The following is a 57,671-nucleotide window of genomic DNA, read 5'->3' on the forward strand; positions in this document are numbered from 1 at the left end:
ATCCTCCGAGGCCATGCTTGGCTCGAATTCGGTTAGCACGGCGTCTCGGCCCCAGAGGTCTTCAACCACCGCCTCGGCGATACCTGCTGCGCCATTGTCGTTTATGGTGGCCGGATAGCGTGGCTCGAACGTCAGAGCGATGCGAACTTGATGGGTGATCGCCACGCCCTCGACAATCTGGTCAAGCCGTTCGCGTACCTTCGCCCGCGCAGCGTCAGAGAAGGCGCGCACCGTGCCGTGCAGCGTCACTTCGCCGGGCAGCGCATTGAGCGAGTTACCACCGTGGATCTGGGTCAGCGACACGACGGTCGGCTGGAGCGCATCGACAGAGCGGCTGGTGATCGACTGCAGGCTTGAAATCAGCGCACCCGCCGCGGCGATGGCGTCGGTGCCGAGATGCGGCAAGGCGGCATGCACACCCCTGGCGTTGATGACGATGGTGAACAGGTCCATCGCCGCCATCATCGGCCCGGGTCTGACTGCCACCGTGCCGAGCGGCAGGTTCGGCCAGTTGTGCAGGCCGAACACGGCATCGACCGGGAAGCGGTCGAAGAGGCCTTGCTCTACCATTAGACGGCCCCCGCCTTCAGCCTCCTCGGCGGGCTGAAAGATGAAGCGAACCCGGCCGCCGAAGTCGCGTTCACGCACAAGATAGTCGGCCGCAGCGAGCAGCATGATCATGTGGCCGTCATGGCCGCAGGCATGGCTTATGCCGTCGTTGCGCGAGCGATAGCTGCGGTTGCCTTCTTCCTGCATCGGCAGAGCGTCCATGTCGGCGCGCAGGGCTATGGATGGGCCCTCCTTGCGCCCTTCAAGGGTCGCCACCAATCCGGTGCCGGCAATACCTGTCTCGACCTGTAAACCCATCTCGACCAGACGCTCGGTGAGGAACGCCGCGGTCTGGTGCTCCTTGAACGCTACCTCGGGCCACTGATGCAGATGCTGACGCCAGCCGGCATAGACCGCCTGACGATCACGGAAAAAGGCTTCAGCCGATGCCATTCAGATACGTGCTCCGATGCTGCCGTGGCGTCCGGTCATGCAGACTTCGACGGTGTGGATAGCGTCATGGACGTGCTACATGAGCCGCAGCCAGCCTCGCCACGTCGACCACCGGCAACCCGTTCAGGCCGAGGTGACAGGCGCTGGCATTGCCGTTGGCGTAGATCGTCTGGGCCGGGTCGTCGGTCGCGCAACGGTCGAAGGCGAACGGACAGCGGGTGCGGAAGCTGCAACCAGCGGGGATGTCGATCGGGTCCGGCGGCTCGCCTTCCAAAAGGTAGGTCTCGGTGCGGTAGGGCTTTTCCTCGACCGTCGGCACCGCGCTCAACAGGGCCCGCGTGTAGGGATGCGCCGAGCGACCGAACATGGTGTCGTTGTCGGCGAGTTCGACGATGCGGCCGAGATACATCACTGCGATCCGGGCGCAGACGCGCCGCACCATCGCCAGATCATGCGAGATGTAGACGTAAGTGATGCCGCGCTTGATCTGCAGCGTCTCGAACAGGTCGAGCAGCTTGGCCTGTTCAACCTGGTCGAGCGAGGACAGCGTCTCGTCGAGGATCAGCAGTTCGGGTTCCAGCACCAAGGCGCGCGCAATGTTGACGCGCTGGCGCTGGCCGGCACTGAGGCCGACAGGCAGTTGGTTGTAGAGCGCGGGCGACAAGCCCACCTCGGCCATCACGTCCTTGACCTTCTTCTCGATCTCGTGCCGGGAGCCCAGGCCATGGATCAGCAGCGGTTCGGAAATGGTCCGGCCGATCGAGCTGTGCGCGGCAATCGCGTTGTAGGGGTCCTGCAGAAGCAGCTGGAAGCGACGGCGCAGGCCGAGTAGTTCGCTGCCGCGCAACGAGGCGATGTCGTTGCCCTCGAACAGGATCTGGCCGGTGTCGGGCGCTTCGAGGCAGCTCAGCAGGCGCGACAGCGTCGACTTTCCGCAGCCCGATTCACCGATGATGCCGAAATTCTCGCCGCGGCGCACCGTGAATGACACGCCGCGCACCGCCCGCACCTTGCGGTCGGCAAAAATGGCGGTGCGGTCGCGAACGCGGTAGACTTTCTCGACATCGCGGACATCGAGAACGACGTCGCCAGACGAGGGTTGCGGCGGCTTTTCACTGGTCGCCCAGATCTTTGGGACCTTGGCGACCAGCTCGCGCGTGTAGCCGTGCTCGGGCTGGCTGATGAGGCTGCCAACCGACTGGCGCTCGACGATGTGGCCGCGATCAAGCACGATCATGTCATCGGCGATCTCGCTGACGATGCCGAGAGAGGACGAGACGAAGACGACGGCGGTATCGAAATCCTTCTGCAGGTCGCGCAGCAGGCGCAGGATCTGTGCGGCCACCGTGACGTCGAGCGGCTGGGTGATATTGTCGGCGATCAGAAGCTTCGGATTGGAGACCAGCGCATCGACGATCAGCGCGCGCTGCATCATGCCGCCGGAGAACTGGAACGGATATTCGTCGAAGCGCTGCGCCGGCGATGGAATGCGGACCGCTTCAAGCGTATCGATGACACGCTTGCGGGCCTCGCTTCGCGACAGGTCGGGCGCGACCGCGCCGAGCTTTTCGAGGATCTGATGCCCGACCGGAACGGTCGGGTCGAGCGCGCTGGTCGGGTTGGCGCCGATATAGGCGATCTCGCGCCCACGCAGGCCAGCCATCTGGCAGGCAGGCAAGGTGAGCAGGTCGCGACCGCCATAGTTGACGATGCCTTTGGTAATCTTGAGCGGCGGCTTGATCCAGTTGACCAGGGCGCGCGACAGTACCGTCTTGCCGGAGCCGCTCTCGCCGATGATGCCAAGCACCGAACGCGGCGCAACGGTCAGATCGATATCGGAAAGGATCGAGCGCTCGCCGGCAACGGTGTTGACGACCACCGACAGGCCGCGCACCTCCATGATAGGCGGCGCGGAAGCAGATTGCGGATTGGACATCAGGGGCTTTGACATCATTCCCCTCCCTGCAGGATGTGGTTGCGCGCACGTTCGAGAACGCCGCCCATGAGATTGAGACTGCCGAGCGACAGCGCCAGAAGGACACCGGGAACAATGGTGATCCACCACGCATTGAGCAGGTATTGCGTGCCAGACGAAATGATCGTGCCGAAGGTCGGGGTGGGTGGCTGGATGCCGATGCCAATGAAGCCGAAGATCGCTTCGAAGATCATCATGCGGGCAACGTCGAGGACGGCAACGAAGGCGATCGGCGGCAGGATGCTCGGCGCGATGTGGCGCACCATGATGCGGAAGTCGCTGGCGCCGAGGATTTTTGCTGCCCGCACATATTCCTTCTGGCGCTCCGCCAGGGTGACGCCGCGCGAGACGCGGGCATAGACCGGCCAGCTTGCCAAGATGAGGACGGCGATGATGGTCATGGGCGAGGGGCGCGACATACCGAGGATGGTGATGGCGAGGATGACGACCGGGATCGACATCTGCACGTCGGTCAACCGCATCAGGATGACGTCGGCCCAGCCGCCGCGGTAGCCGGCATAGATGCCGATGGCACAGCCAAGGATGAACATGCCGATGACGCTGACGACACCAATGGCGAAGGCGTTGCGGAGCCCGATCAGCGACCGCAGCAGAAGGTCCCGGCCGAGTTGGTCGGTGCCCAGGAAATGCGGCAGCTTGCCGCCTTCCATGAACAGCGGCGGCAGGAACTTGCTGGCCACGTCCATCTTGGTCGCCGAAGCGTCGATCAGGTAAGGGCCAAACAGGGTCAGCAAGGTCAGCGCCAGGAAGATCGACGCCGCGATCTTCATCTCGTTGTAGCCCCATGCGCGGCGCACGATGCGCGCCGTAACCCCGCGGCTCTTGGGTTGGGTGGCGGCAGTGGTCATGGCTGCCTCGGCGGTCGATGTCGTCATGGGAGGCCGTCCTTCAGAATTTCAAGCGGCGATCGATGGTCGTCGAGGCGAAGTCGACCAGCATGTTGATCGCTACCAGCGCTCCGCTGGCCAGGATCGCGACGGCCTGGATGATCGGGAAGTCGCGCTGGAAAACGGCATTGATGGTCAGCATGCCGATGCCGGGATAGCTGAAGATGTATTCGACCACGAACAGGCCGCCGAGCAGCATGCCGATCATCTGCGCGCCGAATAGATTGAGCAGCGGCACGGCGGCGTTACGCATCACGTGCTTGACGACCATGGTGCGGCGGGACAGGCCGCGCACCATGCCGACGTCGAAATAGACCTCGCCGAGGTTGGCGGCCACCGAGACCGAGATGGCGCGGATCATCACCGGCGACAGTTCGATCGCCAGCACCATTGCCGGGATGATCGTATAGGCAAAGCCATGATAGCCGATCGCCGGCAGCAGCCCTGATTTGGCCGACATCAGGAAGATCAGCACCACGCCGACCCAGATGTTGGGCAGCGATACGAACAGCGAACTGACATAGAGCCCGAGCCGATCCGGCCATTTTCCGGCACGCAGGCCGGCCGCCATGCCGATCGGCACGGCAAGCAGCAATGCAAAGCCGACGCCGAGTGCCGCGAGTTGCAGGCTGTAGGGCAAGGCTTTGCCGATCAGGTCGGCAACGGAGGCGCGGCTTTCGGGATTGAAGCCGGCAGAATCCTGCGAGCCGCCTGTACTACCGCCCTGCACGCCGCGAATGAAGGATCGGCCGAGATCGCCGGAGGCAACCTGGCCCATGAAACGACCGAACTGCACCAGTAGCGGGTCGCGCAGGCCGAGGTTCTTGGCCGTCTCTTCCAGCACGCTTGCCGGTGTCATCGGTCCCAGAATGATGCGGATCGGATCGCCCGGAACCACGCGCAGCAGCGTAAAGATCACGAAAGCGACCAGCATGACGATCACCAGCCCCTGGCTTATCCGCCGCAGGAAGAACTCGATCGCGAAGGCCATGATGCCGTCCCTGAATGAATGAAAGGATCGAGCGCGCGTGCCGGCGCGCCATGGTGGGCTGTCGTCCGGGCGGCGGAGGCGTGCTGCCTCACCGCCGCCCGGAACACGACAGTTAGCCCAGTTTGGCCTTGCTGAGATCGATCGGACCGTTCGGATAGAAATATGCACCTTCGAGCTTGTTGGACATTGCGCGAAGGAACACGGACGAAAACAGCGACAGGCTCGGCACCTTGGCGGCCAGCAGCGGCAGCGTCTCCTCCTGAAGGATCTTCAGGCGTTCCTCAGTGGTCTCGGCGTTGCGCTCCTTGTCGAGGGACGCATCGATCTCGGGGTCGTTGATGCCGTTGATCAGCGCGAACTTCGAATAGTAGTTCGGACGCAGCACCAGATCCGGCTCGGGCGAACCCGTGATCCAGCCGACATCGATGATGTGGCCAGGCCCCTGGCCGTCGGCGCGACGGTAGATCTGCTCTTCCCAGGCCGCCGGTTCGAGCGTCGTCAGCTTCACCGGGAAGCCCTGCTCCTGCAGCATCGCGGCGACCAGTTCGCCATATTCGCGGGTCTTCGGATAGAAGCCGACCGAGGTGATGTATTCGATCTCGGGCAGGCCCTGGCCGTTGGGGAAGCCGGCCTCGGCCAGCAGCTTCTGGCACAGTTCCGGATCGTATTTCGGATAGTCGGGAACGTCGACATAACCGAACTTGACCGGCGAGATGTGACTGCTGGAAGCCTTCGCTGCCTCGCCGACAACCGCCAGAACCTGGGCGCGGTCGATGGCATGGACCGCGGCGAGACGCACGCGAACATCATCGAAGGGCGGCTTGTTGCAGCGGAAATGGAGATACTTGTTTTCACTCGACAGGCTGCTGTTGGTGACGATGTTGGCTTCGGCCTTTAGAGATTTGTACTGTTCCGGCTCGAGCCGTTCGGTCAGATGATATTGGCCGTTCAACAGGCCGAGAACGCGGGTGTTGGCGTCGGGGACATAGGTCCACAGCAGCGTGTCGATTTCCGGCTTGCCGTCGTAGAAGGCGTCGTTGGCCTTGAAGACGATCTGATCGCCCTTGGTCGCTTCGTAGCGGAACGCGCCGGTGCCATTTGGGCGCTGCTTGAGAATGTTGGGATCGGCGACATCCTTGGCCGACAGGATCGGCAGGAAGGCGGAGACGTACCAGAAGTTCAGCGCCGGGTAGCCGAACTTCTCGGTCTTGAGACGGACCGTATAGTCGTCGACGATCTCGACCTCGACCTGGCCCGGATACCACGCGGAGGCCGGACGGCTCGGCTGCGAGGCGTATTCATAGGTCGCCTTGACGTCCTCGGCCTTGAATTCCTTGCCGTCGTGGAATTTCACGCCCTGACGCAGCTTGTATTCGAGCGTGTGTTTGTCGATGACCTTCCACTCGAGCGCAAGGTCGGGCAGGATCTCGCCCGGGTTCTCCGGCTTCATCAGGCACTTGGTCAGACGGCCAAACACCAGAGCTTCGGCAGTGATCTGCGGCGCGATGGTATGGGACGACGGATCCCAGCTGCTGGTCACGGTGCCAGCTGCGGCAAAGACAAGCGTCTTTGCATCCTGTGCCCATGCCCTGCCGAACCGGCCCATCCCGGCGCCAATCAGCAGCGAGCCGGCGCCAAGCACCGAAGCGCCCGCAAGAAACGTGCGTCTTGTCGATTTCATTGATTTATTCCCCTCACCTTAACAGTGGCGTTGATTGTGTTCCCACGCGAGACACGCACCGACTGCGCACTCCTCCCGCAGCAGCCCAAGACTTCAACAGACCAGCAGCGCCTGTCAAGTCACTTGAATAGCAAGCCGGCTCTCTTGAACGAACGCTATAGTCGTTGCTTTTGTCGGGCAACACGTTGTAGACAGCCAGTAGCCCGAATATGGTATCCAATATGACCGTTCAGTCAATGCGGGTGACCGAAGTTTTTTGACCGACGGCTGTCACTGTCATGTTCACGCCGCGCCAATGACGCTGTACCGGCTTCTTGATGACGGCGCCGACGACGAAAGGCGAGTTGCGATGCGGCCCTTTACGAAACGGTGCCGCACCGCGTAGATTTCCTTACGAGATGTTGCGAAGAATCAATGACTTTCAGCCGCTTCAGTCCAGAACAGCGCCGCACGATGATCATGGATGTCGCCCGCGAAAAAGGGCGTATCTTGGTCGAGGATCTCGTCCAGCAACTGTCGGCATCCAGTGAAACGATACGCCGCGACCTCAACCAACTTGCCGCCTCCGGCGCGTTGAGAAAATTCCACGGCGGCGCATGTCTGCCGTCTCTGGTCGACGAAAACCCGTTCTCCATCCGCATGTCGGAGCAAACGGCAGGCAAACGGGCAATTGCCAGGGCTGCCGCCAAATTGTTCGGCAACGGTGAAACGATGTTTATCGACACCGGAACCACCACCTTGTTCCTTGCCGAGGAGCTGTCGCACCTGAGCAATTTGTCCGTTGTCACCAATTCGTCGGCGATTGCGGCAACGTTGTCCGGGCACACCAACAGCGTCTTCCTGCTGGGCGGCCTCTACCAGGCTGATGCCGGGGAAACCACCGGCGAGGCAACGATCGAGCAGATCTCCAATTTCCGTGCCGCGCATGCGGTGCTGACGATTGGCGCGATCCATGCCAGGAACGGCGTCATGGACTTTTCGCTCGGCGAAGCCCAGGTGGCGCGAGCCATGATCGAGCAAGCGGACCGGCTCACCATCATCGGCGACCACTCGAAGGTCGGCCGTGGCGCATTTGCCAAGGTCTGCCAGCTCGACGTCATTGACCGCTTCGTTACCGACGTGCGGCCGCCTGCCGAAACGATGGACGCTCTGCTGGCCGCCGGCGTCGAGGTCATCGTCGCGACCTGACGCCTCCGCCAGCCCAGACTTTTATTTCTTCCTGCAGCGACGACCGGGCTGACATCCATCCGCCTGCCGCCCTTGTGTTTTTCAAACAGCAATTGACCGTTCGGTCATTGACAACAATTATTCCAGTCGTTCTATTGACCGAATTGCGATACGCCGCTGCCCTGGAACCTTATGGAAGCGACGAACAGACGGGAATGTGTGGCGCAGGTTATCCGGATCGGGATGCGATCACGGCGAGGAAAGGGAGGCATCGGTGGCGAGAGAAGAGTTGGACAGGCTGATCCAAGGCCGAAACCTCGGTGAACTGGTGACCGAGTTCCGCGCCAAGACCACGGGCCAGCACAGCCCGGCACTGCAACGTCTCATCAACCGCATCCGCAGCGAACCGATGACCGGCAAGCTGGCTCTTTTGTGCACTCGACCGCACGAGGAATGGCGGCTCGTCCAGATGAACGGGCGCGGCAAGCCGATGACCTTGCTCGACGGCGTCTTCCACGACCTGAACGATGCCGAGTGGGCAATCTTCAAGCTGCGCATGAAGCGGCATTTCGACATCGACCTGAACGACTGAACGACCGTGCCGGCGTAGACTTTGGAGACTGGCTCATGCTGAAAATCACCGGATATGCCGATCGCGTCAGCGCGATGCCGGGCGACGCCATCCGCTTCATGATCAATTGCGAGTATCCGCACTATCAGGCGAGTGTGGTCAGGGTCGTGCAGGGTGATACCGCGCCGGAAGCGCCGCCGGTAAAGCTGGTGCCGGTGCCGAGCGCGATCGATGGCCGCCATCCCGGCCGGCCCCAAGTGATCCACGCCGGTTCATTCGCACGCATCGACGGCGACATTTTCGCAGGCTCCCGGAGTTTTTCGCTGCAAGCGATGATCATGCCGACGACCCCGCTCAAGGGTCGCCAAGCGATCATTTCCAAATGGGATGAAACGGCCGGCCGCGGCATCGCCATGGTCGTCGCCGACGACGGTTCAGTCGGCATCGAGATCTCCGACGGCAAGACCAGCAAGGCCTTGTCCCTCGGCAAGCCGATGCTGGCCAAGCACTGGTATTTCGCCGCCGTGACCTATGACGCGGCAAGCGGCGAGGCCAGCGTCCATCAGGAACCGCAGCACCAGTTTCCGACCATCGACGACAGCGGATCGGCCAGCGCCGTCCTTCCAGCTGATATTGCCTGGGAGAATTCGGCGCCGCTTCTGTTTGCGGCGAGCTGGGGCGGCGAGGATGCCGGGCGCAGCGTCGGGCGCGCGCTCTACAACGGCAAGATCGATCGGCCGCGCATTTCCAATGCCAGCTTGCTGCTGACCGACCTTCAGGTACTGCGTGGCGACCGCTGGCCGGAGCGGCTTGCGGGAACCCTTGTCGGGGCATGGGATTTCTCGCGCGACATTCCCGGCATCCGCATCGACGACGTCTCGGGCCGCGAGCGCCACGGCGTCATCATCAACATGCCGACGCGCGGCGTGACCGGACACAATTTCACCGGCGAAGACGGCTTGTGCTGGAAGAATTGCCCCGAGCAATGGTCGGCTATCCATTTCCACGACGACGACATCTACGACGCCGGCTGGCAGGCGGATTTCGCGCTGACCATCCCCGAAGGCATGAAAAGCGGCATCTATGCCGTTCGCATTGAAGCCGAAGGCGAAGAGCAGTTCGTCACCTTCGTGGTCAGGCCGGCACGCGGCAAGCCGACGTCGAAGCTGGCGTTCCTGTTCCCGCTCGCCACTTACATGGCTTATGCCAACGAGCATTTCGGCACCAATGACGGCCTGGTCGAACTCCATCTCAACCGCGCGCTGGTGCTACATCCGCACCAGCAGTTCCTCAACGAGCACCGCGAATACGGCCATTCGCTCTACGATCTCCATTCGGACGGCAGCGGCGTCTATTATTCCTCACGCCTTCGCCCGGTGCTCAACCTGCGCCCGAAGGTCGAGGCGAACCATGGCGCGGGGCCATCGCATCTGTGGCTGTTCAACGCCGACACTCACATCACCAGCTGGCTCGAGAATTTCGACCAGGACTACGACGTCATCACCGACGAGGACCTGCACCAGGAAGGCTACGGCCTGCTGAGCGGCTATCGGACGGTCGTTACCGCCACCCACCCCGAATATTATTCCAAGGAAATGTGGGACGGCGTCCAGCGCTTCACCCATAGCGGTGGGCGGCTGATCTATCTCGGTGGCAATGGCTTCTACTGGCGGATCGCCTACCACGCCACCCAGCCGGGCATCATCGAGGTGCGTCGGGCAGAAGGCGGCAGCCGCGCCTGGGAGCCGCCGACGGGCGAGTATTATCATAGCTTCACCGGCGAATATGGCGGCTTGTGGCGGCGCCAGGGCAACCGCAGCCCCAACCACCTGGTTGGCGTCGGTTTCACCGCGCAGGGTTTCGACCAGTCCTCGCCCTATCGTCGCGCGCCCGGTGCCGACGACCCGCGCGCCGCCTTCATCATGGAAGGCGTCGACGATGAGATCCTGGGCGATTTCGGCCTGACCGGCGGCGGCGCGGCTGGCATGGAACTCGACCGCCACGACGTCTCGATCGGTTCGCCACCGCATTCCCTTGTGGTGGCCAGTTCCGGCCACCATACCGAGGCCCACGTGTTCGTCGTAGAGGACATGCTGTTCAACTTCATGGGCGCCACCGGCGACGTCTGCGACAAGGTCCGTGCCGATCTCGTCTTCTTCGAGACGCCGAATGGCGGGGCGGTGTTTTCGGTCGGCTCCATTGCCTATTCCGGCTCGCTGCCCTGGAACAATTTCGACAACAACATCTCCCGACTGACACTGAACGTGCTGCGACGGTTCATGGACCCGACACCGTTCCCGATGCCCAACGCCTGACCTGCGCCAGCGTTCAGAAAGACAGATGATGAAGAGCCAGATCGGCTTATTCGACGTAGCGGTCGTCGGCGGCGGCGTCGTCGGCTGCGCCGTGGCCCGGCGCTTTGCGCTGGATGGTGCACGTGTCGTGCTCCTGGAAAAGGCGCCCGACATCTTGGCCGGCGCCAGCAAAGCCAATAGCGCGTTGCTGCACACCGGTTTCGACGCACCGCCCGGAAGCCTCGAACTCGCATGCATGCAGGCGGGGTACCGCGAGTATATCGAGATTCGCGATCGGATGAACTTGCCGCTGCTGGAAACCGGGGCGATGGTCGTTGCCTGGTCGGGCGAAGATTTGCCGCGTCTGAACGGCATCGCCGAACAGGCGCGAGCGAACGGCGTCGACGACGTAAGCCTGCTGGACAAAGCCGAGGTGTTGCGGCGCGAACCGCATCTTGCCACAAGCGTCCGCGGTGCGCTGCTTGTGCCGGGCGAACATGTCATCGACCCCTGGTCGGCGCCGCTCGCCTATCTGAGCCAGGCGGTGCTGAACGGTGCGCAGGCGCTGTTCAATGCGGAAGTTCTATCCGGTCGTCTCGAAGACGGCGTCTGGCTCCTCGATACGCCCAAGGGCCAGCTTCGCGCCCAAACGGTCATTAATTGCGCAGGCCTGTTCGGCGATATTCTGGAAGAGCGGCTACTCGGCGGTTCCAGCTTCACCATTCTGCCGCGAAAGGGCCAGTTCGTCGTCTTCGACAAGGCCGCCGCAGCTCTTTTGCGCACGATCATCCTGCCTGTGCCGAACGATCGCACCAAGGGCGTGGTGCTGGCCCGAACCATCTTCGGCAATGTGCTCGTCGGCCCGACGGCGGAAGAACAGATCGACCGCGACCGCGCCGACGTCGACCAGCGAACATTGCGCATGCTTATCGCCAAGGCGACCGAGATGGTTCCGGCGCTCGCCGATGCTCCGGTGACCGCCATCTATGCCGGACTTCGCCCGGCGACCGAGCGCAAGGAATACCGCGTCACCGCCAATCTTGAAAAGCGCTGGATCAGTGTCGGCGGCATCCGCTCGACGGGCCTCACGGCATCGCTTGGCCTGGCGCGCCACGTCGCCGAGTTGCACCGTGGTTTCGGCGACGACAAGCGCGCGCCGCTTACCGATCCGCTCTGGCCGCACATGCCCAACCTTGCTGAGCACATGGCGCGCGACTGGCAGGCCGATGGCCACGGCGAGATCGTCTGCCATTGCGAGCTGGTGACCCAACGCGAAATCGAACAGGCGCTCGCAGGCCCGTTGCCGGCCGGCGACATTGGCGGGCTCAAGCGCCGCACACGCGCCGGCATGGGGCGCTGCCAGGGATTTTACTGCCAGGCTCGAATTGCAGCGCTGACGGCCGGGAAGCTGGCCGAACCGCTGGCGGTGGAGACAAGCGATGAATGAGCCGATCGCCACCGATGTTGCCATCGTCGGCGGCGGCCCCGCCGGCATCGCCGCAGCCCTTGCCCTGCGCAAACGCGGGGTTTTGCGCGTTACCATCCTGGAGCGCGAGGACGTCGCGGGCGGCGTACCCCGGCATTGCGGGCACCCGCCCTTCGGTATGCGCGAATTCGGTCGCGTGCTGAGCGGCCCAGCCTATGCCAACAAGTTGTGCCGCGCCGCGCAAGACGCCGGTGTCGACATCCGACTCAACACCACGGTCACCGCACTTCAGCCGTCGGGAACGCTCGCTGTCACAATGCCGGGTGGCACCGCTAAGGTTTCAGCCCGCCGCGTAATCCTGGCGACGGGCGCGCGCGAGATGCCGCGTTCGGCGCGGCTGATGACAGGCGATCGGCCGATTGGCGTCATCACCACGGGAACGCTGCAGCACAGCATCTATATCGAGCACTCGAAGCCGTTTCGCCGGCCGGTCATCGTCGGCACCGAACTGGTCAGCCTTTCCGCCGTGCTGACCTGCTGGAAGGCCGGCATCCGCCCGGTCGCGATGGTCGAAACCGGCTCGCGGCCAACCGCGCGACGACCGCTCGACCTGTTTCCGCGGTTGCTCGGCATACCGATGCACTACGGTGCAGAAGTCAGGGACATCAAGGGGCGGTCGCGTGTCGAGACCGTGACGCTCCGGCTCGCAGACGGCTCGACAAGCGAGGTCGCATGCGACGGCATCCTTCTCACAGGACGTTTCGTGCCGGAAGCCGCGCTTGCTCGCCTCAGCCATTTGGCCGTCGATCCGGGTAGCGGTGGCCCGTCGATCGACCAGTTCGGGCGTTGCAGCGATCCCGCCTATTTCGCCGCCGGCAATTTGCTGCGTCCGGTCGAGACCGCCGGCTGGTCGTTTCGAGAGGGCGCGCGGATCGGTTCCGTTGTCGCGGACGATCTCGATGGCCTTTTGCCCATGGCTCGACAAGCGATCACCGTCGAGCGAGGCCCGGGGTTGAAACTCACAGTACCGCAGCGGATCGCGCTACCCTCGACGACGGCTTGCCTCGACCATATCCAGTTGCGTGCGGAGGCCAGCGGCAGCGGCCTGTTGAAGGTCGAGAGCGCTGGCCGCACAATCTGGCAGAAACATATGAGCGTGCTGCCTGAACGGCGGATTCTTGTTCCGCTGGCGACCGTGCTGCAAGCCTGCGACAAGGCGGAAACAATTTCAATCGGTTTCATCGAAGACAAGGCAAGCTAGATGCGGATCGCGGCAATCGACCAGGGAACGACGTCGACGCGCGTGCTGGTAGCGGGAACGGATGGCAGCCTGCGCATCGCCCACTCGCTGCGTCACGCCCAGCATTTTCCGTATCCTGGCTGGGTCGAGCATGACGCGCATGAACTGTTGCGCAATGTCGCTGCGTGTATCGACGCGGCCGGTGACGTCGACGCGATCGGTATCGACAACCAGGGTGAAAGCTGCCTCGCCTGGGACGCCGTGTCAGGCGAGCCGCTGTCGCCGGTCATCGTCTGGCAGGACAATCGCACCAAGGACGTCATCGAACGTCTTCGCGCGGGCGGTGCCGAAGCGGTGACGCTGGCGCGGGCCGGCCTGCCGCTCGATCCCTATTTCTCCGCCAGCAAGCTGGCCTGGATCATCGACAATGTTCCCGCCGTCCGCGCCGCCCAGGCAGCAGGTCGCCTGCGTCTCGGAACCACTGATGCCTTCTTCCTCGACCGGTTGACGGGGCGGTTCGTCACCGACGCGACGACGGCGTCACGCACCTCGCTGATGAACCTCGAAACCATGGGCTGGGACGAGGAGCTTTGCCGGCTATTTGGTGTGCCGATCGATGCGTTGCCGGAAATCGGACCGTCTGCCGGGCTTGTCATCGGCATGGCCGGAAAGACGCCCGTGACCGCGTCCATCGTCGACCAGCAAGCGGCTCTCTATGGACACGGTTGCCGCGAGGCAGGCGACGCCAAGATCACTTTCGGTACCGGCGCCTTCGCGCTGGCCGTCACCGGTTCGCGGATCGTTCGCAACCCCGAGATCGGCCTGTTGCCGACGGTCGCCTGGCAAACGCCGCACGAAACCGTCTACGCCGTCGACGGCGGCGTCTATGACGCAGGATCGGCGGTCGAGTGGCTTGGACGGATCGGCCTGATGAACGGCGTCGACGAGTTGCAGACCTTCACCGACGCACCGGCGATCGATCGTGGGTTAGTCTTTGTGCCAGCCCTGTCCGGACTGGCCTGCCCCTACTGGGACCGCAGCGCTGCCAGCCTTTGGCTTGGCATGTCCTCCGACACGACCAGGCAGCAGATGTGCCAATCCGCGCTTGAAGGCGTAGCGCTTGCCACCGTCGAGGTGATCGGTGCGATGGCGCGGGAGGTGGCGGTCGCGCAAAACCTATCGATCGATGGCGGCCTGTCGCGCAGCCCGTATTTCTCGCAATTTCTTGCCGATGCGCTGGGTCGGAATATCAGCACCAGATCCTTCGACGAATTGACCAGCCTCGGCTGCGCGGCGCTAGCGGCTCTTGCCGTTGGCACCGAGCTTCCTGCCATCGCCAAAGGTGACGTCGAATACCGCGCGCGCGACGTGGACAGGCAGGCGTGGCGACAGCGTTTCAATCAGGCAGTCGGCCATTCGCGCGGCTGGCGCTGAACGCCACCCGGCAGGAGGCGGGTATTGCCGAACGGCGCTACGCGGCAAAAGCTGGTCTGATCATCGAGCATGTCCTTGCTCCGGGAAATGCGTCGTCGTGGGGCAAGATGCTGGACGTGCAGCAACTCGTGCTGACCAACGGAGGACGCGAGCGGTCCGAAGAGGAATATGCCAGCCTGCTTACTGCAGCGGGGTTCAAGCTGAAACGCGTGATCCTAACGTCCTCGACGGCGAGCCTCATCGAGGCGTTCCCCGTCGCAGAATCCGGCTGATCCCATCCTTACCATTGGTACAAGCTCCACCTAGTGCCGTTGAAGAAGCCCTCGTTGGACCGAACGGCGGTGGCTGCGAGCAGCGATGTTTTGGAAGGGTGGAAGCTGGCAAAGTCCGAACGACAGAGCCTTGACTTCCGGAACCGCCCCCCAAGCTACGTCGCTCTCGCGATACGGCTGTCCATCGTCCGCAGACCCGTCTATTGGTAAGAGCATCGGTGTGCGACAGAATGTATGCCTCTCATTAGGTTCTTCGATTTTTGCTTCGACCCCGACGCCGAGCGCTTAACGCGCGGCGAAAATGAAATTTGGCTTCGACCCCGGACGCTTAAGCTTCTTTCCTACCTGTTTGGTCAGCCAGATCGCGTGATCGCCAAGGAAGAATTGATGGCGGCGCTCTGGCCAGACCGCATCGTAACTGACGACTCGCTGACGCAGTGCGTCAAGGATCTTCGCAAGGCCTTAGGGACCGATGCCGAAACTCTCGTCCGAACGGTGCATGGTCGAGGCTATGTTCTTGAAAGCAAGCTGTTCGATGTCTGCGCCAGCCCAAAAGATGAGACCACCACCGACGTTCTCCGATCCAATATGCGTTCAACGGTGGCCATCGGCTCAACCCGAGACCTTAGTCAAGAGGGTGCCCTGACGTGGCTGGCGTCGGGGCTGACCGAAGATTTTGTGAGCGCACTGTCGCGCATTCCACAGCTGACAGTGATCCATCCCGCGCCAAATTTCGAAACAGATCAGGAGCTCAGAACCTGGTCGACCTCGGCCGGTGTCGATTTCGTTCTGAGAACGAGTCTTCAAGCGAGTGGAAAACGCATACGTCTTTCGGTGCAAATCGTCGATGCTCGAACCATGCAACAGATTTGGTCTGAAACGTTCGATAGCCTTCTGGAACATGTGTTCGAAGCCCAGGACGAAATCGTGAGGAAGGTCGCGGTCGCCACCCAAACGGAACTGACATTCGGCGCATTGGCTCAGTTGTGGGAAGGTGGCACGAGATCCCTCGCCGCATGGACCGAGATGTGCGCAGGGCGCACCGAGTTCCTGAAATTCAACGCTATTTCCATGCGCGCGGCGCGAACCAGGCTTGCGAAGGCCGTTGAGCTTGACCCATCCTATACCGGCGCAATGATCCAACTCGGGCTGTGCTACTACTGGGATGCGCGGTTCAACACAGATCTCGATCGCGGAGAGTGCCTTCGCGCGGCCGAGAGCATGGCCAATGCGGCTTTTGCGATAACAACCGACCTTCCCACCGCGCATATGCTCCGAGGCGGTATTCTATTCCTGCGCGACAAACACGACGATGCTTTGACGGCGTGCAGAACGGCTGTCGGGCTTTCGCCGAGCGACTCCTGGGCAATCGCCTATTGCGGGCTCGTCCACGTTTATGCGGGCCAGGCGAAAGATGCACTGGATCTCGTCGCCCGAGCGAAGCAATTGAGCCCGCGATCGCCGGGTTGGTACACCTATGTCGAGGCGCTGGCGACGCTGGCGATAGGTGATCTCGTCAAAGCCGAGGCTCTCGCGATAATCAACCTTGAACAGGAGCCGGACGACACTGCCTCCTTTGTAAATCTTGCCCTGGCGCTGGCGATGCGCGGAAAGAAGGAGCAGGCATCGGGCATCATCCATACTCTTCGCCTCCAATTCCCGCGCTACAGCATGGCCGGCTTCATGCGATCGGAACGATATCGCGACGCCGCTTACCGTGACCGGCTGGCGGGTCTTCTTCTCGAATTGGGCATGCCTCCAAGATCCGATCTTTAGTCGTTGATTTCGTTTGCGGCATCGATGACTTCGCTCACGATGAGATCGACGGACTGCGGCGTCGCGCGATGATTGACGAAGCAGGCCCGCAGCGTAAACCGCCCACCGAAGCTGGCATTGGAGAGGTATACCCGACCCCGCGCAATCAAGCGGCGCAGGAGCGCCTCGTTGTCCTTGTCACGATGACCGAAACAAACCGCGCTGAGCGAAACCGGTGCGAACAGTTCGAGTTCAGGATGTTCCTCGATTTTGCGGGCCAGCAATTGGGCGTTTGCAAGGTCTTGCTCAATGGCGGCGCGGAAGGCGGCGCGACCATGATACTGCAGCGACATCCAGAGTTTCAGGGCTCGAAAGCGTCGAGTCAATTCGATCGACTCGTCAAAGAAGACGAACGACTCGATCGGGTCCTCGTTGAGCACCCGGACGTAATCCGCCTGTTGCGAGAAGGCGCGGCGCGCAGCGTTCCGGTCCCGGTAAAGCAGGCAGCCGCAATCGACAGGCTGATAGAGCCATTTATGAGCATCGATTGACACGGAATCGGCAAGCGAGAGACCCGCGAAATACTCAGGCTTCGCAAGAGCAGCGAGGCCGCCATACGCACCGTCCACGTGCAGCCAAAGATCCTGTTCTCTCGCAATCGCGGCGATCTCTTCAACGGGATCGATCGCGCCGCTGACGACCGTGCCAGTCGTTGCGATCACGGCAATCGGCATCAAGCCGGCGGCGCGGTCATCGGTTATGGCGCGATGTAGTAAGTCGGGTTGCATGCGTAGAGCGTCATCGGTCTCGATTAGCCTAAGATTCTTCCGACCAAGCCCCAACAAGGCCATGGCTTTGGGAATCGAGAAATGAACCTCTTTCGAGCAGTAGACGATGCCGCCGCCACTTCCATTTTCGTTGGCGGAGCATTTGGCCTCGCGTGCTATCGCGAGCGCCATCAGATTGGCGGTTGACCCACCGCCGCAGAGACTGCCGCTGAGACCTGGACACCCAATCGCGTCCGCCAGCCAACTTATGACCGTGCGTTCAATGGTCGTCGCGGCCGGCGACGACCGCCATGAGGTAACGTTCTGATTAAGCGCAGCAACCAGAAGCTCGCTTACCGCGCTGACAGGCTCGCCGGAGCCGAATACATAACCGAAGAACCTGTCGCCGGCGGGCCTTGATCGATCCGCAATTGGACCAAAGCTTTCGAAGACGGCGGGCCCGATCCCCTCCTCAGACCAAGAACGGGTCAACAGCGCCTCGGTCTCGGCTCCGCTTGTTGCCGGGTAGGTCCGCCGTTCAGGAAGCGAAAGCCAATAGGCCTTTGCGATATCAGCAACGGCGTCGACTAAAGCTGTTGTCTCGCCGTCTGATAGAAGCAAGCTGTTACGTTGTGACTTCATCATATCCAGGCTCCAGAACAACAATGGGGCTATTCTGCACGAATGCGCTCGAAACTAAGTTGCGGGGCTTTTGGCGCTCTGAATGGGCCCAAGTGGCACTTTAGCACCAGCCCTCGCGTGCGTATGGCGCTTCCACGCGGTCAAGCCGATGACGGCCAGGCAGCAGAATGTGTGGAAGCGCCGTTCCGATCGCGCAGGACGCAGCGATTTGGAGGGATATCGGAAACGATCTGCTGCGCCATCGGTGAAGGTGAAGATCGCCAGCATGAACTGTGCTGATGTCATTGTAGCGGGCATGATCATGACCTTCTCCTCTGTCGATCAGAGGATGGCCGCCGCTTGCGAGGCGGCAACGATCAGCAGCAGCAAGCCGGCGAGACGGTTGAATGAAGCTTGCGCTCGGGGGCTTTGCAGCCATGGCGCAAGGACGCGTCCGAAGGCTGGAAGCCCGCAGAAACGTACGCCTGAGGCACCGAGGAAGCCGAGTGCGAACCAGATACGCAGGCTGTTGTCGTAGCTTGAGGAAAACACCCCAACGAGCAGCATGATCTCGATATAGACCAGTGGGTTCAACCAGGTCGTGACCAGCATTGATACGATGGCCTGTCCGCGGGTTTCGCCACCATTTCGTGCCCACTCCGGCCGGTTCGCACTACCGGCGGACCTCAACGCCTTGATCGCACACCATATGACGAAGGCGATACCTGCGGTCTGCATGGCAGTCTGGACCGAAGGCACTATCTGCAAGAAAGCACCGACACCGGAGACACCGGCGATCACAATGAGGATCTCGGAAAGGTATCCCGTTGCCGCCACCACGGCAGGATTCCTGTGCAAGGCTCCAGCCTGGATGAGCTTGAGGTTCTGCGGACCGATCGAGAAAATCGCACCTGCGCCCAGTCCAAAGCCGGTCATCATCGCGGTGAGTGCAAAACTTGGCTGCAACATGTTCGTCTCCTCTTCGATGGCCGTGCCGACCAGCATTGAGGAGAGTGTGTGCCCCGCATCAGATGAATGTCCTGACGCCGTGCTGAAAGATTCGTGAAATAATCGAACGGACGAATTCCGTATGTCCGCGCTCTTTTCGATTCTGCAACCCGTGCAAGTCGGTGACGCCTGCAACGGGGGCCGGAAGCCGTCCGTCCGCTATCGGGGCGAGCTCGGCGGATAGCCGCCATTTGACAACCAACCCGAAACTAGACGCTCGAGCGGCGCGCGACTGCACGTTCGCTACGAGCTCACTTTTCCAAACGCTACCAAATGGTCATTGGCAGCTTTGGCTAGTCATGCGTTCACCTCACGCAGAAGGGCGTCGGGGTTCCACACCCGTTCGGCAATTTGGCGATAAAGTTGGCTTCGTTCTTCGGGGTCGGATTTTTTGAATGTGTGACAGACTGCACAGCCTATGACTTCAAACTCCATCTATACGTGACCGCGCATAATTTTCATTTATACGGACTCGCGTATAATTGCATTTTAAACGCGAATGCGTATATTGTAATTTTATACGGAGTCACGTATATTCTCAGCTGGAGGTTCCCAATGAACGGACAGATCGCCCGCACGGAAAAACAACTCGGCGCCATCCTGCGTCGCGTCCGCAAACAGTACGGCCTAACGCAAGGCGCATTGGGTGAGCAAATCCATCTCCGCCAGGGGACTGTTTCGCGCCTTGAGGCCGGCGAGCCGGCTGTGCAGCTCCGGACTCTGATGGAAGCTCTATCCGCTCTCCGCCTTGAGCTTGTAGTGCGGCCGCGTACCGAAGCGCGCGCTGCCGATATCGAGGATATTTTCTAATGGCGAGAAGGAAAGCAAACGCGCCTCTGAATGTTTTCCTAAACGGCCGCCTCGTCGGGCTGCTGCGCCGGGAAGCTACAGGCGCTATCGACTTCAAGTACGATAACAAATGGCTCGGCTGGGAGCACGGCTTTCCGGTCTCCTTGTCGCTGCCTCTGCGCGAGGACCGTTATATCGGCACGCCCGTCATCAACGTGTTCGACAACCTGCTGCCGGATAATGAGCCCATCAGGAAGCGCGTAGCCGAGCGTGTCGGCGCAGGCGGTACCGATGCCTACAGCCTGCTGACAGCCATTGGCCACGATTGCGTCGGCGCCTTGCAATTTCTTTCCGATGGCGCTGATCCGGGAACGGTCGGGCAGGTCGATGGGAAACCCGTCGCCGACGGCGAAATCGGCGAGATCATCAACAATCTGGCCAGCGCTCCCCTGGGTGTCGGGGAAGATGAGGATTTTCGCATCTCGATCGCCGGCGCGCAGGAGAAGACCGCCCTGCTTCGTGTCGACGGCCAATGGTTCAAGCCTACCGGCACAACTGCGACCACCCATATCCTCAAACCGCAGATCGGACAGCTTCCCAACGGGATCGACCTCTCGAATAGCGTCGAGAACGAGTATCTCTGCCTTAAGCTGCTGGAGGGTTTTGGCATCCCGGCCGCGAATGTGGAGATCGCTGATTTCGGAGGGCGCCGTACCCTGATCGTCGAACGCTTCGACCGTCGGTGGGCAAGAGACGGCCGCCTTCTTCGTTTGCCGCAGGAAGATATCTGTCAGGCCCTTTCGGTACCGCCTACACGCAAATACCAATCCGATGGCGGTCCGGGCATGCGGGAGATTGTCCAGCTTCTGAAAGGCAGCGACAGGCCCGAGGACGATATCGCCATCTTTATGCGGACATGCATTGTGTTCTGGATGCTCGGCGCGACCGACGGCCATGCCAAGAATTTCAGCGTGTTCCTCGACCCTGGCGGACGCTTTCGCATGACGCCCATGTACGACGTGCTGACGGCGCAGCCGAGCCTTGATGCCGGACAAATTCAGCGCAAGAAATTCAAGCTGGCTATGTCCGTTGGCAAGAACCGGCACTACCCGGTACTGGACATCATGCCTCGCCATTTTGTGCAAACAGCGGACATTGCCGGTGTCGGCAAATCTCTCATGCGCGCGATATTCGATGATCTGTCAGCGCATGCCATGCGCCAAGCCGATGGCGTGATAAGCTCGCTGCCAGACAGCTTTCCCGATGAGCTTGTCGACTCGGTTCGCTCCGCAATCGAGGCGCGCGCCTCTCTTCTTGCTGAGACGAAAGATGCCGCTCTGGCTTAACGTAGTCCGCGCGGCACTCTTCGTAAAAGCTGCAACGCCCGCAATGAATCCATCTTGCGCCGCCAGTGAATAACCGAGAACTTTGCTCCCTAGTTCCTGGTTTCGATCATTCGAACCTGATACGCTCGGACCAATGCTGCTCGACATATTGCGCTCCATGCCGTCTTATATTTGTGAATTTACCATACGCCTCGAAGTGGAAGTTTCTATGCTTAACAAAATTTCACCCACCACCATCTTCTGCATCGCAAACTTTCGGCCTGCTCTTAAACTGAACTAACAGCATTATTACAGAAAATACTATGGAAAAGTACGTAAACGAGATTAGAAAAGCCTTCTTGATTGATATAAGATCTAGAGAATCATGAACTGAAGGGCCTATACTTGAACTCCTGAATGCCGGATATGCCGAAGCGGCCACCGATAGCGCTGTAATACATAAAACTACAACCAGCGGCTTTGAGACATCATATCCACCGGAAATAACAATATTGATAAAAATCATTGATACCGCCCATAGTATCCAAATAAAACTCAAGTAACTGCACAGTTTAATATATATATCGATGTCTTCTGCTCGCATCGGTAACAGGCTATCTTTCACTAACGCTAAGAAAAAATCGCGTGATAAAAAATTCCATGGCCAGAGCCAATCTGGTAGAGGAAATTCCATGAAGGGCGAGCGGAAGGTAGGACTCGCAGTAAAAATAGACGTAAATAAAATTGACGCTACGAAAAAAATAATAAAACTTCTCATCAGAATGTACATTCTGAGTCCGAATAAATAAGAAAATTTATTAGTATATATATCCGTATATTTCAACTCAGAGACCTTAACAAAGCTAAGCGCATCTCTGTACTCATCCAAGGAAATATTTGTCGGATTTTTCGACGAGATGTTAATAGCGCGTCTGAGGCTATTCATCGTAAATATCTCTGTGATTTTAGGAAATTTTCGGCTGCATGTGGTCACGACGATGCTTTTCTTCACCTCTCATGAAACGCCTCATCTTTCATCTCCATGAGTGGATCGAGCAGGAATTCGATGACACGGCGATCGCCGGTCTTGATCTCGGCGGTGACCGACATGCCGGGCGTTAGTGGGACGTCCTGGCCATCGGCGCGGATGCTGGTATCCGCCATGGCGATGCGCACCGGGAAGACGAGCGGTCCGGCTGTTTGTTGAGCAGTGTCTGGGGCGGCTTCCTTGGTGCCCGCTGTCGGCTTGGCGGGAATCGCATCGTTGGAGACCGACTGCACCGAGCCATCGAGCGTGCCGTAGCGGGTGAAGGGGAATGCCTCGAGCTTGATGCGGGCACTCTGGCCCTCGCGCACAAAACCCTTGTCCTTGTTGAGCAGCATCGCTTCCACTTCGAGTGCCGTGCCGTCGGGCACCACCACCATCAGGCGCTGGCCGGTCTGCACGACCTCGCCAAAGGTGGTGATTTCCACCTGTTGCACGCGGCCGGAAACCGGGGCTTTCAGCGTGCTCGCCCGCTCGAACAGTTCCGCCTTGGTGAGATCCTGCCGCAGCGTGCCGATCTCCTTGTCCGTATCGGTCAGTTCCGTCATCAGCTTGTCGAGATAGGCTTCGTGGCGTTCGCGCTTGCGCGCTTCGAGCGCGGATTTGGTTGCTCCGAGTTCGGCGATGTGGCCTTCGTCGGTGACAACCGCCAGCAATTGATCCTGCTTGCTCTGGCGCGCGTCGATGGTGCGCGACTTGATGCCGAGGCCACGGCCTTCGAGTTCCTCGAAGACATCGAGCCGGTCGCCGGTCAGATTGACCAGCTTCTGGCGCTCGGCCAGCGTTTTGGCGCCGCGCTCGATCTCGACTTTCTTCGCGGCAATGTCGGCCGCGAGACTGAGCTGTTCCGCCTCATATGCGGCCAGACGACGATCAAGGTCAGCCATGGGCTGTAGAGATACATCACAGCCAGGAACACAAAGAGAAAAAACACGTCGAGCAGCACGGTGAGCGCCGAGCCGGTGAGAAACGCGCGGATGTTCTCCAGTTCGTGCACGCGGGCCACCGTCTGCCCGGTTTGGCGCGCCTCGAAATAGGCGATCGGCAACCCCAGGAGATGATTAAACAGCTTGGCACCCAACGCCACATCGATCCGGCTGGTCGTGTGTGTCGTCACATAAGTCCGCAAGCCGGTGAGCAGCACCTCGAACAACGACACCACGGAAAGGCCGATCACCAGCACTTCCAGCGTCGTCAGGCCGTTGTGGACCAGCACCTTGTCGATGACCAGCTGGAAGAAGATCGGCGAGATCAGGCCGAGCAATTGCACGAAGAACGAGGCAAGCAGCACTTCGGCGAAGACCCAACGGTAACGGATCATCTCCGGAATGAACCAGGAGAAATCGAAGCGTCGGGCAAACCCGTCGGCAAAGGCACGACTGGTGATCAGGATGGCAAAGCCGCTCCATCCCGCCTCGAATTCCTCTCGAGACAGTTCCTGCGCGGCACCGATCGCGGGATCCTGGATAAGCACCTTGTCGGCGGACAGTCCCGCCAGGATGGCAAAACCGCCGCTTGCCTTCTCGACGATGACGGGCAGCGCCAGCCGATCCAGCCGCTTTACGGCTGGCCGCACTACGCGCGCCTTGAGTTTCAGGCGTTTGGCGGCCCTGACTATGTCTTCGCGGCCTGCAACATCAACACCGGCGGGTCCTCCCGCCGAACCAAGTCCAAGATCATGCCGGATGACATCGGCATCCGCTGGTCGCCGCAAATATTGCGCGATCAACGCCAAGCATACCACGCCCGTATCGACTGGAGCCGCATGCGGCTCGACACTGTTCACACGCCCGCCCCGCGCAACAGAAAGTTTCCTCACCGCCAACTTCTGCACTTCGCAGAAAGCGATGCAAGCACCGGCTGCAAACAAAAAGTGGAAATCAATTGTTAGATGTTTTTATCGGGCACTCGTAGCCTTCCTTTCACAGGTCTCGTATTGGCGAGGGAGGAGGAGCGAAGAAATGGTGATTAGTGCTACGGCAATCCTGCACGCCTGCACCATGACATCAACGCAAAGATGAAGCGGATTCATCGTCGTCTCACGATTTGAAAGCGCTAACGGTGCAGCGCTCAGATTGCGTATGCCAGATACGGCAAATACAAAAACGGACACAAGTTGCTGTCTGCCGGAGCTGAGAACTCGCATGCAGCCCACAATTCAGGCCGGGCGGCTCATTCGCAATTCGAACCAAATAGCGCGTCCGAATTGGGGACCGGGAGCTGACGGGCAGCTCCTTGACGCGAAAGTGCGGAAAGCGGACATCACCCGGGACCGAGTACAAATGTCGCAAAGTGACCAACCCAGACTGACCACTTTAGTACGACGGTAGGCGGCTGCTCGCAGCCTCTATCCCGTTGCGCGACCGTTAGTACATACCTTGCTCTGACATTCGAGCATGTCTCCCACTGTTCAGGTCTCGCCGCGACCGTATATGCGTATGGAGGTGAAGGCACACATGCAGTGGGAGCGCTGTTTCAAGCCTGCGATAAACCAGTCCAATCCTTCACCAGACTGGGCCAGTCGATCGCTCGCGGCTTCTTGCCGGTCCAAACCTCCCAGAAATCGGGATCCGACGACCGAGGACGGTGCACTTCGGCAAGTTCCTCCATCTCGACGAGAAGCGGGATAGGTGTAGCCCATCCAAGGAGAACTGCTTGTCGTGAAGGCAAGCTTGGCAGTTCCTTCAGTAGACCTGCGACATTGTCGGGAACGAGTCGGGCAACCAGTGCCTGATCGAGATCGTTCACGATCCGATGGAGCAAGAACGTATTGCACTGCGCTAGGATGGTCGACGAGAGTTCGGATGGGCGTTGCGACGACAGCATAAGGCCAAGGCCGAACTTGCGTCCCTCGCGTGCGATCTTCTCAAAAATTTCGCGGCATAGCTGCGCCGGATTCTCGGCCGGCCCCTCATCGTTTGCTCCGCGCCGTACGAAACTGTGCGCTTCCTCCAGCACTAGCGTCGTTGGAAGCGGGCGGCCCTGAGGATGCAGCCGACGGTAGCGCTGCAAGGCTTCGAATACGAGGCGTGCAAGAACCGCCACGACGACATGAATGATCTCTGACGGTACAAGGGAAAGGTCGATAATTGCGACTTGGCCGTTGGCGGAGGCATCGCTGCCTATGAGATCGTTGAGCCAAGCATCAAGAGTGAGAGTGGGTTCGCTGCCGACTACCTGCCCGAGACGTGGATCGGCCATCATGCCGCGGATACGCATGCCGAGAGTGCTGATGAAACCGGCTAGCCCTGCGCCTTCGGTCGCGGCAATCCGCTCAAGATGGTCGGAGAGCATATCCACATCGAACGGAATTGGCGCGTCCTCAGTCACTTGCGCCGCAACAAGACCGTCCGCAACAGCATCCAGGAAGCTTTGAAGCGATGTCTGTACGGATTCGATTTCTTGCACCGTGAAACTATTGAACCATCCGTTATTACCACGGCGATTGTTCGCGATATCACGAACTGAGGACGCAATGTCGGTTAGCAGCGCCTGCGGATCGCCTGCGATCCGCGCGCTCAAATCATCACAGTCTGTCGCGATGTTATCTAAGAGCTCGCCACATTGGCGTCGCGGTCCCGGTTCGCCGGCGAATGATGCGGGCCCTCGGGAAAGCAATGCGTCCACGAGGAGCCGATAGGAATGGACGTGGCGCCGCACCAGCGCTTCGGGCGGCATGCCCTCCAGATTGCCGCTTTTAAGATCGCGTAAGGCTTGTAGCAACAGAGGACGTTGGGCTCCAGGCCTCGCGAATGAGACAGCCGTCCATTCATGACCGTTCCACAACCAGGCCGGCAAACGAAGCGGCCGTTCGCCTACCTCGGCGTTCACCGGCGGAACCCTAAACAAGCGAACCTTGTCGCCCCTATCTTCAAAGGCGCGCGCGTATTCGCCGTTAGGATCGAGGATGACAAAGCGCGCATTGGGTGCTTGCATGCCTTCTTCTAGCGCCTCTTGTGCCGCTTCCAGCGACCATCGGATCAGCCCGGCGACTGAACACGATTTCCCACTACCGGTGTTGCCCAACACGGCAACGTGCCGACCAAAGATTTTGTCGGGGTCGACCATGATCGATGTGTCGGCGGCCAGCGGCGACGAACCGATACGGACTCTTCGATCCTTGTCCTTCGCCCCCACGATGGCGGCAATCTGTTCCGGCGTCGGGATCAGAACTTGGTCACCAACGGATGGAAAGGCGATCACGCCGCGGCTCAACTCGTACACGCTGGTATCGGCGCGACGATCGCGGCGCACGGTCAGCGTCCCGATTGGTGCAAGTGCCATCTTCCGCAACGGAAATGGTAAGTCGATCAGACCAAAGTCCTTGAGCCCGGATCGCTTTGGATAAGGCGAGCGTTCAATGCCGATCCAAGTCACGTAAGCAACGGTTGCGCCAGCCTCATTTGGAATAAGCACATAGCTGTTGAGGCGCGGAAAACTTGTCGGAGTGCCCGTATTGAGCGCGGTCGACTGCGGCGCATCGAGATCGAGCAGCACGCGGATTTCGTCGGACGAGATAGACTCGACGGTGCCGATGACGAGTGCGGCAAGCCGTTCGATTGGCGAGTTCATTGGGTTCCACCATTGTCAGTCGGTGCCTCGGCGTAGGCTCGGTTCTTCAGCAATTCGGACATACGGCCGGTAATGTAATCGAGTGCGGGCTTCGGCAAGTAGTCATCAACGAGCCGCTGAAGACTCCCAAAATGCCTGCCGGCGAGGAAACTCACCTGCGCTGGCCGCGTCTGACCGAGGAAGTTCTTGACTCGGTCGTCGAGGTCGAACGCGATGATAACCAAATGCGCCGAGGGCACTGACAGCATGTCGAGCAGTACGCGATTTATGTGATCGTCACCGAAACCGTAGCCGTACGTTACAACCACGGAATTGGGTCTACATGTTGCGGATGCAAAGTCGCGGAAAAGTTCGGCGTAGGGATACTGTGTCGTCTCGACGTCCTTTGCTGGGTTCGGATAGATCATCACCGTGTCGACCGGAGAGTCCGGAAGACTTGGGTGATCGTCGGCAGCACCAAAGGGCGTCTCAGCGCGATAGATTCGGCGCATAGAGGCTTCGAAACGCCAGTCTAGGCTTCCGTGCAGCTTGGTAAAACGCACCACCCCTTCCATGAAACGCGGTTCGCCCCGGATGCCGGGTGGATTGTAGTGGTAATCCAGTTCAATGCGTGTGTTGCGAAACCAAGGTTGCAGCGAACCCACAAATCGGTCGATGATCCGCAGTCCGGCATCGTCGCAGCCGCGCTCGATCAGACGATCATAATTGGTTGTGAAAATATGCAGGCGCTCACGTGAGGCAGCGCGGCTTGCGAAGCTAAGCAGAAATGACTGTAGCATAGCAGATGCTGGCACGCTGTCTGACTGCGCAATGCCACGTTCGGTCGCCAACAATGAATAGAGAAATATCTCGATCGCCTTGTTAATATCAGCGCGCACCGCCTTTGCGGCGGTGGCATCGATGATATCCAAGCCGTCGAGAACAGCGATTGCGCTACGTAGCTGGTCCTCGATGTTGGCCTCTCCGCGCCCCATCTTCTTGGCGCTAATGGTAGCGTGGTCCATGATTGCCTTCGCGTGCGGGGATGCGCTGGCAGCCGTTCCCATACCGGTAGCGTCCACGCCTGCGGAAAACGCCACCGCAGTCGTAAATCCGCTCCCGAGAAGCAAGTTGAGGTGCTCTGCCTGAAACACAGCGGACAACCACGGCTCGATCTTCCGCCGGTGCATCGAAACAAACTGGTCGAGTTCATCGGCCCCGGCTGGAATGGAATCGAAGGCCTCGCTGGACGATCCCACCCTATAGCTATGCACCTTCCACTCCATAGTTCCCCCTATTTTTCTATTGCGAGCAGACCTGTCACAAAACGCCTTCTCGACCGACGCAAATCGCAACTGCCAAGCGAAATTAACATTCTACTTTGATGGTTGGACAGCCTTGAGCGTACTCGCAAACCGGAGCAAATCGCCAATATGCACGCAAGTCTGCTTTCCCAAAAGGCGCAGATGGTCTAGCCATTGGCGCGCGGGATAGTCCTCTAGACTTGGCCCTTAGGATTGCATGCTGAAGGGCTCGGGGGAGCGATGACTTCAAAGACAAAATCCGAACGTCTACGACGCCTTTTGTCCCATGGATACTTCGCTCCGGAGCTGCCGCCGTGCTTTGTTTCGTATGACCTAGCGAAATATCGAAAGTCGGTTCTCGACGGTATCGAAGCAATGCCGCTGATAAGGGGAAAACCGGCGTTCCACCGCTATATTTCCGAGCCGAGCTGGTTCTATTTTCCTCGCTTCGGGAAGGATGATCGCCGTCATGGCGTACCGAATCCTCTTGCCTATTTGCTCTTATCTCGGGCGGTTGCCGACAATTATATTAAGATGCGGACCGCGGCCAAAAGCTCGCGGATATCTTCGTCGCCACCGATCTTCGACTGGAACGGGCCGCGCGCCCTGATCCGGCCCAACATCGATTTGCGCGACGACTTTCGCGTGGACCTCTCATCGAGGCGCGAGGAATTCGTGGGCGCCGATATTCGCGCCTTCTTTCACTCGATCTACACCCACGCAATTCCTTGGGCGATCCACGGCAAGGCGTTCGCCAAACTCAATCGCGGTGCGGAGCATTTTGGCAATCTTATCGACCTGTTGTGCCGCAATGCGCAGGACGGCCAGACCATCGGCCTGCCGGTGGGACCCGACTGCTCACGCCTGATCGCGGAAGTTGTCGCATCCGCGATTGACGTCGCTCTGCGTGCCAAGGTCGGAATCGGTCCGCGCGATGCTTCGCGCTATATCGACGACTATACGATCAGCAGCAGCGCCGACCACTCAGGCAAGAACCTCATCGCGGCTCTTCGCCAAGCTGCTGCACAGTACGAGCTCGAGCTAAACAACGACAAGTCGGTGATCCTTCCAACTTCAAGTAGGCACGATAATGGCTGGAAGCAGGAAGTACGATCTTATGTACCGCGAGGTCCAAGCAGCGACGCAGAATTTCAACACTTCTTTTATCGCGTCGGACGGGTTTGCGATGCACACCCCGACACGAATGTTGAGAAATATGCTTTCCAGAATGCACGCGCATCATTCGTACGGACGACCAATTGGGCCAAAGTCCAAAGCCATTTGATCGCCGCCTACCGGCGCAACGCCAGCTTGGTCGCGTTTCTCGTCGAGATCACGCTGCTGCGCCAAGCCGAGCGCAACGACGTTGAATTACCGAAGCTGACGGAATTCCTTGAACACCGGCTGCCCGTACTCGCCCGCGAGAACCGGACCGGCGAGATTATCTGGTTTTTGTTTCTCGCTGCCCGTTTGCGGGTCCCGCTTTCAGCGTCGAGTGTTGAACCTCTCACCGAGATCGATAACTCGATGGTAGCCTTGCTCACCGCTGTGTGTGCCAATCTTCGACTCGTAGAAGGTGCGATCGATTTCACCAGATGGAATAGCGCGCTTTCCGGTGACGGTCTCCGCAGCAGCATGTGGCTATACGCCTATGAGAGCGTGGGCCTTGGCATCAATCCTGTGCCGTCAACAGCGTTCATCGAGGCAGATCCCTATTTTGCGCTGCTACAAGCTAGGAAAATCCGGTTTCTCTCGATCACTACCGGGTTCACGTCGATCAACACCACCCTCCGCTCGCTGCGCGGTGACAATGTCCGTCTCCAGCGCGTCCGCGACGATTTCCTCGACGATTTCACGTTCGAGTTGGACGAGTTCGACAACGACGATGATTATGAAGTCGAAGACGATGCTTACTAGGCTAGGTTGGGGGCATAGTGTCATGTTTTCGACCCTGCACGACGACCGACGGCAGCTTTCGAGCCCATCGGTCGGCAGGCTGAACGTCTGTAATGGGGGCGCGTTGCTGAACGCGGCCTCGCTATATTCGGCGAGGCCGCAGGGATCAGATTTCAGTTGTCTCGGCAAGCGTAAGCGCGTCATCGATATCGACACCGAGATATCGAACCGTGTTTTCGATCTTGGTGTGTCCGAGCAAGATCTGAATAGCTCGAAGATTGCCTGTAGCCTTGTAGATCAATGCCGCCTTGGTACGGCGGAGCGAATGTGTCCCGTATTCCTCAGGGCGCAGTCCAATCGCCGTAATCCATTCATCGACCAATCTCGCGTACTGTCGGGTGCTTAGGTGCCCGTCGCGGTCAACTCGGCTTGGGAACGCGTAGTCGTCGATAGTGCCACCACGACGTTCGAGCCACGCGAGCAGACTTGCTCTCGTGTCTGCGGTGATCTCGAACTGGACCGGCCGACCGGTCTTCTGCTGGATCACCATTGATCGGGCCCTTATTGCCGGGCCTGAAACAAGCGATCCAATCTTCATTTTGACGAGGTCGCAACCGCGAAGCTTGCTGTCGATTGCGAGGTCAAACAAAGCCCGGTCGCGCATCCGCCCTTCGCTATCTAGGAAAAAGCGGATCAACCAGATTTGCTTCACTTTGAGCGCTCGTTTGGCGCCGACCTGCTTGCCTGCATTCCAGGCCGGCCGACCTTTGGCGAGTGGGTCGTACCTTGAGATACCCATGACATTTCTCCCTTTGGCCAACATGGCCAGTAGAGAGATAGTGGGGGCCGGAACCGGAAAGGCAGCTTTCGGTCGACACCGAGCGGATAGCTGCCGATCGTTCGATCTCGGTCCAAAGGCCTTCACTCAACAGACGGAAAAAGGCTAGATCGGCAGCGGTTTGACCCGTTCTTGCGAAACCACCTGGGTATTGCGATAAGTCCGGTGGGGGAAGCGTGGACAAGAGAGCACTCACCGAACGCGACATCTGCACGAAGTTCATCCTGCCGGCCATCAAGCGCGCCGGCTGGGACGAGATGGTGCAGGTTCGGGAGGAAGTCTATTTTACCAGGGGCCGGATCATCGTGCGCGGCAAGCTGGTGACGCGCGGCAAGGCCAAGAAAGCCGACTTCGTTCTTTACTACAAGCCGAATATCCCGATCGCGCTAATCGAAGCGAAGGACAACAATCATTCAGTCGGCGATGGGATTCAGCAAGGTCTCGACTACGCCGCGACACTGGATATTCCCTTTGTGTTTTCCTCAAATGGTGATGGCTTCGTATTCCACGACCGCACTGGCGGAAGTACCACAATCGAAACCAATATCGGGCTCGACGACTTCCCGACGCCGGCGGATCTGTGGTCGCGCTATTGCGCCTGGAAGGGCCTCGACACCGAAGCCGAAGAGATTGTGCTCCAAGATTATTTCGACGACGGCAGCGGCAAGGCCCCTCGCTATTATCAAGTGAATGCCGTGAACGGCGCGATCGAGGCCATCGCCCAGGGTCGCGACCGCGTGCTGCTGGTGATGGCGACCGGTACCGGCAAGACCTACACAGCGTTTCAAATCATCTGGCGATTGTGGAAGGCGGGCCGCAAGAAGCGCATCCTTTTCTTGGCCGATCGTAACGTTCTGATCGACCAGACGATGGTAAATGACTTCCGCCCCTTCGGCGCGGCGATGGCGAAGCTTTCCACCAATGCCAAGACGATCGAACGGCATGACGGCACCACTGTCGATCTGACATTGGCACTCAACAAAAAGCGGCGCATCGACACAGCCTTCGAAATTTATCTTGGGCTGTATCAAGCGATCACCGGCCCGGAGGAACGCCACAAGCTCTATCGCGAGTTCTCGCCTGGCTTCTTCGACCTAATCGTGATCGATGAGTGCCATCGCGGCAGCGTGGCCGCAGATTCTGCCTGGCGTGAGATCCTGACGCATTTTTCTAGCGCGACGCAGATCGGACTCACCGCCACGCCGAAGGAAACCGAATACGTTTCCAACACCGACTATTTCGGCGAGCCGGTCTTCACCTATTCGTTGAAGCAAGGCATCAGCGACGGCTTCCTGGCCCCTTATAAAGTCATCAAGGTTCACATCGACCGAGACGTGGAAGGCTACCGCCCGGAACCCGGCCAGCTCGACCGGGACGGCAACGAGGTCGAGGACCGCATCTACAATACCAAGGATTTTGACCGAAACCTTGTACTCGACGATCGCACGGTACTGACCGCGAAGAAGGTCACTGAATTCCTCAAAGTGAGTGGCGACCGATTCCAGAAAACTATCGTGTTTTGCGTCGATGAGGAGCACGCAGCGCGGATGCGTCAGGCGCTCGTCAACGAGAATGCCGATCTGGTAGCCGAGAACCGGCGTTACGTCATGCGCATCACCGGCAGCGACAAGGATGGCCAGGAACAGCTCGGTAATTTCATTGACCCCGAAGCGAAATATCCCGTACTGGTCACGACCTCGCGGCTGCTTTCGACGGGCGTCGATGCGCAGACGTGCCGGCTGATTGTGCTCGATCGCGCGGTGGGCTCGATGACCGAGTTCAAGCAGATCGTCGGGCGCGGCACGCGCGTTCATGAGGACACCAAGAAATTCTTCTTCACTCTGATCGATTTTCGTGGCGCGACCAGCCATTTTGCCGACCCTGAGTTCGACGGTGACCCCGTGCAGATTTACGAGGCGGACGACGGCGACCCGATCAGCCCGCCAGACGAAATGCCCGATGGGTTCGGGGAAAATGAGCAGACGCGCTACGAGCCTCGAGAGGACGAAACCCTCGTCGATGAACCAGGCCCTGTCACGTCTCCCAGTGGCACCATCCGTAAGATTTATGTCGACGGCGTGGGCGCCCGCATACTCGCCGAGCGCGTCGAATATCTCGACGAGAACGGTAAGCTTGTCACCGAATCCCTGCGCGATTTCACCAAGACGACGCTCAGGAAGTGCTTCGCCAGCCTCGACGATTTCCTCAAACGTTGGAAATCCGCCGAGCGCAAACAGGCGATCATCGAGGAACTGGAGGCCGAGGGGTTGGCGCTCGACGTCGTCTCGGACGAACTCGGCAAGAACCTCGATCCCTTCGATCTGATCTGCCACGTCGCCTTCGACAAGAAGCCGCTCACACGCCGTGAGCGGGCAGAGAATGTCAGCAAGCGCGACGTGTTCACCAAATACGGGCCGCAGGCCCGGGCTGTGCTCGATGCACTCCTGGAGAAGTATCGCGATGAGGGCGTGCTTAATCTGGACGACGCCAATGTGCTGAAGGTGACGCCGTTCACTACGATGGGCAGCGTCGTGCAACTCATCAAGGCGTTCGGCGGCAAGGAGGGTTTTGAGGCGGCGGTCCGCGAAATGCAGGACGCGCTCTATCAGGAGACAGCGTGACGATGGTGAATCTCGGAACATACGAGCTTGCGGACCACCTTTTTCCAGACTGCATCCGAAAGCATCGACTTGAGTATCCTGACACCGATCTGCTGGAGGTCATCGCCGCGCAGCTTGCTGCCACCGCGTTTCCGCAAGGTGCCTCCTTGAGATTTCTCCGTCAGGTCTGCCGATGGGGCGGATATTACGGCATTGCCGCTAGGGTCCAGCAGAACAATCAACCCGGAGCAATATGCCAGGCTCTCACTGGTGCCTGGCAAATGATTTCGCAGTCAGATCCTATGGGCGCCCTTGAACAGATCAACGCACTTCACGGCCTTTCCCGTCCCTCCTTCGCCTCCAAGTTCATCCGGTTCCTTTCGCCACACCAAGCACCGATTTTTGATCGGATCATTAGCGAGCAAACCGGGTTCAGTTTAACTGCTGCCGGCTATGGTCTACTCATAAAAGCTTGCCAGCACGCTGCTGAGCATTTGGCTGCGGCTGGCATTGGCAACCCTGTGCGTCCGGACGGCGCATGGTATATCGCGGATATTGAAGCCGCGTTCTACGCTGACATGGGAAATCTGGAAGCATGATCGTCCGCACCACCGTAAAATCCATTCAGGACATCATGCGCCAGGATTCTGGCGTCGATGGCGATGCGCAACGCATCAGCCAGTTGTGCTGGATGTTTTTCCTCAAGATCATCGACGATCAGGACCAGGAACTTGAACTGACGAGGAGCGGCTATCGCTCGCCGATTCCGGAGAAATTCCAGTGGCGGAGTTGGGCAGCGGACCTCGAAGGCATGACTGGCGACGCGCTATTGGCCTTCGTCAACGGGGAGCTGTTTCCCGCACTGAAAAGCCTTCAGCTGACTGGGCAACCAGGCGACCGCCGCCGTGTGGTGCGCGATCTGTTCGAGGACGCCTTCAACTACATGAAGTCAGGGCACCTGATCCGCCAAGTCATCAACAAGATCGACGAAATCGACTTCAATAACCTAGACGAACGCCGGCACTTCGGTGAGTTCTATGAGCAACTGCTCAACAGTCTGCAGTCGGCCGGCAACGCGGGCGAGTTCTATACGCCGCGCGCCGTGACCGCCTTTTTGGTCGATCGCATCGATCCGCATCCGGGCGAAATCCTGTTCGATCCGGCCTGCGGCACGGGCGGCTTTCTGTCCTGCGCAATCAATCACATGGAGGCGAACTACGTCCGCACGCCGAAACAGCGCGAGACGATGCAGGGCGCTCTGCTCGCGGTGGAGAAGAAGCAGCTTCCCCACATGCTGTGCGTCACCAACATGCTGCTGCACGGCATCGAGGACCCGAGCTTTGTGCGCCATGACAATACGCTGGCCCGGCCGCTGATTTCATGGAGCAAGGACGAGCGCGTCGATATCGTCGTCACCAATCCGCCCTTCGGTGGTAAGGAGGAAGACGGCATCGAAAACAATTTCCCGACCTTCCGTACCAAAGAAACCGCCGACCTGTTCCTGGCACTGATCGTGCGCCTCTTGAAGCAAGACGGCCGAGCCGCGGTGGTGCTGCCGGACGGCACTCTGTTCGGCGAGGGCATCAAAACGCGACTCAAGGAACATCTGATGGAGGAGTGCAACCTCCACACTATCGTTCGGCTGCCGAATTCTGTGTTCAAGCCCTATGCCTCGATCGGCACCAATCTGCTGTTCTTCGAGAAGGGCACGCCGACGAAAGACATCTGGTTCTACGACCACCGCGTACCGGAAGGCCAGAAAGCCTATTCGATGACCAAGCCGATCCGGCTGGAGCATTTTGCAGGCTGCATCGACTGGTGGGGCGGCAAGGAGCGGAAAGGCCGCGAAGAGACGCCGCAGGCATGGAAGGTGAGCGCCGAGGAGGTGAAGGCCCGCGGCTACAATCTTGACATCAAGAACCCGCACAGCGTTGCGGACGATCACGGCGACCCGGAAACGCTGCTCGCCGAGCTCGTCGCAGCTGAGGCCGAGACCGCAAGCTACCGCGACCAGCTGAAGGCGATCCTGGCCGAGGCGCTGGCCCGATGAACGCTGAACGCTTGTTGCAGCATTACGAGAAGATCGCCGACGCGCCCGAGGCCATTGCCCGTCTGCGCCGCTTCGTTCTCGATCTGGCCGTACGCGGCAAGCTCGTACCGCAAGATGCAAAGGACGAACCTGCGTCGGAATTGCTGACGCGCATCGAGAAGGCGAAGGCGCGGCTCGTCAAGGCGGGCGAACTGCGCAAGCCGCGCGACCTCGATAGCGGCGGCGACGTTAATAAGGCTTACTCGATCCCCTCGACATGGCGATGGGTACGGCTCGATGGAGTCGGCGCAATTGTCGGCGGTGGCACGCCATCCGCGAGTGATGCGTACAACTTTGCGGAACCCGGAGAGGGCGTGCCATGGCTTACGCCTGCCGACCTTGGTGGATATTCGAAACTCTACATTTCGCGTGGTTCGCGCGACCTATCCGAAACGGGCGCGCGAACGTCTTCGGCAACCTTGATGCCGAAGGGCACGGTATTGTTCACGAGCCGCGCGCCAATTGGCTATGTCGCGATAGCTGCCAACCCGATTTCGACGAATCAGGGCTTCAAGTCGATCGTTCCCTATGTCGCGGACTGCTCGCGCTTCATCGCCACGGCGATGAAGGCTTTCGCGCCCGAAATCGACGCCAAAGCGCCGGGGACTACGTTCAAGGAAGTTTCTGGCAAGGTCGTTGCGGCGGTACCATTTCCACTCCCACCGCTCGCCGAGCAGCATCGCATCGTCGCCAAGGTCGATGAATTGATGGACCTGTGCGAACGGCTGGAGACGGCGCGGGCGGGCCGCGAGGCGGTGCGCGACCGGCTGGCGGCGGCGAATCTCGCTCGCTTCAACGCGCCCGATCCCGAAACCTTCCGCAACGACGCCCGCTTCGCCCTCGATGCGCTGCCGGCGCTGACCACGCGCCCCGATCAAATCAAGGACTTGCGCCGGACTATCCTCAACCTCGCCGTGCGCGGCAAACTCGTGCCACAGGATCCGAACGACGAGCCCGGGTCGGAGCTGCTGAAGCTGATCGCGACGGAGATTGCTACTTATGGCGAAGCCAACTGCATTGGGACAGTACAGACTGATCTGATTGCGGATGAGAAACTGCCATTCGCTGCCCCGACCGGTTGGGAATGGACTCGCCTCAGCACCCTGTTCAAGGTCATCACCGATGGCGATCATCAGCCGCCGCCGAAAGCGGACACGGGGGTGGCGTTTCTGACGATCGGAAATATCACATCCGGGCGGCTTGACTTCACTGGCTGTCGGCTGGTTCCGGAAGCCTATTTCAAGTCGCTCGCGCCTTACCGAACGCCCGCCAAAAGTGACATTCTCTACACGGTTGTTGGCGCTACCTACGGTCGGCCTGCACTGGTTGAGACGGAGCGGCCCTTCTGTGTTCAGCGGCACATAGCAATCCTGAAGCCCGTCGAAGCAATGAGCGTGCGGTTCTTAATGACCCTGCTTGCGTCACCGCTCATCTACGATCAAGCGACGAACAGCATTACCGGGACTGCGCAGCCGACGATCGGGCTTCGGCCGCTTCGGAACTTCCTCGCGCCCCTCCCACCCCTTGCCGAGCAACACCGCATCGTCGCTAAGGTCGGTGCGCTGATGGCGTTGTGCGACCGGCTGGAGGCGAGCCTGACCGCCACCGTCGCCACCCGCCGCCGCCTTCTCGATGCGCTTCTCGCCGAGGCCTTGGCGCCGGCTGATGCCAGTCTGTCCGGCGTAAGCGATCGACAAACCGTCGCAACGGTTAGTGGTGACCCGGAGAAGGTCATTTTCGCAGAGAGGTCAGCCTATATCCTGTCGCTTGCGTATGAACGTCATCGCTTTGCCCGGAGGGAACGAACGTTCGGGCATGTCAAAGCCCAGAAGATTCTCCATCTCGTGGAAGCGGAGGCAGGGTTCGATCTTGGGCGCGCGCCTATACGTGATGCTGCTGGCCCGAACGACTTCAAACATATGCTTGCCGTAGAGCAGTGGGCTCGCGGGCATGAACGTTTCGTATTCGAAACCAACGGAGCCGGCTATCTGCTTCGACAGCTATCCAATTTTGATAAGTCGCTGAAGACGGAGCATGGCCCTGACCCGCACACGCGGGCGATTGCCACTAGACTTATTGACATTCTTGTTCCCATGGACACGAGGCAGGCAGAAATATTTGCAACAGTCTATTCCGCTTGGAATAATCTACTGATTGAAGGCAAGGCGCCGACTGACACAGAGATCGTATGCGCAGCACGCGACGACTGGCATCCTGACAAGCTGAAATTGCCTGCTGGTGAGTTCTTTGCTGCCCTCGCCAAGCTTAGGCTTGAGGGGATCGTTCCTAAAGGTACGGGTAAATTCGTTCATGGTCCGTATCAGAAAGCACTGTTCAATTAAGCCACTTGTGAGATTCCGGAATGGCGCTCAACGTCTCCCAAGCGGAAAAGATACTCAGATCGAAGTTTGGCGAACCGGCCAAGCCGCCCACCGACTACGTGGTCGGCTTCAAGACACCAGAGGGCAAGGTTCTCGCGATTCATCGCGAAGCCGCCGAGACGCGCATCTGGTTCCAGCCGCCTGCGCCGCCGACTCTCGACGGCGTGCGGCTGCTGGATAACGCCTCGAATGGAAACTCGAACATCAACGGGCCACTTTTGCCGCTTCGCGCGCCTACAACGCTGCGCGTCGAAATCGATAGTCCCCGCGCTCTGAACAGGTTTATGGGATGGTATGCCGGTTCCGGCAGCGCGCCCCGCGCCATCACCGCTGCTGCCGTCATCGATCCGCGCGTTTTCCGCGAAGCCTTCGCGCGCTTCCAAGCGCTCATCACGGCAAGGTCCGGCCACGCCTTCACCAGCTTCCACGAAGGGCTTGCTGCCGACTGGGAGAAGTACAAGCCTCGCCTGCGCGACCACGCGCTCGGCCTGCTTCGCGCAAGCGAATGGTCGGAAGCCGATATCGGTTCGGGCGCGATCCTGAGCCGCATGATCGACGCGATCGAGATTCAGGACAGTCGGAGCAACCTCACCAACAATCTTGTCTTCTGGCAGAACCGCTTTGGCCATGCCAACCGCGATCACCGCGCACTGCTGGAGGCGACATCCAACCCAAAGCTGCGTCGCGAACTTGAGGGGCTTCTGTTTGGCCTCTTTCGCGGTGGCGCCGATGAGGGCTCAACGTTCGATCGTTTGAGCCAGTTGACGGGCGGCAAGTATCCGCTCCTTGCGTATTTCTATTTCCTAAAGGACATGGATCGGTTCGTGCCGATCCAGCCGACCGGCTTCGACCGCGCCTTTCGTGCGCTAGGCATCGATTTCTCTACTCTGCGCCAATGTAGTTGGGAGAATTATTCGACCTACAATCAGACCCTCGCTGCAATGCGCCCGCTGATCGAAGCGCACGCCGGCCTAAATAACATTCGCCTCGTCGATGCTCATTCCCTCTGCTGGATTTTCACGACGCTGCTGAAGCTGGAAGCGGAAGGCTCGATCACCAAAGCGACGGGCGGCAAGGACGAGGGCCGCATCCTTGGAGGGCGCGAGAAATCTATCATCGCCATGCGCCTTTCGGTCGACAACACCGTCAAGAATTCGAACGGACAAGTCGTTCAGCGCATCTTGAAGAACAAGGAACTGCGGATGACCACGGCTGAGTTGGAGAAGCTGATCGCTTCGCTGCTCGATCTTCAGGACAATCGATGCGCCCTGACCGGCATCCCTTTCCAGTTTCTCGGCCCTGAGGCCGACAAGAACCTCTTGCCCTCGCTCGATCGCGTCGACAGCGCAGGGCACTACGAGGTGGGCAATCTCCAGGTGGTCTGCCAGTTCATCAACTTCTGGAAGGGCGATAGCGACAACGCAGAGTTCCAAAGGTTGCTGATGCTGGTTCGCGGCGTCGAGCAATAGAAATGTCGAACTTGCTAGACGCAGCCATTCTTATGTCTCGGCTCTGGACCAGATGTCCGCTTTCGGTGTGAAGCGCAAGAAGTTCGAACGACCGGAATAAAGGCGCGAATCGGAAGGTCCGTTTTTCCGGCTTGCCGTTTGCTTCATTCGCGATGAGACAAATCCGTTCCGACCCGCAGACATTCCATATAGGCTCGGTAGGCAAAGCTCCGGTCACGTTTCTTGCCTGTCGTTTCCACGAGAATGCCGGCCTCTACCAGCACTTCGATCGCGCGGGTCGCCGTTGGCTTGCTGGCATCGATCAGTTTCATCGCGGCAACGACCGTTACGATTGGATGGCGGGGAAGTTGTTCAAATAATCTCAGCGCCGAGACGGAAGCGGAGGCCGCATTTAATAGCTGAGCTCGGTCCGCACCAACGAGATTGAACAACTCGCGCGCCGATGCGACTGCTTCATCCGCAATCGTCGCTACCCCATCCAGAAAAAAGTCTGTCCAGCCCTCCCAATCTCCTGCCAGCCGCACGCGATTGAGCCGGCGATAATACTCTTCGCGGTGGCGCTTGAAGAACAGGCTGAGGTAGAGAAGCGGAGCTCTTAACAGTTGCCAATGTTCCAACAGCAGCGCAATCAACAGTCGCCCGATCCGACCATTGCCGTCGAGATACGGATGGATGGTTTCGAACTGCACATGCAACAGCCCGGTGCGCACCAGCGCCGGCAGCTTTTCGTCAGTGTGAATGTACTTCTCAAGCGCGCCAAGAAGCAGAGGGAGCTTATCAGGAGCCGGTGGCACGTAGGCCGCATTTCCCGGTCGACTTCCCCCAATCCAATTTTGGCTACGGCGAATCTCGCCAGGTTGCTTGTTCGAGTCACGCACGCCACGCATCAACCGCTTGTGAGCCTCATTCAGGAGCCTCATCGATATGGGGAGACCTCGCTTTGCCGCGAGTTGGCCTCGCGCGTAGGCCAGTGCCTCAAGATAATTCGTGACCTCCTCGACATCCGCGTTGGGAGCCGGATGTTCTTCCGCCTCGAAGGCGAGAAGGTCGATTAGCGACGCTTGCGTGCCTTCGATCTGCGACGAAATCACGGCCTCCTTGCGTACGAAGGCGTAGATGAACCAATCGAGGGACGGCACCATCGCTCCTGCAAGGTCAAGGCGAACGAGCGCCTGCTCAGCCTCGCGAAGACGATGTTCGAGCGTGTCGTTGATTAACAGCGCCGGGCGCGCGGGCGGCAGATCAAAGGGAATGAACGCGTCAACCTTCTCTCCGCCAGCGGTCACGCTTTCATATTGACCCGTCTCACGCGTTGGCATGTGGCAACCCTACATGAAGAGACGATCTGGAAACGCAAAGGCATGACAGCGTTCCCTGTCGAACTCGCTAAGAACGAATACTTTACTATCGGCAATGTCTAGTCAAGAAATCGTTCTTAGCGTTTCGAACCTTCTGTCCAAGGATGCGGAGGCGGCGAGCAGTCCGCTTTCGTCGGAAGATTCCGACGGTCCGAATGACCGAAATGACGGCGCGTTGCCGAACGCGGTCCCGCTATGTTCAGCGAGGCCGCGGGTCAGATTTCCGTTGTCTCGGTAAGCGTAAGCGCATCATCGATATCAACGCCGAGGTATCTAACGGTATTTTCGATCTTGGTGTGCCCAAGCAAGATCTGAACAACTCGAAGATTGCCGGTAGCCTTGTAGATCAGGGCTGCCTTGGTACGGCGGAGCGCATGTGTTCTGTTTTTGCGAGCGCCGCAAATGACAGCGACATACAAGTTCTGGGCAGAGAAGGACGAGGTGTCGAGCAAAACATCCGCAACCCCTACGCTGCATTATCTCGCTTGCAGTCAAGCCGCTACATTCGCCGAGACAGAATGGATCTTCGCCGCCGTCGGTTGATTTTCTAATCAACTGTGGCGATTTGTACCTCTCACCACCGGAAGGTACAAATTATTTAAGCACGACTGGCATATATGCTGGATGCGCTCGTCATTGCCAGTTTCGCTCATCTTCTTTGTCGTGACTGCAGCCGTTTTCGTGCTTCAGGCTATTCCATTCACGGGCATCTTCTTGATGTTCGCGCTGGCTATGTTCTGGTCCGTATTCCTGATCAATGCAGGAATGATCGGAGTCGCGTTCGAGGTCGCGACCGGTCGCGTAGCGCGGTGGTGGATCTTGTTGCCGTTGATATTCTACGGCAGCTATCTGGCAACGACCGTACACGACCACATCGCGCTGCGTTCGCTTTCGAGCGTATATGATGCTGCCAACGCGCGGGTGGCGATCCCATTCGAGGCCACGCGACAGTCCCTGGCCTTCAGCAATGACGATCAATCTGGTGCCTGGCTCACGCAAAACTATGCCTTGCCCGTGGCATACTCAGCCAATTCCAACTTTCCTCAAGGATATCTGTCCCATCGGATGATGGATGCCACCACCTGCGCCAAGGTCGCAACACCAGCATCGAGGGCCGCCTTTGTGCATACATTCGGATTTCACGACGGAGACACCGTCGACGGAATGAAGATGGAAAGCCGCTTCTGTGCCCTCTCCATGCCGGAGCAGCCAAGTCTTCCCTTGGTGAGCGTATCGCGGCGTGAGGAGAAGATTTCCGAGAAGGGATTACCCGTAACCCGTGTCACGACGACGGTCACGATGCCGGGTGGGAATCATTTTCGGCTTCTTGGAGGTGTGGCGAAACCTCTGAGCTGGATACCTATGCCGATGATGGGCTGCTGGTTGAACGATGCGAGGTCGAGTTGGGACTGTGAAGCCCAGTTCTGGCGAAACGAGTCCACGCCCGTCATTTCAGGTAATACGCGATACTATCGAGACTTGCGGGTGCTGCAGCGTCGCTGCCATGGCACGCAAGTGACACGCACATCCCGCTAACTCATTGATTTTTCTGGCAATGACTTTGCAACACTTTGCTACTTTTTGCCCTTGTTTTTACCCGTCTTCGGCGGCGTTGACATCGTAGGGGTCACAGGTTCAATCCCTGTCACGCCCACCATTCGATCCTGACAATTTTAGATACTGCCGACGAGCGCCTTGTCGCCTCGTTCGGCCAGCCGCCATCCGGGGCGCGCCTGGAAGCGCCGCGCGGGACAATCGCGCCTGGAGTTTGCCAGGATGGCCCCGCGCATGTCAGCGCAGTGTCGGATCCTTGATTTTGGCGATCACCTTGCCGTCCTTGCCAAGGCTGATTTCCACCTTGCCGCCGAGATCAGTCGGCGGCGGCGCGACATGCGTCGGCACAACGTCATGGACCGGAACCGTATCCAGCATCTCCTTGCCCTTGGCGGTTTTCAGCCGTTCCTGCTGGTCGATGTCGAAAAACGCCATGGGCAACCTCCGGATCGCCAGCATACACGGGCCGGCTGATAGCCCAAACAGCACAAATGAAAAGCCCGCCCCGAAAGATCGGGACGGGCTGTGGACCGAGGAACGCGAAGTTTCCGTCAGATCACTTGCAGTCCTTGAGTTCTTTCAGCGCCTTTTCGGCGTTGCCCTTGGTGGCATAGGACTTCTTGCCCATGTCCATCATCTTGGTGCCGTCCGGCTTCTTGTCGACGATTTCGCACTTCTTGGTCGCGGCAGACTTGGCCACCCAGAATTCGGTCGCGGCAAAAGCTGGCATGCTGAACACGGCGACGGCTGCGGTCGCCAAAACAACCCTACGAAGCATGTTATCCTCCATTCGATATTTAAACAAAAGTCCCCCTCACCTTCTTGTTCTTGCGCGATTAGGGCAGGATGAAGGCGTATTTCGCCACAACGGAAGATCGGATGAAAGATTTTTCCGTCCTCAGCGCCGGCCGCAACCCGAATATTTCGAACCGGGATGGAGCCGTGTCCGCTCAGATACCGGCCACTGCGCACAGACTTTTCATGCGCGAGACAGCAAGATCGGGATCAGCCAGCAGCCCGGCCTGGTCGGCCAGCCGGAACACCTCGGCATAATGGCAGATGCCGCGCGCCGACTGCATGCCGCCGACCATGGTGAAATGGTCCTGATGACCGTTCAGCCAGGCCATGAAGACGATGCCGGCCTTGTAATATTCGGTCGGTGCCTCGAAGATCTTGCGCGACAAAGGCACCGTCGGCGCCATCAGCGCGTCATAGCCGGCGCGGTCGCCGGCGGCCAATCTGGCAAGCGCTGAATTGGCGACCGGCGCGATCGCGTCGAAGATGCCGAGCAGCGCATGCGAATGACGGTGGCCGTCGCCCGCAATCAGTTCGGGATAGTTGAAATCGTCGCCGGTGAACATGACGACCCCGTCCGGCAGACGGTTGCGCAGCGCGACCTCCTTGTCGGCGTCAAGCAGCGAGATCTTGATGCCTTCGACCTTGTGGGCATGGCGCTCGATGATGGCGACAACCGTATCTAGCGCGTTTTCGAAGTTGTCCGCGCCCCAATAGCCCTTCAGCGCCGGGTCGAACATGTCGCCCAGCCAATGCAGGATGACCTTGCCGGAGGCCTGCGAGAGAACACGGTCGTAAACTTTTGCGTAATCGTCCGCGCTTCTTGCAGTTGCCGCCAGCGCACGGCTGGCCATCATGATCGCCTTGCCACCCTCGCCCTCGATGAAGCCGAACTGCTCCTCATAGGCAGCAATGATGTCGTCCAACGTCAGCCCTGCGCGGACCTCGAGATGATCCGTGCCAGCGCCCGAGGCGAGATCGGCACCCTCCACCGTGCGCGCTTCCACGATCGAGCGGCGGATCAATTCCCTGGCACTGCTCCAGTCGAAACCCATGCCGCGCTGGGATGTGTCCATCGCCTCGGCGATGCGGAAGCCGAGACGCCACAGATGATGGCGGAACGCCATCGTGCGGTCCCAGTCGACGACCGGTTTCGACCAGGGATCGGACATCGCGAGCGGGTCGGCGACGACATGGGCGGCGGCATAGGCGATGCGCGGAAATCGCGCGCCCGCCACGGCTTCGACCGGCCGACCAATAAGGCGGTATGACGCCCGGCGACCATCCTCCACTGGCAAGATGATGTCCATGATGCTCGCTCCCTTGAGTTTCGCCATAAATGGAACGTTCCAATAAATCAAGAAGATTTACGATTCGTGGCAGCGCACAAAATTTTGCTGCGACGCACAACGAATTAAGTCGTATATCCGCATACTGCCTTGGGTTTCCATATTCATCATACTCCATGAACAATTCCGATTGACGCCTCCGATCGATTGTGTTTAGAACGTTCCAAAGAATAAATTGCGATCAGGGAGGACGCATCGGAATGGCCAGCCGGGCCAAGGCAACGATTTTGGACATCGCCCGCGAGGCCGGCGTATCCAAGTCGACCGTGTCGCTGGTGCTTCAGGGCAGCGGGCTGATCCGGCCGGAAACGGCGAACCGGGTCCGCAAGGCGATCGAGGATGTCGGTTATGTCTACAACCGCGGCGCCGCCAACCTGCGCAAGGCTCATTCCAACGTCATCGGCATGGTCATCAACGATCTGACCAATCCCTTCTTCGCGGAGCTCGCGGTCGGCATGGAACGCGTTTTCCAGTCGGCGGGCATCGTGCCGTTCATCGCCAACACGGCCGAAAATCCGGTGCGCCAGGAAGAGGTGCTGAAATCGCTGATGGAGCAGGATGTCGCCGGCCTCATCGTGTCGCCGGCGCGTGGCACCCGGCCGGATGCCTTCCGTCGCCTGGAAACGGCGGGCATCCCGGTGGTCTTCGCCATGCGCCGGCTGCCGGAGAGCCGCATCCCGGTAATCGCGCCCGACAACCATCGCGGCGCCTATCTCGCCACGCGCCACCTGATCGCCAAGGGTCACCGCCGCCTCGCCTTCCTCGGCGGCTCGTCCGATCTGGTCGTCTATCACGAACGCCTCGGCGGTTTCCGCGAGGCCTGCGAGGCCGAGGGCATCGGCCCGGACGAAACAGCCATTGTCGAGGGCGAGACCAGCCGTCGTGGCGGCATGGCCTGTCTGGATGCGGTGCTCGCCCTGCCGCAGCCACCGACGGGCGCGCTGTGTTTCAACGACGCGGTCGCCTTCGGCGCAATGCTGGCGCTGCGCAAGCAGGGACTGGAGCCGGGCCGCGATTTCGCCGTCGTCGGTTTCGACGACGTGGTCGAGGCCGAACACTACATTCCGGCGCTGACCAGCGTGGCGGTGGATACGCCCGGCCTTGGCGAGCGCGCCGCCCATGTCGTCCTGAAGATGATCCAGTCCCGCACGACGCGCGCGGAAGACCATATCGGCGCCGTCAATCTGGTGGTACGCGAAAGCTGCGGCCCGAACCGCAGCCACGAGACCCGCATTCATTCGCCGGGAGGTGCGGCATGACCGTCCGTTGGGGCCTGATCGGCGCGAGCACGATCGCCAGGCAATTCGTGATCGACGCCATCCGCGCGCAAGCCGACGGCGAGGTGGTGGCCGTGATGAGCTCCAGCCCGGAACGCGCGGCAGCCTACGCCAGGGAAAACGGCATTCCTGCCGCCTTCTCCTCGCTCAACGCCCTGCTCGATGCCGATATCGACGCTGTCTATATCTCCACCACCAATGAACTGCATCTGGAACAGGCGGTGGCCGCCGCCAAGGCCGGCAAGCATGTGCTGTGCGAGAAGCCGCTGGCGCTGACCAGCGGCGATGCCCGCAAGATCCTTGCCGCGTGCAAGGCCGCCGGCGTCGTGCTCGGCACCAACCATCATCTGCGCAATGCCGGCGCCCATCGGGCCATGCGAGAGGCCATCGCGGCAGGCAAGATCGGCAGGCCGGTCGCCGCCCGCGTTTTCCACTCGGTCTATCTGCCCGAACATCTGCAGGGCTGGCGCATCACCAAGCCGGAGGCCGGCGGCGGCGTGGTGCTGGATATCACCGTGCATGACGCAGACACGTTGCGCTTCGTGCTCGGCGAAGACCCGGTCGAGATTTCCGCCTTCACCCAGTCGGCCGGCATGGCCGGCAGCGGGCTGGAAGACGGCGCCATGTGCGTGTGGCGCTTCCAGTCGGGCCTCATCGCCCAGAGCCATGAGGGTTTCACCACCAAATTCGCAGGCACCGGTTTCGAGGTGCACGGCACCGAAGGTTCGCTGATCGCCAGGGGTGTGATGACCCAGAAGCCGGTTGGCTCGGTTACCCTGCGCACGGCAACCGGCGAGGAAGAACTCTCCTTCGACCGCGAGGACCTCTACACCCGCTCGCTGCGCGCCTTCCACGCCGCCATCCGCACCGAAGGCAAGCCTTCGGCGACCGGCGAGGACGGCGTCTGGTCGCTCGCCTGCGCCGAGGCAGCGCTGGCCTCGGCGAAGACCGGTCGCGCCGTGACCATCGAGACCGGGCTCGGAGCCTCGGCATGAGCAAGCTCGTCTCCGCCTCAGCCGCTGCGCGATTGATCAAGGACGGCATGACCGTTTCGGTCTCGTCTTCCAGCGGTCTCGGCTGCCCGGACCTGATGCTGAAGGCGATCGGCGAACGTTTCGAGGCGGAAGGCCATCCGCGCGACCTCACCACGCTGCACCCGATCGCCGCCGGCGACATGAGTGGCATCAAGGGCGTTGACTACATCGCAAGAAAGGGCCTGCTGAAGAAGATCATTGGCGGCTCCTATCCTTCCGGGCCGTCCTCCGCCGAACCGCCGCTAATCTGGCAGATGATCGGCAATGAGGAGGTTGCCGCCTACAACATCCCCTCCGGCATCCTCTTCGACATGCATCGCGAGGCCGCCGCCAAGCGTCCCGGCGTCTTGACCAAGGTCGGCCTCGACACTTTCGTCGACCCCGACCGGCAAGGCTGCGCCATGAATGCGCGCGCTGCAAGCGAACCGGTGTTGAAGAAGGTCGAATTCGAAGGCGAGGACTGGCTCTATTTCCCGGCGATCCGGCCGGACGTCGCCATCATCCGCGCCACCACCGCCGACGAGCGCGGCAACCTGACCTACGAGCATGAAGGCGCCTATCTCGGCGGCCTCGACCAGGCGCTCGCCGCCCGCAACAATGGCGGCATCGTCATTGCGCAGGTCAAGCGCGTCACCAAGGACGGTTCGCTGCGCCCGCACGACGTGCGCGTGCCGGGCGTGCTGGTCGACTACATCGTCATCGACCCAGACCAGAAACAGACCACGCAGACTGGCTACGACCCGGCGATCTCCGGCGAGATCATGCGCCCGCTGGGTTCGTTCCGCGTGCCGGAATTCAACGTGCAGAAGGTCATTGCCCGCCGTGTCGCGCAGGAGCTTGAGGCCGGCAGTGCCGTCAATCTCGGCTTCGGCATTTCCGCTAACGTGCCGCGTATCCTGATCGAGGAAGGCCTGCATGGCGCCGTCACCTGGGTGATCGAACAGGGTGCGGTCGGCGGCGTGCCGCTGCTCGACTTCGCCTTCGGCTGCGCCTCCAACGCCGACGCCTTCATGCCCTCGCCTTACCAGTTCACCTACTTTCAGGGCGCCGGTTTCGACGCCTCGCTGCTGTCCTTCCTGGAGATCGACCGGAACGGCTCCGTCAACGTCTCGAAGCTCTCCTTCCGCCCGCATGTGACGGCCGGCGCCGGCGGCTTTGTCGACATCACCGCGCGCGCCAAGAAGATCGTCTTCTCCGGCATGTTTAACGCCGGCGCGAAGCTCGCGGTCGCCGACGGCAGGCTGGTGATCGAGAAGGACGGCAAGCTGAAGAAGCTGGTCAACGAGGTCGAACACGTCACCTTCTCCGGCCGGCGCGGCGTCGAGCAGGGCCAGGACGTCACCTACATAACCGAACGGGCGGTGATGAAGCTGACACCGCAAGGCATCGTGCTGAACGAGATCGCACCGGGCGTCGATCTCAAGGCGCATATCCTCGACCAGTCGGAATTCCCGCTCATCGTCTCCGACAGGCTGAAGACGATGGATGCTGCTCTTTTTGCCGAGGCGCCGATCGGGCTCTCGCTGCCGCAAAAGCCGGCACGGACAGCGGGAGGCGCGCATGGCTGAACTCGTCACATTCCAGGCTGAAGGCGCGATCGGCATTGTCACGCTGAGGCGGCCCGAAAAATTCAATGCGCTCGATATCCCGATGCTGCGGGCGCTGGAAAAAGCGCTGGACGAAGCTGAGGCTGCCGAAAGCGTGCGCGTCGTGCTCCTGTGCGGTGAAGGCAAGGGTTTCTGCGCCGGCGGCGACGTCGATGCCTGGGCGGCGATGAGCGCCGCCGATTTCCAGGTTCAGTGGGTGCGCTATGGCCATCGTGTCTTCGACCGACTGGCGCGCCTCAGGCAGCCCACCATCGCGGTGTTGTCCGGTCATGCGCTGGGCGGCGGGTTGGAACTTGCCGCCGCGTGCGATTTCCGTGTCGCGGAAACGCAAGCGAAGCTCGGTTTTCCCGAGACCTCGATCGGCGTCGTGCCCGGCTGGTCCGGCACGCAGCGCGCCGTGCGCCGCTTCGGCGCCCAGGCAGTGCGGCGCATGGCGCTGGGTGGCGAGGTCTTTGCGGCGACCGACGCGCTTGCGCTCGGCATTGTCGACCGCGTGGCAGCTACCGGCGAGGCATTGGCAGAAGCTAAAAACTGGGCCGCAAAGATCGCCGAGCGCGGACCGCTGGCCACCGAGGCCGCCAAGCTGATGATCGCCGTTGCCGAAGGCGAGGAAACCGCCGCCGCGACCGAGGCGCTGGCCAGCGGCTTCATCGCGCTGACTAAAGACCTGAAGGCCGGTGTCTCCGCCTTCCGAACCAAACAGAAGCCCGCTTTTTCGCGGAGCTAGGACGACAATGATGAATGCCCCGCTGAACATCAAAATGCCCTCTGAGGCCTCGGTCGCGCCGAAGGGTTACAAGCTGCTGATCGGCGGCAAACATGTCGATGCACGCGACGGCCGCACGCTGGAGCGTCGCTCGCCCGGCCACGGCTTTGTCGTTTCGCGGTATGCGCAGGCCGGCGAGGCCGAGGTCGAGGCAGCGATGTTGGCTGCCCACAAGGCTTTCGAGAGCGGGCCGTGGCCACGCATGAAGGCGGCCGAGCGCGCTGCCCTGCTTTTGAAGACCGCCAACCTCATCGACTCCCGGCTGGAAGACATCGCCAGGCTCGAAGCGCTGGAATCCGGCAAGCCGATCGCCCAGGCGCGCGGCGAGATCGCCGGCGCGGCCGACATCTGGCGTTATTCGGCAGCCCTTGCCCGCACGCTTTCCGGCGAGTCCTACGCCAATCTGGGCGACGCCATGCTGGGCGTCGTGCTACGCGAGCCGGTCGGCGTCGTTTCCATCATCACGCCCTGGAACTTCCCTTTCCTCATCGTCAGCCAGAAACTGCCCTTCGCGCTCGCCGCCGGTTGCACCGCGGTGGTCAAGCCCAGCGAAATGACCTCGGCCTCGACCCTTTTGCTCGGCGACCTGCTGATGGAGGCCGGCCTGCCGGACGGCGGCGTCAATATCCTTGCCGGCCTCGGCGCCGATGTCGGCGCGCCGATGGTTTCGCACCCGCTGGCCGAGATGGTCTCCTTCACCGGCTCGACCCGCGTCGGCAAGATGACCATGGCGGCCGCCGCCAATTCGCTGAAGAAGGTGTCGATGGAACTCGGCGGCAAGAACGGCCAGATCGTCTTCCCCGATGCCGATCTCGAGGCCGCGGCGGATGCTGCCGTGTTCGGCGGCTTCTTCAATGCGGGCGAATGCTGCAACGCCGGCTCGCGCCTGATCGTCCATGAAGCGATCGCCAACGACTTCCTCGAAGCCGTGAAATCGCTGACCGCCAAGGTCACCGTCGGCGATCCGCTCGACGACCGCACCAAGGTCGGCGCGATGATCTCGCCGGACCATCTCGGCAAGGTCACCGCCTATGTCGGCGCCGCCTCCAGCGAAGGCGCCAAGTTGGCCACAGGTGGTGTGAAGCTCGCCTCCAGCGCCGGCGATTATCTGGCGCCGACCATCGTCAGCGGCGTCAGGGAAGACATGGCCATCGCCCGCGAGGAAGTGTTCGGACCGGTGCTTTCGGTGCTGACTTTTGAAACGATTGAAAGGGCATTGCATATCGCCAACAACACGCCCTATGGTCTTTCTGCGGGCGTCTGGAGCGCCGATATCGATACCTGCATGTCGGTGGCGCGCGGCGTGCGTTCGGGCACCGTTTGGGTCAACACATTCATGGAAGGCTATCCGGAATTGCCTTTCGGTGGATACAAGCAATCCGGGCTTGGGCGCGAATTGGGCAGGCGCGCCGTCGAGGATTACACCGAGGAAAAAACGATCCAGTTTCATCGCGGCCCGCGCACCGGGTGGTGGGCGAGCTGAGTTGGGAGGTAGCCGGCGATAGCCGGTCGTGTGACTGCAACAAGGGAGGTAGTACATGTTGCGCAAACTGCTAATCGGAACGATGCTCGGCTCGGCGCTTACCGTCGGCTATACCGCATCGACCTATGCCGCTGGCGGCTCGGTCGAAGTGCTGCACTGGTGGACCTCGGGCGGCGAGGCCGCCGCGCTCGACGTCTTGAAGAAGAAGCTGGAAAGCCAGGGTATCACCTGGAAGGACATGCCCGTGGCCGGTGGCGGCGGCGAAGCCGCCATGACCGCGCTGCGCGCCCGTGTCACCGCTGGTGACCCGCCGACCGCCGTGCAGGCGCTAGGCTTCGACATCACTGACTGGGCCAAGCAGGGCGTGGTCGGCGATCTCGGCGATGTGGCCAACAAGGAAGGCTGGGACAAGGTCATCCCGACGGCCCTTCAGAACTTCGCTAAGCACGACGGCAAGTGGATCGCGGCACCCGTCAACGTGCACTCGACCAACTGGGTCTGGATCTCCAAGAAGGCACTCGATGCCGCTGGCGGCAAGGTGCCGGAGAACTGGGACGAACTGATCGCCGTGCTCGACAAGATGAAGGCCAACGGCATCACCCCGCTCGCCCATGGCGGCCAGGCCTGGCAGGACGCCACCATCTTCGACGCAGTCGTGCTCTCGCTCGGCACCGACTTCTACAAGGCCGCGTTTATCGACAACGATCCCAAGGCTCTTGGCGGCGACAAGATGGTCGAGGCTTTCGACCGCATGGCCAAGCTGAAGAGCTATGTCGACAAGGACTTCTCCGGCCGCGACTGGAACCTTGCCTCGGCCATGGTCATCGAAGGCAAGGCCGGCATGCAGATGATGGGCGACTGGGCCAAGGGCGAGTTCCTCAAGGCCAAGCAGAAGCCTGGTACCGACTTCGTCTGCATCCGCTTCCCGGGCACGCAAGGCGCCGTCACCTTCAACTCCGACATGTTCATGATGTTCAAGGTCGGCGACGACAAGAAGGCCGGGCAGCTCACGATGGCATCCGACATCGAGAGCCCGGACTTCCAGTCGTCCTTCAACGTGGTCAAGGGCTCGGTGCCGGCGCGCACCGACGTGCCGGACACCGCCTTCGACGATTGCGGCAAGAAGGGCATCAAGGACCTGGCGGAAGCCAACTCCTCGGGCAAGCTGTTCGGCTCCATGGCTCACGGCTATGCAGTGCCGGCGGCGGTGAAGAACGCCATGTATGACGTCATCACCCGCCACTTCAACGGCGAGCTGGACTCCAAGGCCGCCGCCAAGGCACTGGCTGAAGCAGTTGCCGCCGCGAAGGGCTGATAGCGTCTGAAACGCAGTGCCTCGGCTCCGGTCGAGGCACCCACTCTTTAATAAACCGGGGCTGAACCCATGGCCGACGCCACCATGACCGCGCGTGCTGCTGCAGCGAATCCGCGCGCCACCTTGCAAGACCTCTTGCCGAAGATCGTGCTGGCGCCGAGCTTCGCCGTGATCCTCATCTTCGTTTACGGCTTCATCGCCTTCACGGCCGTGCTCTCTTTCTCGGGTTCGAAGCTCCTGCCGGATTTCTCGACCTGGGTCGGGCTCAATAACTATGTGCGCCTGTTCAACCATCCCAACTGGATCACGGCGCTGCAGAACCTGGCGATCTTCTCGATCCTCTACATCGTCGTCTGCTCGGTGATCGGCCTGGCGCTTGCCATCTTCCTCGACCAGAAAATCCGCGGCGAAGGCCTGCTGCGCCCCATCTATCTTTACCCCATGGCGCTGTCCTTCATCGTCACCGGCGTCGCCTGGAAATGGTTCCTCGACCCCGGCATCGGCCTCGAGCACGTCATGCAGTCGATCGGCTGGGAAAGCTTTTCGTTCCGCTGGATCAAGGACGGCAAGATGGCGATCTACACCATCGTGATTGCTGCCGTCTGGCAGTCGTCCGGCTTTGTCATGGCGATGTTCCTCGCCGGCCTGCGCGGCGTCGACAACGAGATCATCAAGGCCGCCCAGATCGACGGCGCCTCGACCATGACCATCTACCGCCGCATCATCATTCCGCTGATGCGCCCGGTCTTCCTGTCGGCCTTCGTGGTGCTCGCCCACCTTGCCATCAAGTCCTATGACCTCGTGGTGGCGATGACCGATGGCGGCCCGGGTACAGCCACCTGGACGCCGGCGCTGTTCATGCAGAAATTCACCTTCGGCCGCAACGAGATGGGCATGGGCGCGGCCTCGGCGATCATCATGATGATGATGATCTTCGCCATCATCGTGCCCTATCTCTACTCCGAACTCGGGGGGAAGAAGAAATGAGCGCCCCCTCCCAGGACGTCGCCACCCGCAACGGCATTTTTGTCCGTGCCCTGATCTACGCCCTGCTGATCGTCTTCGCGGTCTACTATCTTTTGCCGCTCTACGTAATGCTGGTAAACTCGCTGAAGCCGCTGGAGGAGATCCGCCAGGGCAACATGCTGGCGCTGCCGCAGCAATGGACGATCGCGCCATGGCTGTCGGCCTGGTCGACGGCGCAAATCGGCGTCTCGCCGACCGGGCTGAAACCCTATTTCCTGAACTCGGTGATGATGGTGGTGCCCGCGGTGGCGATCTCGACCATCCTCGGTGCATTGAATGGCTACGTGCTGACCAAATGGCGCTTCAAGGGCGACAACATCGTTTTCGGCATGATGCTTCTGGCCTGTTTCATCCCCTTCCAGATCGTGCTGATTCCGTCGGCCCGCATCCTCGGCCTGCTCGGCCTCGCCGGAACGGTGCCGGGCCTGATCCTGATCCACGCCATCTACGGCCTCGGCTTTACCACGCTGTTCTTCCGCAACTACTACGAGGCCTTCCCGACCGAATTGGTGCGGGCGGCGCAGATCGACGGCGCATCCTTCTTCCAGATCTTCCGGCGCATCCTCCTGCCGTCGTCGGGACCGATCATCGTGGTTACCGTGATCTGGCAATTCACCAACATCTGGAACGACTTCCTGTTCGGTTCGTCCTTCTCCAGCGTCGATTCCATTCCCATCACCGTGGCGCTGAACAATCTGGTCAACTCCTCGACGGGCGTGAAGGAATACAACGTCCACTTCGCCGGGGCGATCCTGGCGGCGCTCCCTACCCTCATCGTCTACATCGTCTCCGGACGCTATTTCGTGCGTGGCCTGATGGCCGGCGCCGTGAAAGGCTGAGATACAATGCCCTTTCTTGAGATCGACAATCTCGAAAAGTCCTTCGGCGCCACCAAAATCCTCAAAGGGGTGACGCTCGGCATCGAGGAAGGTGGCTTCCTGGTGCTGGTCGGCCCGTCCGGCTGCGGCAAGTCCACTCTGCTCAACACCATAGCCGGGCTGGAGCAGATCACCGGCGGCGAAATCCGCATCGCCGGCAAAAGGGTTAACGACCTGCACCCGTCGAAGCGCGACATCGCGATGGTGTTCCAGTCCTACGCGCTCTATCCCAACATGACCGTGGGCGAGAATATCGGCTTCGGCATGGAAATCCGCGGCATCGCCAAGGCGGAACGCGACAAGGCGATCGCCGATGTGTCGCAATTGCTGCAGATCGGCCACCTGCTCGACCGCAAGCCGAGCCAGCTTTCCGGCGGCCAGCGCCAGCGCGTCGCCATGGGCCGCGCCCTGGTGCGCAAGCCGCAGGTCTTCCTGTTCGACGAACCGCTGTCCAATCTCGACGCCAAGCTGCGCATCGACATGCGCACCGAGATCAAGCGCCTGCACCACCGCATGAAGACGACCATCGTCTACGTCACCCACGACCAGATCGAGGCGATGACGCTGGCGACCAAGATCGCAGTGTTGAAGGACGGCATCCTGCAGCAGTTCGGTACTCCGGAGGAGATCTACAACAACCCGGTCAACATGTTCGTTGCCGACTTCATGGGCTCGCCGGCCATGAACCTGGTGCCGGCCACCATTGGGGAAACCGGCAACCAGCTCAGCGTCGAGCTTGCCCGCAACGGTTCGGCACCGGTGTCTCTTGCGCTGAACGGCGCGCCGCAAGGGCTGTCGGCCTATCGTGGCAAGCAGGTGATGTTCGGCATCCGCCCCGAAGCGCTGACCGATCCGGACGGCGCCGACCGCAACGCCACCCATCTGGTGACGGCGGACTGTCACATCGAGGTGGTGGAGCCGGCCGGCTCCGATACTTTCGCGGTGACCAATCTGGGCGGCAAGGGCGTGGTGGCGCGGTTGCGCGCCGACGCGCGCATCAAGCCGGGCACCACCGCGCCGCTGACCTTCAATCTGACCAAGGCGGTGTTTTTCGATCCGGCGACCCAGGAACGGATTGCGTAGCGGGCAACCATGTCTCCCGATATCGTCATCATCGGCTCCGGCATCGGCGGCGCCACGATCGCCTCCGGTTTGGCCGGAAGCGGCGCCTCGGTGCTGATCCTCGAGCGCGGAGAGAAGTTGCCTGCGACCGCGCATGCACGCGACAGCCGCTCGATCTTCGTCGACGGCCACTACCGGCCGAAGGAGATGTGGCGAGAGGCCGGTGGCCAGCCCTTCAACCCCGGCAACTACTACTATGTCGGCGGCAATTCGAAATTCTATGGCGCGGTGCTGATCCGCTACCGGCGCGAAGACTTCGCGGCGATGGAGCATTTCGGCGGCATCTCGCCAGCCTGGCCCTTCGGCTATGAAGAACTGGAACCCTGGTATTCGAAAGCCGAGCAACTGTTCCGCGTGCGCGGCAGGCTCGGCGAGGACCCGACAGAGCCTTTTCATTCCGTACCCTACGCCTTCCCGCCGGTGCCGGACGAGCCGGCAATCGCGCGCGCCCGCGCCGAGTTGAAGGGCATCAGCCTCAATCCCGCGTCGCTGCCGCTCGGCGTCGATATCGATGCCTGGCTGCGGGATGGAAAGACGCCGTGGGACGCTTTCCCGAACACTGGCATCGGCAAGATCGATGCCGAGACCGGCCCGCTTCCGGTCGCGCTGGCCGACAACAACATCTGCCTCGAAACGGGAGCCGCTGTCGACCATCTCGAACTGACGCCCGGCGGCAAGACGGTCGCCGCCGTACACTATCACCGCAACGGCGAGGCCAAGCGCGTCACGCCGAAACTGGTCGTCCTGTCGGCCGGCGCCATCAACTCCGCTGTCATCCTGCTGCGTTCACCGGCGCCCGGCGGCAAGAGCATCGCCAACCGTTCCGACCAGGTCGGACGCAATTTCATGAACCACAATTCGGCCGCCATGCTGGCGATCGATCCGCGCCGCAGAAACGACAGCGTCTACCAGAAGACGCTGATGCTGAACGACTACTACCTCTCCGACGGCAAGGGCGGAAAGCCGCTCGGCAATGTCCAGCTTCTGGGCAAGATCGACGGCACCATGCTGAAGGCCAATGTCCGCCTAGCGCCAAAATTCGCGCTCGATTTCATGGCCAGCCATGCGGTCGACTGGTACCTGATGTGCGAAGACCTGCCGGATCCCGAAAGCCGCGTCATGGTCGACGGCAACGACATCGTCCTGCAATGGCGCCGCAGCAACATGCAAGCGCTCGACCGGCTGACCCAGGTGATGCGCGAGCATTTTCGCGCCTGCGGCTATCCGATCGTGCTGTCCAGGCCATTCGACAAGCGCACGCCCTCGCACCAGTGCGGCACGGTCCGCATGGGCAGCGACCCGGCCACGTCCCCGCTCGATACCTTCTGCCGTGCCTGGGATCACGGCAACCTGTTCGTCGTCGACGGCGGTTTCCTGCCGACTTCCGCCGCCGTCAACCCGGCATTGACCATCGCCGCGCAGGCGCTGAGGGTAGCAGACCATATTCGCAAGACGGAGTTGAAGGCATGACCCGTCCCGTCGCCATCGTCACCGGCGCCAATCGCGGCATTGGCCTCGCCTGCGCCAACGCGCTTGCCGAAACTGGCTTCGACATCGCCGCCGCCGACCTCACCCCCGAGCCAAGCCCGGAACTGGCCGCAAGCGTCGGCTTACGCGGCGCGCGGCTTGCCTATCGCCGCTGCGACATCGCCAATCTCGCCAACCACCCGGCGGTGATCGAGACCGCGCTCGACGCCTTCGGCCACATCGACTGCCTCGTCAATAATGCCGGCATCGGCGCCGTGGTACGCGGCGATCTGCTGGAGCTGAAGCCCGAAAACTTCGACCGGGTGATCGACGTCAACCTGCGCGGCACGGTCTTCTTCACCCAGGCCGTCGCCAAGGCGATGCTGGCGCAGCCGCCGCATCATCCGAGATCGATCGTCACCGTCACCTCCGTGAGTGCCGAAATGGCCTCGCCCGAACGTGCGGATTACTGCGTCTCCAAAGCGGGCCTCGCCATGTGGGTAAAGACGCTGGCGCTACGGTTGGCGCCGGAGAATATCGGCGTGTTCGAGGTGCGCCCCGGCATCATCCGAACGGAAATGACCGCCGGCGTGGCCTCCAAATACGATGCCTTGATCGAGGGCGGGCTGGTGCCGGCCAAGCGCTGGGGCGAGGCCGCCGACATCGGCGCCGCGGTCGCTGCTCTTGCGGGTGGCAGGCTCGGCTTCGCCACCGGCTCGGTGATCCGTGTCGACGGTGCGCTGTCGGTGCCCAGACTATGAACGGATGATCCCATGACCGACTTCATCATCGTCGGCGCCGGCCCTGCAGGCTGCGTGCTCGCCAACCGGTTGTCGGAAGACCCGGCGAATTCCGTGCTGCTCCTGGAAGCCGGCGGCAAGGACTGGCATCCGCTGATCCACATGCCGGCGGGCTTCGCCAAGATGACCAAGGGCATCGCTTCCTGGGGTTGGTCGACCGTGCCGCAGAAACACATGAAGGACCGCGTGTTCTGGTACACCCAAGCCAAGGTTATCGGCGGCGGCTCCTCCATCAACGCGCAGATCTACACGCGCGGCAATGCCCGCGATTACGACGCCTGGGAAAAGGAGGAAGGGCTGGCCGGCTGGGGGTATCGCGACGTGCTGCCCTATTTCAAGCGCGCCGAGAACAACCAGCGTTATGCCAACGACTATCACGGCGACCAGGGCCCGCTCGGCGTCTCCAATCCGATCTCGCCATTGCCGATCTGCGAGGCCTAT

At 60.6% G+C, this 57,671-nt stretch carries 47 protein-coding genes and 2 pseudogenes (2 of these 49 cut by a window edge); 30 read left to right on the forward strand and 19 right to left on the reverse strand.

Annotation, left to right across the window (positions count from 1 at the left end; translation table 11 throughout):
- From QFZ88_RS09030 to QFZ88_RS09050, 5 genes are all read right to left on the reverse strand, one after another.
- On the reverse strand, window positions 1-1,002 hold the 5' portion of the coding sequence (locus QFZ88_RS09030) for a M20 aminoacylase family protein (protein ID WP_024926992.1). It extends 171 nt beyond the left edge of the window; only the first 1,002 of its 1,173 coding nucleotides appear in the window; its start codon is at window positions 1,000-1,002; its stop codon lies off the left edge, out of view.
- A gap of 64 nt (window positions 1,003-1,066) precedes the next feature.
- Entirely contained in the window at window positions 1,067-2,953 is a 1,887-nt protein-coding gene (locus tag QFZ88_RS09035) for an ABC transporter ATP-binding protein (RefSeq protein ID WP_065996647.1), read from the reverse strand.
- Window positions 2,953-3,873, reverse strand: a complete 921-nt coding sequence (locus QFZ88_RS09040) for an ABC transporter permease (protein WP_024926994.1) — start codon at window positions 3,871-3,873, stop codon at window positions 2,953-2,955. Before QFZ88_RS09040 ends, QFZ88_RS09035 begins: the two co-directional genes overlap by 1 nt.
- A 13-nt stretch (window positions 3,874-3,886) precedes the next feature.
- Entirely contained in the window at window positions 3,887-4,876 is a 990-nt protein-coding gene (locus tag QFZ88_RS09045; RefSeq protein WP_024926995.1) for an ABC transporter permease, read from the reverse strand.
- A gap of 112 nt (window positions 4,877-4,988) precedes the next feature.
- Window positions 4,989-6,557 (reverse strand): ABC transporter substrate-binding protein, encoded by a 1,569-nt coding sequence (locus QFZ88_RS09050; RefSeq protein WP_024926996.1) that lies wholly within the window; start codon window positions 6,555-6,557, stop codon window positions 4,989-4,991.
- 414 nt (window positions 6,558-6,971) lie between these two features.
- On the opposite strand from QFZ88_RS09050, the gene QFZ88_RS09055 reads away from it, so the two are divergent.
- The 8 genes from QFZ88_RS09055 to QFZ88_RS09090 all read left to right on the forward strand — a co-directional run bounded on the left by QFZ88_RS09055 (window position 6,972) and on the right by QFZ88_RS09090 (window position 16,737).
- Window positions 6,972-7,745, forward strand: a complete 774-nt coding sequence (locus QFZ88_RS09055) for a DeoR/GlpR family DNA-binding transcription regulator (protein ID WP_024926997.1) — start codon at window positions 6,972-6,974, stop codon at window positions 7,743-7,745.
- 253 nt (window positions 7,746-7,998) lie between these two features.
- Entirely contained in the window at window positions 7,999-8,316 is a 318-nt protein-coding gene (locus QFZ88_RS09060) for a hypothetical protein (protein WP_024926998.1), read from the forward strand.
- A gap of 35 nt (window positions 8,317-8,351) precedes the next feature.
- Window positions 8,352-10,610 (forward strand): N,N-dimethylformamidase beta subunit family domain-containing protein, encoded by a 2,259-nt coding sequence (locus tag QFZ88_RS09065; RefSeq protein WP_024926999.1) that lies wholly within the window; start codon window positions 8,352-8,354, stop codon window positions 10,608-10,610.
- 25 nt (window positions 10,611-10,635) lie between these two features.
- Window positions 10,636-12,036 (forward strand): NAD(P)/FAD-dependent oxidoreductase, encoded by a 1,401-nt coding sequence (locus QFZ88_RS09070; RefSeq protein WP_036255102.1) that lies wholly within the window; start codon window positions 10,636-10,638, stop codon window positions 12,034-12,036.
- Window positions 12,029-13,276: an NAD(P)/FAD-dependent oxidoreductase gene (locus tag QFZ88_RS09075; RefSeq protein WP_024927001.1), complete on the forward strand. Its 1,248-nt coding sequence runs from the start codon at window positions 12,029-12,031 to the stop codon at window positions 13,274-13,276. The genes QFZ88_RS09070 and QFZ88_RS09075 overlap by 8 nt, the downstream gene beginning before the upstream one ends.
- Window positions 13,277-14,689: an FGGY family carbohydrate kinase gene (locus QFZ88_RS09080; protein WP_024927002.1), complete on the forward strand. Its 1,413-nt coding sequence runs from the start codon at window positions 13,277-13,279 to the stop codon at window positions 14,687-14,689.
- Window positions 14,638-14,961 carry a methyltransferase gene (locus tag QFZ88_RS09085; RefSeq protein WP_161773093.1) on the forward strand — a complete coding sequence of 108 codons (324 nt, stop codon included), beginning with the start codon at window positions 14,638-14,640 and terminating at the stop codon, window positions 14,959-14,961. The genes QFZ88_RS09080 and QFZ88_RS09085 overlap by 52 nt, the downstream gene beginning before the upstream one ends.
- 234 nt (window positions 14,962-15,195) lie before the next feature.
- Complete coding sequence (locus QFZ88_RS09090) at window positions 15,196-16,737, forward strand: winged helix-turn-helix domain-containing tetratricopeptide repeat protein (protein ID WP_024927003.1); 1,542 nt, start codon at window positions 15,196-15,198, stop codon at window positions 16,735-16,737.
- On the opposite strand, the gene QFZ88_RS09095 is transcribed toward QFZ88_RS09090, so the two are convergent.
- Genes QFZ88_RS09095 through QFZ88_RS09105 form a run of 3 tightly spaced genes read right to left on the reverse strand, consistent with a single transcriptional unit; the run spans window position 16,734 to window position 19,109 of the window.
- Window positions 16,734-18,128 carry a pyridoxal phosphate-dependent decarboxylase family protein gene (locus tag QFZ88_RS09095; RefSeq protein WP_024927556.1) on the reverse strand — a complete coding sequence of 465 codons (1,395 nt, stop codon included), beginning with the start codon at window positions 18,126-18,128 and terminating at the stop codon, window positions 16,734-16,736. The two genes, QFZ88_RS09090 and QFZ88_RS09095, sit on opposite strands and share 4 nt — an antisense overlap.
- Before the next feature lie 51 nt (window positions 18,129-18,179).
- The gene (locus QFZ88_RS09100; RefSeq protein ID WP_139116410.1) at window positions 18,180-18,428 is read right to left on the reverse strand and encodes a hypothetical protein; all 249 of its coding nucleotides are present in this window, start codon (window positions 18,426-18,428) and stop codon (window positions 18,180-18,182) included.
- A gap of 18 nt (window positions 18,429-18,446) precedes the next feature.
- On the reverse strand, window positions 18,447-19,109 hold the full coding sequence (locus QFZ88_RS09105; protein ID WP_024927005.1) for a LysE/ArgO family amino acid transporter: 663 nt from the start codon (window positions 19,107-19,109) through the stop codon (window positions 18,447-18,449).
- Between the two features lie 558 nt (window positions 19,110-19,667).
- On the opposite strand from QFZ88_RS09105, the gene QFZ88_RS09110 reads away from it, so the two are divergent.
- Window positions 19,668-19,922 (forward strand): helix-turn-helix domain-containing protein, encoded by a 255-nt coding sequence (locus QFZ88_RS09110; RefSeq protein WP_024927006.1) that lies wholly within the window; start codon window positions 19,668-19,670, stop codon window positions 19,920-19,922.
- The gene (locus QFZ88_RS09115; protein WP_024927007.1) at window positions 19,922-21,247 is read left to right on the forward strand and encodes a type II toxin-antitoxin system HipA family toxin; all 1,326 of its coding nucleotides are present in this window, start codon (window positions 19,922-19,924) and stop codon (window positions 21,245-21,247) included. The genes QFZ88_RS09110 and QFZ88_RS09115 overlap by 1 nt, the downstream gene beginning before the upstream one ends.
- A gap of 223 nt (window positions 21,248-21,470) precedes the next feature.
- Here QFZ88_RS09115 and QFZ88_RS09120 read toward each other — a convergent pair whose 3' ends face one another.
- From QFZ88_RS09120 to QFZ88_RS09130, 3 genes and pseudogenes are all read right to left on the reverse strand, one after another.
- Complete coding sequence (locus QFZ88_RS09120) at window positions 21,471-22,016, reverse strand: hypothetical protein (protein ID WP_139116411.1); 546 nt, start codon at window positions 22,014-22,016, stop codon at window positions 21,471-21,473.
- Window positions 22,017-22,234: 218 nt separating this feature from the next.
- The gene (locus tag QFZ88_RS09125; protein ID WP_150978954.1) at window positions 22,235-23,158 is read right to left on the reverse strand and encodes an HlyD family type I secretion periplasmic adaptor subunit; all 924 of its coding nucleotides are present in this window, start codon (window positions 23,156-23,158) and stop codon (window positions 22,235-22,237) included.
- Window positions 23,159-23,196: 38 nt separating this feature from the next.
- A pseudogene (locus tag QFZ88_RS09130) lies at window positions 23,197-24,015 on the reverse strand (ABC transporter transmembrane domain-containing protein); the annotation flags it as partial.
- Here QFZ88_RS09130 and QFZ88_RS09135 point away from each other — a divergent pair.
- Window positions 23,950-24,162: a hypothetical protein gene (locus QFZ88_RS09135; RefSeq protein WP_190234589.1), complete on the forward strand. Its 213-nt coding sequence runs from the start codon at window positions 23,950-23,952 to the stop codon at window positions 24,160-24,162. The pseudogene QFZ88_RS09130 and the gene QFZ88_RS09135 overlap by 66 nt on opposite strands.
- A 584-nt stretch (window positions 24,163-24,746) precedes the next feature.
- On the opposite strand, the gene QFZ88_RS09140 is transcribed toward QFZ88_RS09135, so the two are convergent.
- Entirely contained in the window at window positions 24,747-26,843 is a 2,097-nt protein-coding gene (locus QFZ88_RS09140; protein WP_024927056.1) for an ATP-binding protein, read from the reverse strand.
- Entirely contained in the window at window positions 26,840-28,108 is a 1,269-nt protein-coding gene (locus QFZ88_RS09145; RefSeq protein ID WP_024927057.1) for an SIR2 family protein, read from the reverse strand. The genes QFZ88_RS09140 and QFZ88_RS09145 overlap by 4 nt, the downstream gene beginning before the upstream one ends.
- A 258-nt stretch (window positions 28,109-28,366) precedes the next feature.
- Between QFZ88_RS09145 and QFZ88_RS09150 the strand changes: the two genes are divergently transcribed.
- Window positions 28,367-30,043, forward strand: coding sequence for an RNA-directed DNA polymerase (locus QFZ88_RS09150; protein ID WP_024927058.1), 1,677 nt, complete (start codon window positions 28,367-28,369; stop codon window positions 30,041-30,043).
- Between the two features lie 145 nt (window positions 30,044-30,188).
- Here QFZ88_RS09150 and QFZ88_RS09155 read toward each other — a convergent pair whose 3' ends face one another.
- Window positions 30,189-30,821: a tyrosine-type recombinase/integrase gene (locus QFZ88_RS09155; RefSeq protein ID WP_024927059.1), complete on the reverse strand. Its 633-nt coding sequence runs from the start codon at window positions 30,819-30,821 to the stop codon at window positions 30,189-30,191.
- Window positions 30,822-31,036: 215 nt separating this feature from the next.
- Here QFZ88_RS09155 and hsdR point away from each other — a divergent pair, with 215 nt between their 5' ends.
- The 5 genes from hsdR to QFZ88_RS09180 are packed head-to-tail and all read left to right on the forward strand — an operon-like array spanning window position 31,037 to window position 39,399.
- Window positions 31,037-33,481 carry an EcoAI/FtnUII family type I restriction enzme subunit R gene (gene hsdR, locus QFZ88_RS09160; RefSeq protein WP_024927060.1) on the forward strand — a complete coding sequence of 815 codons (2,445 nt, stop codon included), beginning with the start codon at window positions 31,037-31,039 and terminating at the stop codon, window positions 33,479-33,481.
- Window positions 33,478-34,059: a hypothetical protein gene (locus QFZ88_RS09165; RefSeq protein ID WP_024927061.1), complete on the forward strand. Its 582-nt coding sequence runs from the start codon at window positions 33,478-33,480 to the stop codon at window positions 34,057-34,059. Before hsdR ends, QFZ88_RS09165 begins: the two co-directional genes overlap by 4 nt.
- Window positions 34,056-35,510, forward strand: a complete 1,455-nt coding sequence (locus QFZ88_RS09170) for a type I restriction-modification system subunit M (protein WP_024927062.1) — start codon at window positions 34,056-34,058, stop codon at window positions 35,508-35,510. Before QFZ88_RS09165 ends, QFZ88_RS09170 begins: the two co-directional genes overlap by 4 nt.
- The gene (locus QFZ88_RS09175; RefSeq protein ID WP_024927063.1) at window positions 35,507-37,891 is read left to right on the forward strand and encodes a restriction endonuclease subunit S; all 2,385 of its coding nucleotides are present in this window, start codon (window positions 35,507-35,509) and stop codon (window positions 37,889-37,891) included. Before QFZ88_RS09170 ends, QFZ88_RS09175 begins: the two co-directional genes overlap by 4 nt.
- Window positions 37,892-37,911: 20 nt before the next feature.
- On the forward strand, window positions 37,912-39,399 hold the full coding sequence (locus QFZ88_RS09180; protein WP_081766997.1) for a hypothetical protein: 1,488 nt from the start codon (window positions 37,912-37,914) through the stop codon (window positions 39,397-39,399).
- Between the two features lie 143 nt (window positions 39,400-39,542).
- Here QFZ88_RS09180 and QFZ88_RS09185 read toward each other — a convergent pair whose 3' ends face one another.
- Window positions 39,543-40,718 carry a Fic family protein gene (locus tag QFZ88_RS09185; RefSeq protein WP_024927065.1) on the reverse strand — a complete coding sequence of 392 codons (1,176 nt, stop codon included), beginning with the start codon at window positions 40,716-40,718 and terminating at the stop codon, window positions 39,543-39,545.
- Between the two features lie 254 nt (window positions 40,719-40,972).
- A pseudogene (locus QFZ88_RS09190) lies at window positions 40,973-41,137 on the reverse strand (tyrosine-type recombinase/integrase); the annotation flags it as partial.
- A gap of 256 nt (window positions 41,138-41,393) precedes the next feature.
- Here QFZ88_RS09190 and QFZ88_RS09195 point away from each other — a divergent pair.
- Window positions 41,394-42,293, forward strand: a complete 900-nt coding sequence (locus QFZ88_RS09195; RefSeq protein WP_139116445.1) for a hypothetical protein — start codon at window positions 41,394-41,396, stop codon at window positions 42,291-42,293.
- A gap of 255 nt (window positions 42,294-42,548) precedes the next feature.
- On the opposite strand, the gene QFZ88_RS09200 is transcribed toward QFZ88_RS09195, so the two are convergent.
- From QFZ88_RS09200 to QFZ88_RS09210, 3 genes are all read right to left on the reverse strand, one after another.
- Window positions 42,549-42,746 carry a hypothetical protein gene (locus tag QFZ88_RS09200; protein WP_024927068.1) on the reverse strand — a complete coding sequence of 66 codons (198 nt, stop codon included), beginning with the start codon at window positions 42,744-42,746 and terminating at the stop codon, window positions 42,549-42,551.
- Window positions 42,747-42,867: 121 nt separating this feature from the next.
- Window positions 42,868-43,089: a hypothetical protein gene (locus QFZ88_RS09205; RefSeq protein ID WP_024927069.1), complete on the reverse strand. Its 222-nt coding sequence runs from the start codon at window positions 43,087-43,089 to the stop codon at window positions 42,868-42,870.
- A 172-nt stretch (window positions 43,090-43,261) separates the two neighbouring features.
- Window positions 43,262-44,416 (reverse strand): dihydrodipicolinate synthase family protein, encoded by a 1,155-nt coding sequence (locus tag QFZ88_RS09210; RefSeq protein WP_024927070.1) that lies wholly within the window; start codon window positions 44,414-44,416, stop codon window positions 43,262-43,264.
- Window positions 44,417-44,655: 239 nt separating this feature from the next.
- Here QFZ88_RS09210 and QFZ88_RS09215 point away from each other — a divergent pair, with 239 nt between their 5' ends.
- The 12 genes from QFZ88_RS09215 to QFZ88_RS09270 all read left to right on the forward strand — a co-directional run.
- Window positions 44,656-45,714, forward strand: a complete 1,059-nt coding sequence (locus QFZ88_RS09215; RefSeq protein WP_024927071.1) for a LacI family DNA-binding transcriptional regulator — start codon at window positions 44,656-44,658, stop codon at window positions 45,712-45,714.
- Window positions 45,711-46,727: a Gfo/Idh/MocA family protein gene (locus tag QFZ88_RS09220; RefSeq protein WP_024927072.1), complete on the forward strand. Its 1,017-nt coding sequence runs from the start codon at window positions 45,711-45,713 to the stop codon at window positions 46,725-46,727. The genes QFZ88_RS09215 and QFZ88_RS09220 overlap by 4 nt, the downstream gene beginning before the upstream one ends.
- A complete protein-coding gene (locus tag QFZ88_RS09225; RefSeq protein WP_024927073.1) occupies window positions 46,724-48,334 on the forward strand; it encodes an acyl CoA:acetate/3-ketoacid CoA transferase in 1,611 nt (536 codons plus the stop codon). The genes QFZ88_RS09220 and QFZ88_RS09225 overlap by 4 nt, the downstream gene beginning before the upstream one ends.
- A complete protein-coding gene (locus tag QFZ88_RS09230) occupies window positions 48,327-49,100 on the forward strand; it encodes an enoyl-CoA hydratase/isomerase family protein (protein ID WP_024927074.1) in 774 nt (257 codons plus the stop codon). Before QFZ88_RS09225 ends, QFZ88_RS09230 begins: the two co-directional genes overlap by 8 nt.
- Window positions 49,101-49,110: 10 nt before the next feature.
- Entirely contained in the window at window positions 49,111-50,622 is a 1,512-nt protein-coding gene (locus QFZ88_RS09235; protein WP_024927075.1) for an aldehyde dehydrogenase family protein, read from the forward strand.
- Window positions 50,623-50,704: 82 nt separating this feature from the next.
- Window positions 50,705-51,937, forward strand: a complete 1,233-nt coding sequence (locus QFZ88_RS09240) for an ABC transporter substrate-binding protein (protein WP_244431173.1) — start codon at window positions 50,705-50,707, stop codon at window positions 51,935-51,937.
- 69 nt (window positions 51,938-52,006) lie between these two features.
- Window positions 52,007-52,924: a carbohydrate ABC transporter permease gene (locus tag QFZ88_RS09245; RefSeq protein ID WP_024927077.1), complete on the forward strand. Its 918-nt coding sequence runs from the start codon at window positions 52,007-52,009 to the stop codon at window positions 52,922-52,924.
- On the forward strand, window positions 52,921-53,802 hold the full coding sequence (locus QFZ88_RS09250; protein WP_024927078.1) for a carbohydrate ABC transporter permease: 882 nt from the start codon (window positions 52,921-52,923) through the stop codon (window positions 53,800-53,802). Before QFZ88_RS09245 ends, QFZ88_RS09250 begins: the two co-directional genes overlap by 4 nt.
- A 6-nt stretch (window positions 53,803-53,808) precedes the next feature.
- Complete coding sequence (locus QFZ88_RS09255; RefSeq protein WP_024927256.1) at window positions 53,809-54,924, forward strand: ABC transporter ATP-binding protein; 1,116 nt, start codon at window positions 53,809-53,811, stop codon at window positions 54,922-54,924.
- Between the two features lie 9 nt (window positions 54,925-54,933).
- Window positions 54,934-56,433, forward strand: coding sequence for a GMC oxidoreductase (locus QFZ88_RS09260; RefSeq protein ID WP_024927099.1), 1,500 nt, complete (start codon window positions 54,934-54,936; stop codon window positions 56,431-56,433).
- The gene (locus QFZ88_RS09265) at window positions 56,430-57,191 is read left to right on the forward strand and encodes a 3-ketoacyl-ACP reductase (protein ID WP_024927100.1); all 762 of its coding nucleotides are present in this window, start codon (window positions 56,430-56,432) and stop codon (window positions 57,189-57,191) included. The genes QFZ88_RS09260 and QFZ88_RS09265 overlap by 4 nt, the downstream gene beginning before the upstream one ends.
- Window positions 57,192-57,203: 12 nt before the next feature.
- Window positions 57,204-57,671, forward strand: the 5' portion of a protein-coding gene (locus tag QFZ88_RS09270; RefSeq protein WP_024927101.1) for a GMC family oxidoreductase. 1,161 nt of this gene lie beyond the right edge of the window; 468 of the gene's 1,629 nt are visible here — the first part of the coding sequence; the start codon lies at window positions 57,204-57,206; its stop codon lies off the right edge, out of view.

The organism is Mesorhizobium sp. YL-MeA3-2017 (genome assembly GCF_030814575.1).
Taxonomy (GTDB): Bacteria; Pseudomonadota; Alphaproteobacteria; order Rhizobiales; family Rhizobiaceae; genus Mesorhizobium; species Mesorhizobium terrae.

Coding starts and splice junctions, on each gene's coding strand:
- QFZ88_RS09220 (WP_024927072.1), top strand. CDS start 45,711: ATGACCGTCCGTTGGGGCCTGATCGGCGCGAGCACGATCGCCAGGCAA.
- QFZ88_RS09100 (WP_139116410.1), bottom strand. CDS start 18,428: ATGATCATGCCCGCTACAATGACATCAGCACAGTTCATGCTGGCGATC.
- QFZ88_RS09200 (WP_024927068.1), bottom strand. CDS start 42,746: ATGGCGTTTTTCGACATCGACCAGCAGGAACGGCTGAAAACCGCCAAG.
- QFZ88_RS09210 (WP_024927070.1), bottom strand. CDS start 44,416: ATGGACATCATCTTGCCAGTGGAGGATGGTCGCCGGGCGTCATACCGC.
- QFZ88_RS09055 (WP_024926997.1), top strand. CDS start 6,972: ATGACTTTCAGCCGCTTCAGTCCAGAACAGCGCCGCACGATGATCATG.
- QFZ88_RS09265 (WP_024927100.1), top strand. CDS start 56,430: ATGACCCGTCCCGTCGCCATCGTCACCGGCGCCAATCGCGGCATTGGC.
- QFZ88_RS09095 (WP_024927556.1), bottom strand. CDS start 18,128: ATGATGAAGTCACAACGTAACAGCTTGCTTCTATCAGACGGCGAGACA.
- QFZ88_RS09040 (WP_024926994.1), bottom strand. CDS start 3,873: ATGACGACATCGACCGCCGAGGCAGCCATGACCACTGCCGCCACCCAA.
- QFZ88_RS09250 (WP_024927078.1), top strand. CDS start 52,921: ATGAGCGCCCCCTCCCAGGACGTCGCCACCCGCAACGGCATTTTTGTC.
- QFZ88_RS09115 (WP_024927007.1), top strand. CDS start 19,922: ATGGCGAGAAGGAAAGCAAACGCGCCTCTGAATGTTTTCCTAAACGGC.
- QFZ88_RS09065 (WP_024926999.1), top strand. CDS start 8,352: ATGCTGAAAATCACCGGATATGCCGATCGCGTCAGCGCGATGCCGGGC.
- QFZ88_RS09080 (WP_024927002.1), top strand. CDS start 13,277: ATGCGGATCGCGGCAATCGACCAGGGAACGACGTCGACGCGCGTGCTG.
- QFZ88_RS09225 (WP_024927073.1), top strand. CDS start 46,724: ATGAGCAAGCTCGTCTCCGCCTCAGCCGCTGCGCGATTGATCAAGGAC.
- QFZ88_RS09185 (WP_024927065.1), bottom strand. CDS start 40,718: ATGCCAACGCGTGAGACGGGTCAATATGAAAGCGTGACCGCTGGCGGA.
- QFZ88_RS09255 (WP_024927256.1), top strand. CDS start 53,809: ATGCCCTTTCTTGAGATCGACAATCTCGAAAAGTCCTTCGGCGCCACC.
- QFZ88_RS09045 (WP_024926995.1), bottom strand. CDS start 4,876: ATGGCCTTCGCGATCGAGTTCTTCCTGCGGCGGATAAGCCAGGGGCTG.
- QFZ88_RS09230 (WP_024927074.1), top strand. CDS start 48,327: ATGGCTGAACTCGTCACATTCCAGGCTGAAGGCGCGATCGGCATTGTC.
- QFZ88_RS09035 (WP_065996647.1), bottom strand. CDS start 2,953: ATGTCAAAGCCCCTGATGTCCAATCCGCAATCTGCTTCCGCGCCGCCT.
- QFZ88_RS09235 (WP_024927075.1), top strand. CDS start 49,111: ATGAATGCCCCGCTGAACATCAAAATGCCCTCTGAGGCCTCGGTCGCG.
- QFZ88_RS09240 (WP_244431173.1), top strand. CDS start 50,705: ATGCTCGGCTCGGCGCTTACCGTCGGCTATACCGCATCGACCTATGCC.
- QFZ88_RS09135 (WP_190234589.1), top strand. CDS start 23,950: ATGCCGGATGACATCGGCATCCGCTGGTCGCCGCAAATATTGCGCGAT.
- QFZ88_RS09245 (WP_024927077.1), top strand. CDS start 52,007: ATGGCCGACGCCACCATGACCGCGCGTGCTGCTGCAGCGAATCCGCGC.
- QFZ88_RS09175 (WP_024927063.1), top strand. CDS start 35,507: ATGAACGCTGAACGCTTGTTGCAGCATTACGAGAAGATCGCCGACGCG.
- QFZ88_RS09070 (WP_036255102.1), top strand. CDS start 10,636: ATGATGAAGAGCCAGATCGGCTTATTCGACGTAGCGGTCGTCGGCGGC.
- QFZ88_RS09075 (WP_024927001.1), top strand. CDS start 12,029: ATGAATGAGCCGATCGCCACCGATGTTGCCATCGTCGGCGGCGGCCCC.
- QFZ88_RS09170 (WP_024927062.1), top strand. CDS start 34,056: ATGATCGTCCGCACCACCGTAAAATCCATTCAGGACATCATGCGCCAG.
- QFZ88_RS09180 (WP_081766997.1), top strand. CDS start 37,912: ATGGCGCTCAACGTCTCCCAAGCGGAAAAGATACTCAGATCGAAGTTT.
- QFZ88_RS09260 (WP_024927099.1), top strand. CDS start 54,934: ATGTCTCCCGATATCGTCATCATCGGCTCCGGCATCGGCGGCGCCACG.
- QFZ88_RS09120 (WP_139116411.1), bottom strand. CDS start 22,016: ATGTACATTCTGATGAGAAGTTTTATTATTTTTTTCGTAGCGTCAATT.
- QFZ88_RS09090 (WP_024927003.1), top strand. CDS start 15,196: ATGCCTCTCATTAGGTTCTTCGATTTTTGCTTCGACCCCGACGCCGAG.
- QFZ88_RS09105 (WP_024927005.1), bottom strand. CDS start 19,109: ATGCTGGTCGGCACGGCCATCGAAGAGGAGACGAACATGTTGCAGCCA.
- QFZ88_RS09205 (WP_024927069.1), bottom strand. CDS start 43,089: ATGCTTCGTAGGGTTGTTTTGGCGACCGCAGCCGTCGCCGTGTTCAGC.
- QFZ88_RS09050 (WP_024926996.1), bottom strand. CDS start 6,557: ATGAAATCGACAAGACGCACGTTTCTTGCGGGCGCTTCGGTGCTTGGC.
- QFZ88_RS09145 (WP_024927057.1), bottom strand. CDS start 28,108: ATGGAGTGGAAGGTGCATAGCTATAGGGTGGGATCGTCCAGCGAGGCC.
- QFZ88_RS09125 (WP_150978954.1), bottom strand. CDS start 23,158: ATGGCTGACCTTGATCGTCGTCTGGCCGCATATGAGGCGGAACAGCTC.
- QFZ88_RS09155 (WP_024927059.1), bottom strand. CDS start 30,821: ATGGGTATCTCAAGGTACGACCCACTCGCCAAAGGTCGGCCGGCCTGG.
- QFZ88_RS09110 (WP_024927006.1), top strand. CDS start 19,668: ATGAACGGACAGATCGCCCGCACGGAAAAACAACTCGGCGCCATCCTG.
- QFZ88_RS09140 (WP_024927056.1), bottom strand. CDS start 26,843: ATGAACTCGCCAATCGAACGGCTTGCCGCACTCGTCATCGGCACCGTC.
- QFZ88_RS09150 (WP_024927058.1), top strand. CDS start 28,367: ATGACTTCAAAGACAAAATCCGAACGTCTACGACGCCTTTTGTCCCAT.
- QFZ88_RS09215 (WP_024927071.1), top strand. CDS start 44,656: ATGGCCAGCCGGGCCAAGGCAACGATTTTGGACATCGCCCGCGAGGCC.